Here is a 53,184-nt window from a genome sequence, read left to right as displayed (position 1 = left end):
AACCTGCGGGGCCCCTGAGGCTTCCGCTGTTCCCGAATCTCGAAGTCCATCGCATCCCCTGAACTGGGGTGTTGCGACGACCACTAGAACGGAAGCGCCGACGGGGGCCTCTGCACACTCCGTCGCACCCGTTCGACGTAGAACCCTTGCGACGCCTCATGGCGCAGCGCTACGTTCTCCTCGCAACCGATCCGGGCACGGCTCGCCGAGTACAGCTATGCCCGTGACGATTACGCAACTCCCCTTGCCTGCCTCCCGGTTGCGTGGGGAGCGCTTCCCGAGGCGTCGCACCCCTCCCCCACCCCGAAGGGGCACGGCACCCCCACTCACGCGAGAATGCGCAGGGCTGATGACACTGGACACGGCGCGCGTCGCGCCACTTGGAACCCGTGTGCGCGGACTGGCACGTATCACCGACGAGAACGGTCACCTGCTGTACCTCATCCCGGGCAGCGGGAAGGAATGGGTCCTCCCCGGAGGGCTCGGGCTCCCCGGGGAGTCGGCGGCCGACGCGCTCGCGTATCACGTGCGCCATGCGCTTGGAGTTCACGTGACACCAGGCGCTGTCCTGGTGGTTGAGTCACCCTCAGGTGATGACGGCAAGCCCGCGTACCTGATCGACTGCGGCACGCTGAGCCCGGAGGAAATCCACGCCATCCGGCTGCCGATCGCCACGAGGGCAGCCACGCGCGAGTACCTGGCGTACGGCTTCGCCGACACGGCTGAACTCTCAACTCGCCTGCACCCGGCCCACCGTCGCCTGTTGAAAGCAGCCGAAGATCGGGGGAGCCCCCCACACCGTGCGCTGCGAATCAGCTTCGTCGCAGCGACTTGATCTTCTGCTGGGCAGTGATGACGGCCCGCGCGAGTTCGGCGCGGGCGGCCTCCTGCTTCATGGCTCGCACAAGCTGGGCACGGTGCTCTGCGAGAGACACCTCCGTATCGGGGCCCAGCTCGGGAAGGGCCGTTGCGATGTGCCCCTCGGCGCACCCCACCACATGGGTGAGTTCGGGGCGGATGAATCCGAAGTGGTCGGCCATCCCCTTGATCATGTTGCAGGTCCGGGCCACTTCCTCGAAGTCGGCGGCGTGGCACGGCTTCTGAGCGAGTGCGCACTGGGCCTTGTACAGGTCGTCGATCCACTCGTTGATGTTGCTGAGCTCGGCGTTCTCCTCGTCCTTGTGCCGCATCTTGCGCATCCAGGCGAAGACCTGCCAGTTGTGGTGGAGGTTGTACATGCCGAGTGCACCCATGACGACGCCGACGGCGATGGCCACCAAGAGGCTGCCGGCGCTGGTACCGAGCGCCAGCGTGGTGGAGCTGGTCATCAAGTTGCTGTCCGTTCGTGGTGCGCCGGAACCCGTGGGTACCGGCATGCAGAGAATGGTGGGTCCAGGGGGCCGCGACGGGTCTACGCCGCGACGGCGGCGAACTGGCGGAGGGCCTTGATGTCGCGGACGATGAACTTGCGGTACCGGGCTTCCACGACGTCGTAGCGGCGCAGGGCCCGGATCGCGTTCTCGACCGTGGAGATACCCAGTTGGAGCGCGGCGGCCATGTCCCTCTGGCTCGGTCCGGTGATCACCGTGCAGTTGGACGTCCGGGGATCGGGGACACCGGCGATGTCGGCAAAGTGCGAAACAAGCCCGGTGATGCGCTGGAACGGCGGCCTCGCGCTCATGGCGTAGACGAGCTCGTCGCTGCGGTTGCGGTCCTCGAGACTCCGCAGGAGAGCGAGCTGGACCTCGGGCTCATCGCGCTGCAGGAGGCTCATGGAGCTCACTCGCCAGGGGATGACGACGGTCTGGGAGAGACAACGGGTGACGACGGACGAGCGAGGGGCGATCAGTTTGGCCTCGCCCACGAGCTGGCCAACGCCCCTGAACCGCACGATCGTTGGGATGCCTTCGCCGACACCCAAGGGGAAGCGGTCCTGGCGCACGCAGCCCTCTATGACGATGTACACGTAATTGTCGTCCGCTCCCAGCGGCAGAAGCTCGTCCCGGGCGAACACCCGCGCCCGGGCCCGGGGTTCCATCTGGAGCATCGCCTGCCACGTCGGTGTCGGCAGGCGCTGCAGAAAGCTCCCGTCAGGCATCGCCTGATGGCCGAGCAGAAGGTCGGTCAGCCGCGAGGTCTCGGCTGTGGAGGACATCTTCACTCCCCCGCTCCGAGGACAGTCGCATGTGCGCGAACATACGCGCTCTCGGGGGCGCGATGGCGACGGAACGTCACATGCGAGAGGCCACAACCCCCGGCGGCGACGGCGATCATCAGGTCTGCCTCCTGAAACGTAGGCGTACCGGGGCCCGCCGCACGGCGGGCCCCGGGTGGTGGTGGGTCCAGGGCCCTCTCCGAGAGGTACAGCAGTGCTGGTTGGTGAGACCGAGCGCGTGGAGGTGACCTGAGCGAGCACAACGCTACTCCGCGGGTGGACCGAGATCCAGCCGCGAATTCCAGCTTCCTGCAGGGAAGAGTGGAGACCTCCGGGAGGCCCTCGCTATGGGGCTTTGTTACAGAAGCCACTGCCCCCTATTAAATAGGCAGCAATCATTTCGCAAACATTCCGAAGTTACCGACTGGATAGCCATGGAGCCCCCGGAATGGTTTTCCTGGGTGAGCGACGACAGACGCGGACATGAACGCTCAGCGAAAAGGGAGGCCCCGGGGCACCACCCCCGAGACCTCCCAGAAAGGCCTGGACCCACCGAGGAACAGACCGATGTCCAGTAAACACCACGGGCAGGGGGAAGGTCACACCAGATCCCGTGCCAAGGTCTCCTCGCCGCCGAACTCACCAACAAAAACCCCCATCCGTGGGGGTCTTGCTACAACGGCGGCACTGACTTGAGCACGCCAACGAGTCGACACCTCGCCCTCACCTTTGCCCCTTTCGTGCATCTTCTGACGAAGTCACTCTGCCGCCGCGAGGCGGCTAGGGCGTTACCACGCGATGATTGGCGATCAAGAATTGACAAAATCGATCACCCGGGACACGTCCAGCCCATCCCGCCCTCGATTGCAAGTGCAATCCGCGCGGACGGAATTTACCTTCCCTCCACGCTCACCGCTTTTCGATTTCACCGTCCCGGACCTCGGCCATAAAAGAGTCGGTCCCTTTTTCCTTTTCCGTCGGACCTTCAGCGGAAATCCGCAGCCCGCCGAGTCGGCAACCCCGGAAGTCGACTAATGCACAATGTCATCTTGTCGGCAGTCAACGGGACGGGCTCTGTACCGCAGACCGCACGCCGCGCTCGGCAGGAAACTTTTTGCTCGTCAGATTTGCTACACAGTGAGCGAGTCGGCCCGCCGGGTGAGCAACTCTGCACAGATGCGTACAGAAGGTGAACAGCGAGGCACTCTGTGTAACTTTTGTCACTCTCGGGAAACAACGGGGCCTGCGCAGCCTCGCCGACGACAACGGCTTCCCGTCCGCCCTGCGCCGGGCGACCGTTTGACGTCCACCGGACGCACCGGCCGCCCGGGTCACGCCGTCACGAGCGCGGTGCCACCTTCGACAGGCCGTTGATGATGCGGTCCATCGCGTCGCCGCCCGTGGGGTCCGTCAGGTTGGCCAGCATCTTCAGCGTGAACTTCATCAGCAGCGGGTGCGTCAGGCCGCGTTCCGTCGCCATCCGCATGACCTTCGGGTTGCCGATGAGCTTCACGAAGGCACGGCCGAGCGTGTAGTAGCCGCCGTAGGTGTCCTTGAGGATCTTCGGGTAGCGCTGGAGGGCCAGCTCGCGCTGGGCGTACGAGGCGCGGGCGTGCGCCTGCACGATGACCTCGGCGGCGATCTGGCCGGACTCCATGGCGTACGCGATGCCCTCGCCGTTGAACGGGTTGACCAGGCCGCCCGCGTCGCCGACCAGCAACAGGCCGCGCGTGTAGTGCGGCTGACGGTTGAAGGCCATCGGGAGGGCGGCGCCGCGGATGGGGCCGGTCATGTTCTCGGGGGTGTAGCCCCAGTCCTCGGGCATGGACGCGCACCACGCCTTGAGGACCTCGCGCCAGTCCAGTTCCTTGAAGGAGTCGGAGGTGTTGAGGACGCCGAGGCCGACGTTGCTCGTGCCGTCGCCCATGCCGAAGATCCAGCCGTAGCCGGGCAGCAGCCGGTCCTGCGGGCCGCGCCGGTCCCACAGCTCCAGCCAGGACTCCAGGTAGTCGTCGTCGTGCCGGGGCGAGGTGAAGTACGTGCGGACGGCCACGCCCATCGGGCGGTCCTCGCGCCGGTGCAGGCCCATCGCCAGCGACAGGCGCGTGGAGTTGCCGTCCGCGGCGACGACGAGCGGCGCGTGGAAGGTGACCGGCGTCTTCTCCTCGCCGAGCTTGGCGTGCACCCCGGTGACGCGGCCCGTGCGGTCGTCGATGATCGGCGCGCCGACGTTGCAGCGCTCGTACAGCCGGGCGCCCGCCTTCTCCGCGTTCCGCGCGAGCTGCTCGTCGAAGTCGTCGCGCTTGCGGACGAGTCCGTAGTCGGGGAAGGAGGCGAGGTCGGGCCAGTCGAGCTGGAGCCGGACGCCGCCGCCGATGATGCGCAGGCCCTTGTTGCGCAGCCAGCCCGCCTCCTCGGAGATGTCGATGCCCATCGACACGAGCTGCTTGGTGGCGCGCGGGGTCAGGCCGTCACCGCAGACCTTCTCGCGCGGGAAGGCGGTCTTCTCCAGCAGGAGGACGTCCAGGCCCGCCTTGGCCAAGTGGTACGCGGTGCTGGAGCCGGCCGGGCCCGCACCGACGACGATCACGTCGGCGGTGTGGGCGGTCTGGGACTCGGTCACGGTCGGCTCTCCGTTCGGCGAAGGACTCGGGCACCCGAGTCTATGAGCCGGTCCCTGACGGACGGGCCCCGGCCTCGGCGCCTATGAAGCGGCAGCGCCCCAAAGGGGCGCGGGGAACTGCGCGAGCAACCCCGGACGGCCCGCGGACGCCGACCGACCCCGCCGCTCACCCCAGTAGGCGCACAGGACCGCTGGCCCGCACCCGCCTACGCCGAAGGCTTGACGCCCCGGTGCAGAGCCACCACGCCGCCCGTGAGGTTGCGCCAGGCGACGTCCGCCCAGCCCGCCCGCTGGAGGCTCGCGGCCAGCGCCGGCTGGTCGGGCCAGGCCCGGATCGACTCGGCGAGGTAGACGTACGCGTCCGGGTTGCTGCTCACGGCCCGTGCGACCGGCGGCAGCGCGCGCATCAGGTACTCGGTGTAGACCGTGCGGAACGGCGCCCAAGTGGGCTGGCTGAACTCGCAGATCACCACGCGCCCGCCCGGCTTCGTCACCCGCAGCATCTCGCGCAGCGCGACCTCGGTCTCCTGCACGTTGCGCAGGCCGAAGGAGATGGTGACGGCGTCGAACACACCGTCCGCGAAGGGCAGCCGGGTCGCGTCACCGGCGGTGAACGGCAACCACCCGGTGCGCTTCTTGCCCTCGCGGAGCATGCCGACGGAGAAGTCGCACGGGACGACGTACGCGCCCGCGGCGGCGAACGGCATGGAGGAGGTGCCCGTGCCGGCCGCGAGGTCCAGCACCTTCTCGCCCGGACGGGCGTGCACGGCCCGGTCGACGGCCTTGCGCCACAGGCGGGCCTGGCCGAGCGACAGCACGTCGTTGGTCAGGTCGTATTTGGCCGCCACGTCGTCGAACATCGCGGCGACTTCGTGCGGCTGCTTCTCCAGGGATGCTCGGGTCACGCGCCCCATTCTTCACCGCGCGCCACGGGGCCGCCGCCGCGGGGTTCGTACGCGCCCGGGTGCGGCCCGGTTCGCCGCCTGCGGCGGGAGCGGCCTGCGGCCGCGTCCTCAAACGCCGGACGGGCTGAGTGTGCTGGCCGTGACCTGGACCTGCAGGCCCGCAGTGTGCGGACTACGGTCCGCGAGATTCAGCCCGTCCGGCGATTGAGGACATGCCCGAAGGGCATGCCCGCCGCTGGGGGTCCCCCCGGCCGAAGGCTGGGGGAGGCCACGGCGGGACAGCCGAAAGACCTGGACGGGGACGGTCCGCTGACGGCCGGCGCCAGCGACGTGGTTTCGGGGACCCCCGCCCCCCGGAACCACCGGGAACCCCCCGGTCCCACCGCCCCCGCACGTCTCATCCTCATAGGCGAAAAAGGAAGATCCACATCCGTTAACGTCCCCCTGACGTGGGACGCAACCGCTTTTACGGATCGTTGACGCGCGTCAGCGCGCCCGGTAGACCAGCCGCCCGGCGAGCACCGTGGCGACGCAGGACCCCGCCCCCCGCACCGCGAGCTCGGCGGCGTCCCGGACGTCGAAGACGGCGAAGTCCGCCCGCGCCCCGGGCACCAGGGTGCCCGCGAACGCCGCGTCCGGCGCGGCGCCTTCGGGCAGGGCGGCCAGCGGGTCCAGCGTCGGCGGCAGGTCCGGCGGCGCCTGCCGGTGGACCTGGACGAGGCCGGAGCGCGCCACCGCGACCCGTACGGCCGCGCGCGCGAAGGGACCGGCCACCGCGGTCGTGCCGTGCCGCAGCAGCCGCTGCGCACCGCGCCGCGCGGACGCGCCCCAGCGGGCGTCGTCCATGCCGAGCGCCGCCGGCCGGTCGCCGGTCAGCGGCTCCTCGCCGAGCTCGTCCGCCTCGCGCGGGTCCGGGTGGTAGGCGGCCTCCAGCAGCGCGGCGGCACCGGGGTGCACCAGACCGGGGGTGAGCACACCGGGCCAGCGGCGGACCCTGGCCCGCGGATGCGCCGCGGCCACGTCCTCGTACGCCCCGACGGCCACGATCCGGTCGCCCTCCACGGCGACGGCCCCCTCGGGCAGGGGGACCGCCCCGGGGCCGGCCAGCAGCAGCTCAGCCGCGTGGATGGTCAGCACGGCCGCGGGTCAGCTCGTCGCGACGATCTTCAGCTCGGGGTGCGCGGTGCCGCCCTCGATCGCCGTGGAGGAGAGGTGGGAGACCACGCGGTCGTCGACCGGGTCGTTCGCCGGGTCGTCGTGCACCAGCAGGTGCTCGTACGTCGTCGCCCGCTGCGCCGGGACGCGGCCCGCCTTGCGGATGAGGTCGATGATCTCCATGCGGTTGGAGCGGTGCCTGGCACCGGCCGAGGAGACGACGTTCTCCTCCAGCATGATCGAACCGAGGTCGTCCGCGCCGTAGTGCAGCGACAGCTGGCCGACCTCCTTGCCCGTCGTCAGCCAGGAGCCCTGGATGTGCGCCACGTTGTCGAGGAAGAGGCGGGCGATGGCGATCATCCGCAGGTACTCGAAGATCGTCGCCTGCGTACGGCCCTTGAGGTGGTTGTTCTCCGGCTGGTACGTGTACGGGATGAACGCGCGGAAACCGCCCGTGCGGTCCTGCACGTCACGGATCATCCGGAGGTGCTCGATCCGCTCCGCGTTGGTCTCGCCCGTGCCCATCAGCATGGTGGAGGTGGACTCGACGCCCAGGTCGTGGGCGAGCTCCATGATCTCCAGCCAGCGCTCGCCCGACTCCTTCAGCGGCGCGATGGCCTTCCGCGGCCGCTCCGGCAGCAACTCCGCACCCGCGCCCGCGAAGGAGTCGAGACCCGCGGCGTGGATACGGCGGATCGCCTCCTCCGCGCTCACCCCGGAGATCCGCGCCATGTGGTCCACCTCGGACGCGCCGAGCGAGTGGATCACCAGCTGCGGGAACTCCTTCTTGATGGCCGCGAAGTGCTCCTCGTAGTACTCCACGCCGTAGTCCGGGTGGTGCCCGCCCTGGAACATGATCTGGGTGCCGCCCAGTTCCACGGTCTCCGCGCAGCGCCGCAGGATGTCGTCCATCCCGCGCGTCCACACCTTGTCGCTCTTCGGCGGCGCGTAGAAGGCGCAGAACTTGCACGCCGTCACACACGCGTTGGTGTAGTTGATGTTCCGCTCGATGATGTACGTCGCGATGTGCTCCGTACCCGCGTAGCGCCGACGGCGCACCGCGTCGGCCGCCGCGCCCAGGGCGTGCAGCGGCGCCGACCGGTACAGCTCCAGCGCCTCCTCCGGGGAGATCCGGCCACCGGCGGCGGCACGGTCGAGGACGGACTGAAGGTCGGCGTTCTCGGTCACCGGGCGTCCCTTCGGAGGGGGTTTGACAGACCGATCCAGCCTACGCCAGCCCTCCGTCACGGCTGCGGGCGGCCGCCGCCCGGTCACCCCCCGCTCCTGGTGAGCGTCGCCGTGGGCCGGCCCCCGTCCGCGTCCTCCGACGCGTAGGAGAGCCTGCCCCCGCCGGCGAGCGCGAACGTGATCCGCGAGGTGTTCCCCGTGCAGCCGAGCGCGGGGGTGCCGTCGGTGACCTCTTCGAGGGTGAGCCGGGTGGCGGTGGCGGTGAGCAGCCTGGCCTTGCTGTGGCACTCCAGGACGTTGAGGGCGGAGTAGGTCGTACGGGCCACGTACGCGCCCTTGTCGCCGGGGGTGACGGTGGCGGTCATCGTGCCGTTGGGGGTGCCGTCGGACTGGCGGATGTCGCCGGTCCAGGTGCCGAGGAAGTCTTTGGGGACGGTGTCGCCGGCGCTGGCCTTCGCGGGTGGGTTCGCGGTGGTCTTGCTGCCGTCGGGCAGCAGAGCGAAGGTGAGTGCCGCGGCGGCGGCGAGCGTTGCGGTACCGGCCAGGACCAGCACCCGGGTCCGGCGGGTGGGGGCTGCGCCCCCGGGCTCTTCGGCTGCCGGCCGGTGGTCAGGTTGTGCCCACCCGTTCCGCCCTGCGGAACGATTGCCCACAACAGTGGGGGAAACCGAGGTTTCCAGATCCAGGAGTTCCACCGCCCTTCGGCTCACCCGTTCCAGGACCGGTGGTGGCAGCCAGCCGGCGTGGACCAGTTCGCGGGCGCCCCCGGCAGGGGTCAGGCGACGGGCCAGGGCCGTGGGGGTGGGGCGGTCCGTCGGGGACTTGGCGAGGCAGGACTCGACCAGGGCGCGCAGTCCCCCCGTCAGTCCGGGGCCGAGCACCGGCGGCTCGTGAACCACCCGATAGAGGAGGGCCGCCGAGTTGCCGCCGGGGAAGGGCGGCTCGCCCGTGGCCGCGTACGCGAGGACCGCGCCGTAGGAGAAGACGTCCGCCGCGCCCGTCACCTCCTCCCCGAGGATCTGCTCGGGGGCCATATAACCGGGCGAGCCGATGGACACCCCCGTCTCGGTCAGGGACGCCGTCGCGTCCGAGGCCCGCGCGATCCCGAAGTCGATCAGCCGGGGGCCGTCCAGGGCCAGCAGCACGTTCGACGGTTTGACGTCGCGGTGCACCAGGCCCAGCGCGTGCACGGCGGCGAGGGCCTCCGCCAGGCCCGCGGCCAGCGTCCGTACGGTCGGCTCCGGCAGCGCGCCGGTGTCGAGCACGGCCTCGGTGAGGGAGGGCCCGGCGACATAGCCCGTCGCCACCCAGGGGACCGGTGCGTCGGGGTCGGCGTCCAGTACGGGCGCGGTCCACTGCCGCCCGTCCGGCCGGGCGTCCCCGGCCACCCGCCGCGCCGCCTCGACCTCGCGCCGGAAGCGCGCCCGGAACTGCTCGTCGACGGCGAAGTGCGGGTGGACGGCCTTGACCGCGACCGTGCGGCCGCCCGCGCTGCGCCCCAGGTACACCCGGCCCATGCCGCCCGCCCCGAGCCGCCCCAGCAGCCGGTATGCGCCGATGACCTGCGGATCTTCCGTGCCCAGTGGCTGCATCGGGCCGTTCGCCTCCCCCGCCGGGGGCCCGCCGAACCCCGATTTTCAGCCTATGACTCAATTCACGGGGTCCGGCAGGAACCCCGTGGCCAGGTTTGCCCATCCACCAGGACGGAACAAACCGTCATGTCCTTCGGGGCAGCAGCATCATCCGGAGCGACGCGATGACGCACTCATCCAACGGGGCCTATCGGTCCCAGGGCCACCGCCGTGCATCCAGCGCCAAACGCTGGATCATCGTCGTGGCGTCCATAGCCGTGCTCGGGCTGATCGCCTGGCCCGTCATGACCTATTTCGAGATCCCGCCCTTCACCGACAAGGGCAAGTCCATCAGCTTCGGCCAGGTGCCGAGCGGCGGCGGACAGGCCGGCGGGACCAGCGGCGACGCGGGCGCCGACTCCAAGATGTCGATGCCGACCAACCCGACCGCCGACTTCAAGATCGCCAGCACGCTCGGCAACGGCACGCACGTCGCGGTGACCACCGTCGACGGCAAGAAGTCCGGCTTCAAGGGCAAGGTCTGGGTGTGGGCGCCCAAGGAGTACGAGGACCCGAAGTTCGCCAAGAGCGGCTTCCCGGTCCTGATCGCCCTCCCCGGCGGCCCCGGCTTCCCGGCCAACTACTGGATGGACGACAACCTCAAGCTGGAGTCGTCGATCTCCAAGTGGTACTCCGAGGGCAAGAGCAAGCCCTTCCTCCTCGCGATGCCGGTCCTCAACCCGCACCCGGACGACGGCGGGCTCTACTGGGACGGCAGTGACATCCCCGGCCAGCCCAAGATGGGCACCTGGCTCACCGAGGACGTCCCGGACCTGATGAAGGAGAACTTCCGGACGATCAAGTCGCGCGACGGCTGGGCGTTCATGGGCTCCTCCTCCGGCGGTTTCTCCGGCCTGAAGGCCGTGCTCAAGCACCCGGACAAGTTCAAGGCCGTGATCGCCTCCGGCCCGGACATCGTCCCGGACTCCCCGCTGTGGAAGGGCCACGAGCAGGAGAAGAACGAGAACAACCCCGAACTGCTGGCCAAGGCCCTGATCGCCGCCAACAAGCCGGGCCAGGACGTCTACCTCGCGTTCCAGTACGGAACGCTGGAGAAGAGCGTCATCCCGAAGGTGGACCAGTTCATCAAGACGTACGGCAACAAGGGGCCGATCCACACCCGCCTCCAGGTCATCCAGGGCGGCAAGCACGACGCCAAGACCTATGTGCAGGGCATGGGCGACGGCAGCATCGCGTGGATCAGCGAGCAGATGGAGGGCCCGGTCCCGGCCCCCTGACCCGCCCGCCGGGCCCCGGCCCGTTCCACCGGGACCCGGTAACGAGTCCTTCCCGAAGCCCTGACCCCGATCGCCGGGGTCAGGGCTTCAGCAGTTCCACCCGCACATCGGCGGGGAAGCCCGTCGTCGGACCCGTGCGTCTGGCGAACTCGGTCACGCCCGCGAGCTGGTCCGGGCCGAAGCGGAAGTCGAGCGTCGTGAAGTAGCGCTCCAGCAGTTCCGCGTCGAACGCCTCCCAGCGCGCCGCCTGCTCGGCGACCTTGCCGACCTCGTCCAGCGACACGTCCCGGGACTCCAGGAAGGCCCGGTGGACCTCGGCGACGAGCCGCGGCTCGCGGGCCAGATAGTCCTTCCGCACGGCCCACACCGCGAAGACGAACGGCAGCCCCGTCCACTCCTTCCACATCCGCCCCAGGTCGTGGACCTCCAGGCCGAGCCGCGGCGCGTCGTGCAGCGAGGCCCGCAGCGCGGCGTCCCCGATCAGCACGGCGGCGTCCGCCTCCCGCATCATCAGGCCCAGGTCGGGCGGGCAGGTGTAGTAGTCGGGCCGCACGCCGTACTGCTCGGCGAGCAGCAACTGCGCCAGGCGCACGGAGGTGCGCGACGTGGAGCCGAGTGCCACGCGCGCCCCGTCCAGCTCGGCCAGCGGCTTCTGCGAGACGATCACGCAGGACATGACGTCGCCGTCGCAGCCGACCGCGATGTCGGGCAGGGCCACCAACTGGTCGGCGTTCCGCAGGAACTCGACGAGGGTGACGGGGCCGATGTCCAGCTCGCCGCGGATCAGCCGCTCGCTGAGCTTCTCGGGGGTGTCCTTGGTCAGGTCCAGGTCGAGCAGCGTGCCGGTGCGGGCGAGCCCCCAGTAGAGGGGCAGGCAGTTGAGGAACTGGATATGGCCGACGCGGGGGCGGCCGCTACGCCGGTCCGAGGCTGAATTGTCCACGTCCGGAGGCTAGCCCTGTGCGCCCGGCGGATGCGGAGCGGGGGCCTCCTCCTGGCCGCACCCGACCGTCGATCTTTTCCGTCCGGAAGGCCGGGAAAACCATCCGGTAGCGTGATCTACGACTCTTTCGCAGCGAGAACCCTGCGTGCTAGGCTCGCCGCAAGTTGCAGTTTGGTTTCCCTTGCAGTACAGAGCCTGCGGAGCATGTGACCCCGCAGGCTTTTGTAGTTTTCAGACTTCTCGCAGGTTCTGGAGCAGGGCAACCCTTTGGCCCAAGGAGGGCTTATGGCTACCGGAACCGTGAAGTGGTTCAACGCTGAAAAGGGCTTTGGATTCATCGCCCAGGACGGCGGGGGCCCCGACGTCTTCGTCCACTACTCCGCGATCAACGCTGCTGGCTTCCGCTCCCTCGAGGAGAACCAGCAGGTCACCTTCGACGTCACGCAGGGCCCGAAGGGTCCGCAGGCGGAGAACGTCACCCCGGCCTAGTCTTCCGGATCCTTCGATCCGGCGGCTTCGCCGCCCGACCGATCGCGGTCGATGCTGTACCCAAGGAGTCCTGCCCTTCCGTTTCGGCGGAGGGCGGGGCTCCTGCCTTTTTTCGGCTCATGTTCGCCATCTCTTTACCCCTCCTTTCCCATTGATCCATTTCTTTTGCTTTCGTTCATGAAGTGGATCGATTCCGATCACTGTTGATCGGCGAACCCTGTTCGGTGGATTTCGAGCTACCGTGAATTCATGAGTGGCACGATCACCGTGCACCACGTGACGGCCGCGCTCGGCGGAGCCCGGCGGCTGGGCATCGACACCGTCCCCCTGCTGCAGAGCGCGCGCATTCCCCCGCTCCTCCTCGCCGACGAGCGGGCCCGGGTGACCCCCGAGCAGTTCAGCCGCCTGGTCAGGGCGGTGCGGCGGGCCACGGGCGACGAGTTCCTCGGGCTCGGCCGGACCCCCAGCCGCCCCGGCACCTTCGCGATGATGTGCTACGCCTGCGCGGGCTGCCGCGACCTCGGCACGGCCCTGGAGCGGGGCACGCGCTTCTACGGGCTCTTCCCCGGCGGCCCCGACCTCGTCCTCGAACACCGCGGCGCGGACGCCGTCCTCACCGTCCGCAGCGACCTGCGTCCCTACGCCGAGCGCCGGTTCCTCGCCGAGTCCCTCATGATCGTCTGGCACCGGCTCGCCAGCTGGCTGATCGGCCACCGGATACCGCTGCGCTGGGCGGAGTTCGCCCACCCCGCCCCGCCGTACGCCCCGGAGTACGGGCCGCTCTTCGGCTGCCCCGTCCGCTTCGGCGCGCCCCGCACCGGCGCGGCCTTCGACCCGCGCTGGCTGACCGCGCCCGTCGTCCGGGACGAGGCGGGCCTGGAGCAACTGCTGCGCCGCGCGCCCGCCGACCTGCTGAGCCGCCGCGACTACGGGACGACGGCCGCCGAGCAGGTGCGGCGCTCGCTCGCGCGGGCGCTGCGCGAGGGCCGGGCCGGGCGGCTGCCGGGGCCCGCGCGGCTCGCGGAGCTGCTGGCGGTGAGCCCGGCGACGCTGCGGCGGCGGCTCCGGGACGAGGGCACCTCGTACCGGCGGCTCGCGGACCAGGTGCGCAGGGACGCCGCGGTGCGCGGCCTGGCGGAGGGCGCGGAGTCCATAGCGGAACTGGCCGCGCGGCTGGGCTTCTCCGAGGACACCGCGTTCCACCGGGCGTTCCGCCGCTGGACGGGCACCACGCCCGGCGCGTACCGCCGTCTGGGCCGGCAGGGGCAGCCGGTTCGGCCGGTTCGATCAGTTCAGCCGGGTCAGCAAACCTGAGCTCCCGGGTCAGCGCCTTCCTGACCCACCGGTCACTACCGTCACCTCAACTGACTCCGCACCACCGGACGGTCGGGAGAGCAGTATGAACCTGCGCACCACAGCACTCGCCGCGGTCGCCGCGCTGGCCTTCTCGCTCGGTGCGGCGGGCACGGGCACCGCCGCCGAAGCGCCTGCCGGTACAGCCCCGGGGGATGTCCTCAGCTCCGCGCCCATGTCCTTCCACCCGCTGCCCGGCCAGCCCACGAACACCCGGGCCTGGCACATCACCTACCGTTCCACCACCGCCAAGGGCGCCCCGAACGTCGTCTCGGGCACGGTGATCGTCCCGCGGGACGGCAGAACGGGCCGGCGCCCGCTCGTCACCTACGCGGTCGGCACCGTGGGCCTCGCCGACCAGTGCGCGCCGTCCGCGGGCTTCCCCTACGGCACGACGCTGGAGGCCAACCTCATCCAGCAACTGACCCTGCGCGGCTGGGCCGTGGCCGTCACCGACTACGAGGGGCTGGGCACGCCCGGCGACCACACCTATATCGTCGGCCGCGCCGAGGGGCACGCCGTGCTCGACGCGGCGCGGGCCGCGCTGCGGCTGCCCGGGACCGGGCTCGCCCCGGATTCGCCCGTGGGCATCATGGGCTACTCCCAGGGCGGGCACGCCAGCAGTTGGGCCGCGGAGCTGCACGACTCGTACGCCCCGGAGCTCGATGTGAAGGGGACCGCGACCGGCGGTGTGCCCGCCGACCTGCTCAAGGTCGCCGACTACAACAACGGGTCGGTCGGGGCCGGTCTCGTCCTCATGGCGGCCGTCGGCCAGAACGCGGCCTACCCCGAGCTCCGGCTCGACTCGTACCTCAACGACCAGGGGCGTTACTACGTCGACTTCCTGAAGCGGCACTGCGTGGGCATCTCGGCGGCCGCCGGGCTCTTCAAGCGGATCTCCGACGTGACGGTCAGGAACCCGCTGTACGAGCCGGACTGGCAGCGGGTGCTGCGGATGTCGAACCTGGGCTCGCACGCGCCCGACCGGCCGGTGTACCTCTACCACGGGGTGCTGGACGAGCTGATCCCGTACGCGGTGGGGGAACAGCTGCGGTCGGACTGGTGCGGGAAGGGCGTCCCGGTGGAGTGGCACTCGATAGCGCTCGGCGAGCATGTCGCCGGGGCGATCGCGGGGTCGGTCCCGGCGGCGGACTGGCTCGCCGACCGCTTCGCCGGGGAGCCGGTGTCCGGCAACTGCTGAGCGGACTTGTGGAAATCCGCTGCGGTACCGCGCCCCGCAAGGGGCGCGGGGAAGCGCCGGTCCGCGGCTCCGTCGCGTGGGCGCGACCGGCCGCCGACGGCCCGCAGTCGAATGACCGCACTTCCAGCGGAGCGCTCAGCCGTTTCCGCTGTCGTACAGCGCGTCGATCTCCGCCGCGAAGTCCCGGGCGATCACCCCGCGCCGTAGTTTCAGGGACGGCGTGAGGTGGCCCGTCTCCTCCGTGAAGTCCACCGGCAGCACGGTGAAGCGGCGTATGGACTCGGCGCGGGAGACAAGGGAGTTGGCGTCGTCCACGGCCTCCTGGAGCGCGGCCCGCAGCTCGGGGTCGCGCACCAGCTCGGTCCGCGGCAGGCCCGACTTGTTCCGCATCCGGGCCCAGTGGGCGACGCCGTCCGCTTCGAGGGTCAGCAGGGCGGCGACGTACGAGCGGTTGTCGCCGACGACGACGCACTGGTCGACGAGGGGGTGGGCCCGCAGCCGGTCCTCCAGGGGGGCGGGGGCGACGTTCTTGCCGCCGGAGGTGACGATCAGCTCCTTCTTGCGGCCGGTGATGGTGAGGTAGCCGTCCCCGTCGAGCGCCCCCAGGTCGCCGGTGGCGAACCACTCGCCGACCACGGGTCCGGGCACCGCCCCGCCCCGCCCGGCGTCCCAGTAGCCGGAGAACACCTGGCCGCCGCGGAGCAGCACCTCGCCGTCGTCGGCGATCCGCACCGCGGCGCCGGGCAGCGGCCAGCCGACCGTGCCGATGCGGGGCCGCAGCGGCGGGGTGACGGTGACGGCGGCGGTGGTCTCGGTCAGGCCGTAGCCCTCCAGGACCTCGATGCCCGCGCCCGAGCAGAACGCGGCGAGCCGGTGCCCGAGCGGTGAACCGCCGCTGAGGACGTAGCGGACCTCGCCGCCGAGTGCGGCCCGGATGCGGCGGTAGACCAGCGGGTCGTAGAAGGCGCGGGCCGCCCGGAGTGCCGGTCCGGGCCCGGCGCCGGTGCCGTGCCGCCGGGCCTCGTCCGCCTCGCCGTACCGGACCGCGACACGGGCCGCCCGGTCGAAGGAGGCGGCGCGGCCGAGCCGTTCCGCCGTGGCGCGGCCGGTGTTGTAGACCTTCTCCAGGACGTAGGGGATGACGAGCAGGAAGGTCGGCCGGAAGGCGGCGAGATCGGCGAGGAGGTCCTCGGTGCGGATCGAGGGCGCGTGGCCGATCCGTACGCGGGCCCGCATGCAGCTGACGGCGACGACCCGGCCGAAGATGTGCGAGAGCGGCAGGAAGAGGAGGGTGGCGGCCGGTGCCTTGCCGGTCGCCTTGAAGAGCGGGTGGAGCAGTTCGGTCGAACTGTCCGCTTCGGTGAAGAAGTTGGCGTGGGTGAGGACGCAGCCCTTGGGGCGGCCGGTGGTGCCCGAGGTGTAGATGACGGTCGCGATGTCCTCGGGGGTGCGGCCGGCGCGGGCCTCGGTGACCGCGGAGGCGGGCAGGTCCCGGCCGGCGGCCATGAGGTCGCCGACGGCCCCGGTGTCGAAGCGCCACAGGTGGGCGAGGCCGGGCAGGTCCGCGCGCACCTCCTCGACCAGCTTCTCCTGTGCCTCGCCCTCGACGGCGCAGGCGGCGGCCCCGGAGTCCTGGAGGATCCAGCGGACCTGGTGGGCGGAGGAGGTGGGGTAGACGGGGACGCCGACGAGGCCCGCCGCCCAGGCGGCGAAGTCCAGCAGCGTCCACTCGTAGGTGGTGCGGGCCATGATGGCGAGCCGGTCGCCGGGCCGTAAGCCGTGGGCTATCAGGCCCTTGGCGGTGGCCAGCACCTCGGCGGCGAAGGTGGCGGCGGTGACGTCGCGCCAGCTTCCGTCGGGCTGCTTCCGGCTGAGCACGACGTCGGCGGGGGCGAGGGCGGCGTTCTCGAACGGCAGGTCCCCCAGGGAGCCGCTGGTGACGGGCGGGGTGAGCGGGGGGACGGCCGCCTCGCGGACGACTCCGCGCACCAGAGTGGTGCGGGGCGGGGCGGCCTGTTGCGTTTCGGACATGTGCGGCTCCTGTTGTCGGCCCACAGACACCTACTCGGCGGTAAAGCGCGGTCAATCTACGGCACGACCAGGGGGTGACTCCAGACCGCGTCACGTAGTCCTTATGACCGGGGGCGATCTGCCCGTTCTGCCGATACATGTCGCGGTGTGCCCGAAATAACTTTTTTGGCAGCGGGCCGCCGTACGGGCGGCGCACAGAGCTCCGTAAGGAGATCAGAGCCACATGAACACCACCACTCGCACCGCACTCCGTACCGTCATAGCCGGCACCGTCCTCGCGGGTGCCGTGGCGGTTCCCGCCGCCGCGTTCGCCGCGGACGGCGGCTCGGCGGCACCGAGCAGCACGCAGCCGACGGGGAGGACCGTCGACATCGGCGGCGGCATGGAGGCCGAGATCAGGGACGGCAAGGCGTACCTCAAGGAGATCGGCAGCGGCAAGGTCTTCGCGGTGCTGTCGAAGGGCCAGTCCTACACCGACGGCATCTACGTCCACTTCGACGGCACGAACGTGACCGCCAAGACGCAGGGCGACGACAAGAAGAAGGACGACAAGAAGGACGAGCGGAAGAAGGACGGCTCGTCCCGCACGGTGAAGCTCAATGACGGCAAGTACGCGGTCGTCACCAAGCTGGCGGACGGCTCGTACAAGGCCGTCGTCACCGGCCCGGACGGCTTCGTCTTCGGCACGCTCACCGCGGGCTCCCCCTCCGTCACCCTCGACGGCGGGCTGAAGGTCACCCTCGACCAGAAGACCGGCAAGATCACCCAGACCACCGTCAAGAGCCGGAACGGCGAGGCCGCCCGCGACACCGGCGCGAAGGACGCCTCCGTGAAGACGTCTGACGCGGACGGCAAGAAGCTCCCCAAGGGCGGCGTCGCCGCGGGCGAGGCACCCCAGCAGCGCCCGGACACCGACCCCGGCCTGATCGGCGGCGCGCTCGCGGCGGCCGGCGTCCTCGGCGGCACGGGCCTCCTCGCCGCCCGCCGACGCAAGGGCGAGCGCTAGGAGTTCCACGGAACGGGTGAACGGGCGGGCGGGGGCCGCCCCTTCACCATGTCGCCCGTCGGCGCCGCCGGGCGCTAGGAGTTCTGCGGGATCTGGGGCCGGGCGGGTGCCCAGCGCCGTCCGTTCATGAGGTTGTCCAGCCCGGCCCAGGCGAAGTTCATGAGGGTCTCCGCCGTGTCGCGCTCGGCGGGGGCCACGTCCGTGCGCTCGTTGGTCCAGCCGGCGAGCGACTCGGCGGCGCCCACCAGCGCGTGGGCCAGGCCGGACGCCTCCTGCCAGGGCAGCGGGGTGTCGCAGCCGTTCTCCGCGGCCGTCGCCACGATCAGGTGGGTGACGACGTCGACGAGCTCCTGGCGCAGGGCGGCCAGTTCGAGGGCGAACGGCTCCCCGTGGGTGCGGGCCTGGCAGTGCAGCACGGCCCAGCCGTCGGGGTGGGCCGCCGTGTGCGCGAAGAAGCCGCGGAGCCCGTGCCACAGCCGCCGGTCGGCGGGCGCGTCCGGGTCGACGCCCTCCCGCACGGCCGCGATCAGCGCCTCCGCTTCGCGCCGGATGCAGGCGCTGAAGAGGTCTTCCTTGGAGTTGAGATAGAGGTAGACCAACGGCTTCGAGGCACCGGCGAGTTCGGCTATCTCGTCCATCGAGGCCGCCCGGTAGCCGCGGCGCGCGAAGACCTCGACGGCGGCGTCGAGCATCTGGCGTTCGCGCACGGCGCGCGGCATGCGTTTGATCCGGGCCTTCGGCCTCCTCACGGCCTGAGCAGCGTCGGTGTGCGCATCGGTGTGTGCAGCAGCATTCACGACAAACGTCCCTCCGCCCCCGTAACGTTACCGGCAGGTAATGTTACGGGGAGGAGGGACGTCGCGGAGGGAAGATCCGGCCGAAACAGCCGGACCGAATGGATCAGGCCAGGCGGATCAGGCCGCGGCGGCCGGCACCGGGACGGGCTGCGGCTCGGCGGAGTCGGCGGAGTCCAGCGGCGAGGCGGTCGCCGAGTCGTACGCGGCGCGGTCGAGGATGTTCTCCCGCGAGGCCACCAGGATCGGGACCACCGACTGCCCGGCGACGTTGGTCGCGGTGCGCATCATGTCCACGATGGGGTCGATGGCCAGCAGCAGGCCCACGCCCTCCATCGGCAGGCCCAGCGTCGAGAGCGTCAGGGTCAGCATCACGGTGGCGCCGGTCAGCCCGGCCGTGGCCGCCGAGCCGACGACCGAGACGAACGCGATCAGGACGTAGTCCCGGAGCTCCAGGTGCACGTCGAAGACCTGCGCCACGAAGATCGAGGCGATCGCCGGGTAGATGGAGGCGCAGCCGTCCATCTTGGTGGTCGACCCGAAGGGCACGGCGAAGCTCGCGTACTCCTTCGGCACGCCCAGGCGCTCGGTCACCTTCTGCGTCAGCGGCATCGTGCCGACGGAGGAGCGGGAGACGAACGCCAGCTGAATGGCGGGCCAGGCACCCTTGAAGAACTGGAGCGGGTTCACCTTGGCGACGGTGGCCAGCAGCAGCGGGTAGACGCCGAACAGCACGATGGCGCAGCCGACATAGATGTCGGCGGTGAACGTCGCGTACTTGCCGATCAGGTTCCAGCCGTACGTGGCGATGGCCGTGCCGACCAGGCCCAGGCTGCCCAGCGGGGCGAGCCGGATGACCCACCACAGCACCTTCTGCAGCAGTTCCAGGGCGGCCTGGCTGAAGTCGAGTACGGGCTTGGCCTTGGCGCCGAGCTGGAGGATCGCGATGCCCGCGACGACCGCCATGAAGACGATCTGCATGACCTCCAGCTTGCTGAACGGCGTGATGACGTCGGTCGGGACGATCCCGGTGAGGAAGTCCAGCCAGGAACCGTGCTTCTTGGGCTCCTTGCCGTCGGCCGCGGTGAGGCCGGTGCCGGCGCCGGGGTCGGTGAGCAGGCCGATGGCGAGGCCGATGACGACCGCGATCAGCGACGTGATCATGAACCACATCAGGGTGCGGGTCGCCAGCCGGGCGGCGTTGGAGACGTTCCGCAGATTGGTGATCGACACCAGGATGGCGAAGAACACCAGCGGGGCGATCACCACCATCAGCAGCTGGACGAAGAGGTCGCCGATCTTTCCGAGGGTGACCTCCAGCCAGTGGATGTCACCGCTCTTGGCCGCCCACCCGAGGAGGGCGCCGAGCACGAGACCGAGCAGGATCTGGGCCCAGAACGGGACCTTGGGTATGCGCCCGCGCAGGGACGCCGGGGACGGCACAGGGGCAGATGACAACGGAAGCTCCGGAAAGTCGGAAAAGGGCGTGGGGCGCCGTGGAGGTCCGTACGTGCGGGGATCTCCGGCCGGGTCGACATTCGTCAGCGGCGACAACAGGCCGCGGAGACACAGCGGCAAAGATCGACGTGCAGGCGCGCCACGAGCACGTGGCTCGTGGGGAATCGGTGCGCTGCTGCTGTCTTCACGTCCAATACGTTAACACTCGCGCTTTGGGGGTCTCAAAGGTCTTCTTTGGGTTCGGGGCGTCCGGCAGGGCGCGAAAAACGCGAACGCCCCGTCGTGGAGCGGCTGCTCCACGACGGGGCGTCGCGGTGATGTGAGGAGACTTACACCCTTTTCGGGTGATCGAGCCCGGAACGGGACGGGCGGCTCAGGCCACCCCGTCCTCCTGGGCGGCGTTGGCGTCGAAGCGGGCCTTGGCGCGGTCGACGCGCGCCACGATCTGCTCGGACATCGCGTCGCGCTGCTTGCGCAGCAGCACCCAGCTGAGCGGGGCGGAGAGGACGAGCGCGAGCAGCACCATCCAGATGAGGTTCGAACCGTTCGCGCCGAGCGGGATGGCGTGCAGCGAGCAGAGCGCCCAGACGACGGCGAAGCAGGCGATGAGCAGGCCGAACCGCAGGGCGGTGTAGCGGAGCGAGGCGAACTTCTGGCTACTCACGGACGGGACCTTCTTCTCAACGACAACCGAAAGGGTCACCGACCAGTCAAGCACGGCCGGCAGGTGATCAGTCCAGGGGGCGCCACATCATGATGTCGTCGCGGTCGTCCCCGGCCGCCACCCGGATGCCCAGCGGCACCCGCCCGACCTCCTTGAAGCCGCAGGCCGCGTAGAAGTTCTCGGTGCCCGTGCCGCCGCGCACCCCGAGGCGCAGCGCTTCGAAGCCCAGGTCGCGGGCCATCTCCACGGCCTCGTCCACCATCCGGCGGCCGCGCCCGCCGCCCTGGAGCGAGGGGTGGATCATCACGGTGACGAGGGTGCACCAGTGCAGCATCAGGCGGTGCGGGTTGAGGGCGAGGAACGCGGTGCCGACCAGCCGCCCCTCCTCGTACGCGCCGAGCATCCGCGCCCGCCCCTCGGTGACCTTGGCGGTCAGCGCGTCGGCCACCGGCCGCACCTCGTCGGCCGTCACCGGCGGTACGAAGCCGACGGCGCCGCCCGCCTGCGAGACGTCCGTCCAGAGGCGGAGCAGCTCGGCGCGGAGGTCCGGGGTCGGTTCGGGGTCACGCACGAAGGTAAGGGCCATAGTGGCAATGCAAGCATTACCGAACGTGCCGCGACAAGAGGAAAGCCCCGGCGGACTGATGTCCAGGACTGGTGTCCACCGGGGCTGTTCCAAAAGGCGAGGGCCGTAACGGCGTCAGACGCGCATCGGCTGGGGCGACTCGCGCAGCGCGGCGTCGGGGCCCGGGTACTCGCGGATGATCTCGTAGCGGGTGTTCCGCTCGACCGGGCGGAAGCCGGCGTCGCGGATCAGGTCCAGCAGGTCGTCACGCGTCAGCTTGTTCGGCGTGCCGTAGTTGTCCGCGTCGTGCGTGATCTTGTACTCGACGACCGAGCCGTCCATGTCGTCCGCGCCGTGCTGCAGCGCGAGCTGGGCGGTCTGGACGCCGTGCATCACCCAGAAGACCTTGACGTGCGGGACGTTGTCGAAGAGCAGCCGGGAGACCGCGAAGGTCTTCAGCGCCTCGGCACCCGTCGCCATCGTCGTGCGCGCCTGCAGGCGGTTGCGGACCTTGCCGTCCTTCATGTCCACGAAGTCGTGCTGGTAGCGCAGCGGGATGAAGACCTGGAACCCGCCGGTCTCGTCCTGCAGTTCACGCAGCCGCAGCACGTGGTCCACGCGGTGGCGCGGCTCCTCGATGTGCCCGTAGAGCATCGTGCACGGGGTCTTGAGCCCCTTCTCGTGCGCGAGGCGGTGGATGCGGGACCAGTCCTCCCAGTGCGTGCGGTGGTCCACGATGTGCTGGCGGACCTCCCAGTCGAAGATCTCCGCGCCGCCGCCGGTCAGCGACTCCAGGCCGGCGTCGATCAGCTCGTCGAGGATCTCGGAGGCGGAGAGGCCGGAGATCGTCTCGAAGTGGTGGATCTCCGTCGCCGTGAACGCCTTCAGCGAGACGTTCGGCAGCGCCTTCTTCAGCTCGCTCAGGGAGCGGGGGTAGTAGCGCCAGGGCAGGTTCGGGTGCAGGCCGTTGACGATGTGCAGCTCGGTGAGGTTGTCGTTCTCCATCGCCTTGGCGAGGCGGACGGCCTCCTCGATCCTCATCGTGTACGCGTCCTTCTCGCCCGGCTTCCGCTGGAACGAGCAGTACGCGCACGAGGCGGTGCACACGTTCGTCATGTTGAGGTGACGGTTGACGTTGAAGTGGACGACGTCGCCGTTCTTGCGCGTGCGCACCTCGTGGGCGAGCCCGCCCAGCCAGGCCAGGTCGTCGGACTCGTAGAGGGCGATGCCGTCCTCACGCGTCAGCCGCTCCCCCGCGTGGACCTTCTCCTCCAGCTCGCGCTTGAGCCCAGCGTCCATGCGTCCGCCTCTCCGATACATCCGATTACATCCGATCCGCAACCCCGCCGAGACTACTCCCCCGTTCTCAGACGTCCTCGGGCAGCTCACCCACCCTGTTCTCCCACTTGGTGGAGAGCACGATCGTGGTGCGCGTCCGGCTCACGCCCTTGGTGCCCGACAGCCGCCGGATCGTGCGCTCCAGGCCGTCCACGTCGCCGACCCGGACCTTGAGCATGTAGGAGTCGTCGCCCGCGATGAACCAGCAGTCCTCGATCTCCTCCAGGTCCCGCAGCCGCCGCGCCACGTCCTCGTGGTCCGCCGCGTCGGAGAGCTGGATGCCGATCAGCGCCGTGACGCCGAGGCCGAGCGAGGCGGCGTTGACGGTCGCGCGGTAGCCCGTGATCACGCCCGCCGCCTCCAGGCGGTTGATCCGGTCCGTGACGCTCGGGCCGGAGAGGCCGACGAGCCGGCCCAGCTCCGCGTACGACGCCCGGCCGTTCTCCCGGAGGGCCTGGATGAGCTGCCTGTCCACCGCGTCCATTGCCTGGCACCTTTCAAATAATCAGCGAACTCGCCGCTTTGCATGTAGAATCTAAGGCATACAGGGGTTCAAGCCCTGTGATTTCTCGCAAGATCTGCTAGATCAACGACGATCCTTCAGGAGTGATCACACCGTGTACACGATCGAGATGGCCTACGCCCGTATGCGCGAGCTGCAGGACGTTGCCAACCGCTCGCGTGCCCACCAGTTCGCCGAGCGTCGCGCCGAGGCCAGGGCGGCCCGTTCCGCGCGCGCCAAGAAGCGCTAACCCCCGGACCGGGAGCGCGCCTCACCGAGCTCTCCCTTCCAACGGCGGTACAGCCGGTGCGGCACACCCGCCGCGTCCAGCACCCGCCCGGCGACGAAGTCCACCAGATCCTGGATGTGCGTCGCCCCCGCGTAGAACGCCGGAGAGGCGGGCAGCACCACTGCGCCCGCCTCGTCGAGCGCCACCAGCTGCTTGAGCGTCTGACCGCTGAGCGGCGTCTCGCGCACCGCGACCACCAGCCGGCGCCGCTCCTTGAGCATCACGCTCGCGGCCCGCTGCAGCAGATCCTTCGAGAGCCCCAGCGCCACCCCGGCCACGCAGGCCGTGCTCGCCGGGACGATCAGCATCCCCTTGACCGGGTACGAACCCGACGACGGCCCTGCGGCGAGATCCCCGGCCGGCCAGTACCGCACGTCCGCGAGATCCACGTCGAACGTGTGCGGCTTCCCGTCCGCGCCCAGCTCCAGCCAGTCGCGCAGATCCTCCCGCCAGTGCGCGTCCCGGAACTTGATCCCGGTCTCGTCCAGCAGGGTCAGCCGCGAGGCGCGGCTCACCACCAGGTCCACGGCCTCGCCGGCGGCCAGCAGGCCACGCACCACGGCGGCGGCATACGGCGTCCCGGAGGCGCCCGACACCCCGACCACCCAGGGCCTGCGGACGGGCGCGGCTGTCTCTTCGTACGGCTCCACGACCCGAGCCTACGGCCTGTCCGGCCGGGAGCCGTCGCGTGTCACCGGTGGCAAGGCGACGGCCCGGCCCTTCCGGGTGCGGAAGGGCCGGGCCGAGGGGACGGCGGCGCCGTCGGCGCCGCGGGCGCGGGTTACCAGCCGAGGCCCGCGTTGACGAGGTCGAGCAGCGCGAAGACGAACAGGCAGATGCCGATCACGCCGTTGACCGTGAAGAACGCCCGGTTCAGCCGCGACAGGTCGTGCGGCTTGACGATCGTGTGCTCGTACAGGAACGCCGCCGCGACGACCACCAGGCCGACCCAGAAGAAGGCGCCGGCCCGCGTGGCGAGCGCGTACCAGACGAACAGCGCCATGGTGACGGCGTGGCAGGCCCGCGCGCCGTACAGCGCGCCCGGGATGCCGAAGCGCGCCGGGACGGACTTCACACCGTGCGCCCGGTCCGCCCGTACGTCCTGGCAGGCGAAGATCAGGTCGAAGCCGCCGATCCAGACGCCGACGGCCAGACCGAGGATGACCGCGTCCCAGGACCACGTCCCGCTGATCGCGATCCAGGCGCCGACCGGGCCCATCGCCTGGGCCAGGCCCAGGATCGCGTGCGGGAAGTCCGTGAACCGCTTGCCGTACGGATAGACCACCATCGGGATCACGGCGACGGGTGCCAGCGCCAGGCACAGCGGGTTGAGCAGCGCGGCCGCGCCCAGGAAGAAGAGCAGCGCGATCAGCGCCCCGGTCCAGGCGGAGCGCACGGAGACCGCGCCGGTCACCAGCTCCCGCCCGGCGGTACGGGGGTTACGGGCGTCGATCTCGCGGTCGATGATGCGGTTGGCGGCCATCGCGAACGTGCGCAGGCCGACCATCGCGACCGTGACCAGCAGCAGCCGCAGCCAGTGGACCTCGCCGTACTCCCGGAACATCGCGGTGAGCGCGGCGATGTAGGCGAAGGGCAGCGCGAAGACCGAGTGCTCGATCATCACCAGACGCAGGAACGCCTTGACCTTGCCGGTGGACGGCGCGGGTCCGGGGGTGAGGACCCCCTCGGCAGACGTCACAACCCGTACTCCTTCCAGCGCTTGGTCACCCGAGCGGCGACCTCCGGATCCGACTCGACCATGTGCGGCCAGCCCCCGTCCCGCGTATAGCCCTCCTCGGGCCACTTCGCGGTGGCGTCGATGCCCGCCTTTCCGCCCCAGAACTGCTGGTACGAGGCGTGGTCGAGGTGGTCGACCGGGCCCTCGACGACCGTGAGGTCGCGCGCGTAGTCGGTGTTGCCCAGCGCCCGCCAGGACACTTCGTGCAGGTCGTGGACGTCGCAGTCGGCGTCGACCACGACGATCAGCTTGGTCAGCGACATCATGTGCGCGCCCCAGATGGCGTGCATCACCTTCTGGGCGTGCTTGGGGTACTTCTTGTCGATCGAGACGATCGCGCAGTTGTGGAAGCCGCCGGACTCCGGCAGGTGGTAGTCCACGATGTCCGGCACGATGATCTTCAGCAGGGGCAGGAAGAACCGCTCCGTCGCCCGGCCCAGCGGACCGTCCTCGGTCGGCGGGCGGCCGACCACGATCGACTGGAGCAGCGGGCGGCGGCGCATCGTCACACAGTCGATGGTCAGCGCCGGGAAGGGCTCCTGCGGGGTGTAGAAGCCGGTGTGGTCGCCGAACGGGCCCTCGGGGAGCATCTCGCCCGGCTCCAGCCAGCCCTCGATGACGACCTCGGCGTTGGCCGGGACCTGGAGCGGCACGGTCTTGCAGTCGACCATCTCGATCCGCTTGCCCGCGATGAAGCCGGCGAAGAGGTACTCGTCGATGTCCCCGGGGAGCGGCGCGGTCGAGGCGTAGGTCACGGCGGGCGGGCAGCCGAAGGCGATGGCGACGGGCAGCCGTTCACCGCGTTTGGCCGCCACCTGGTAGTGGTTGCGGCTGTCCTTGTGGATCTGCCAGTGCATCCCGATCGTGCGCTTGTCGTGGCGCTGGAGGCGGTAGAGGCCGAGGTTGCGGACGCCCGTCTCGGGGTGCTTGGTGTGGGTGAGGCCCAGGTTGAAGAAGGAGCCGCCGTCCTCGGGCCAGGTGAAGAGCGCGGGCAGCTGGTCCAGGTCGACGTCGTCGCCGGTCAGCACCACCTCCTGGACCGGTGCCTCCTTGACCTTCCGCGGCGGCACGTGGGCCATCGCGCCCAGCTTGCCGAAGGCCTCGCGGACGCCGACGAAGCCGTGCGGCAGCTCCGGCTTGAGCAGCCCGCCGATCTTCTCGCTGATCTCGTCGTAGGACTTCAGGCCCAGCGCCTTGAGCAGCCGGCGGTCGGTGCCGAACACGTTCATGGCGAGCGGCATGGCCGCGCCCTTGACGTTCTCGAAGAGCAGGGCGGGCCCGCCGGCCTTGTTCACCCTGTCGACGATCTCCCCGATTTCCAGGTGCGGATCGACTTCGGCCTTGATGCGCTTGAGGTCGCCGTCCCGCTCCAGTGCCCGGAGGAACGAGCGAAGATCGTCATAAGCCATGCCTTCCAGTATCAAGCACGGACTACGCTGGACCCGTCACGGGGGCCGCCTTCGGCCCGTAGCGCCGCACCCGGGGGAGCCCGCCACATGCTCAGGTATCTGCCGACCTTGCTGGTCCTGGGGCTGTGGATCTTCGCGTTCATCGACTGTCTGAACACCCCCGAGGACGAGGTGCGCGGACTGCCCAAGATCGGCTGGGTGATCGTGATCCTGCTGTTCGGCGGGGTGCTGGTCGGGCCGGTGGCCTGGATGATCGCGGGACGGCGGCGGCGCGCGGAGCGGCCGCGTTCGCACGACGAGGGCGGACAGCGCTGGATCGCCCCGGACGACAACCCGGAGTTCCTCCGCTCCCTCCGCCCGGACAAGAACGGCGACGGCCCGCAGTCCTAGGGGCCGGGTCCGGACCCGGACCGCCGGACGGACCAGTCGCGCATCCCTCATCAGGGTGAGATTCCTCGGTCCATACGATGAGCGTTCCCGTCAACTCTCGCCTCTTCACGGCCATTTGACGCCCTGTTCACACGCCTCCTCCTGCCCCCGACACGCCCGTGCCGGGAGAGTCGCAAGGGTCACACTGTGGCCTCACGCGACTCCAGGGAGAGGGGCACGCCATGCCCGACATGACCCGACGCAGACTCCTCGGCTCCGCGGCGGGAGCGGTGGGCGGCGCGGCGGCGCTGTCGTTGCTGCCGCCGAGCGTGCAGCGGGCGATCGCCGCCGGGCCCGCCACGCGCGGCTCGCTGAGCGACATCAAGCACGTGGTCCTGCTGATGCAGGAGAACCGCTCGTTCGACCACTACTTCGGCACCCTCAAGGGCGTGCGCGGCTTCGCCGACCCCGACGCCCTCAAGCTCCCCAACGGCCGTTCCGTCTTCTACCAGCCGGACGCGCAGAACCCCGCCGGGTACCTGCTGCCCTTCCGGCTGGACACCAAGAAGTCCAGCGCCCAGGCCATCCCCTCCACCAGCCACGCCTGGGACGTGCAGCACGCGGCGTGGAACGGCGGGCAGATGGACCGCTGGCTGCCCGCGCACCGCAAGGCCGACGGGGTCAACGGCCCGTACGTGATGGGCTACCACACCCGCGAGGACATCCCGTTCCAGTTCGCGCTCGCCGAGAACTTCACCCTCTGCGACAACTACTTCTGCTCGGTCTTCGGCCCCACCTGGCCCAACCGGCTCTACTGGATGACGGGCACCATCGACCCCGCGGGCACCCACGGCGGCCCGGTGATCAGCAATGACGCCCCCACGCCGTACCGCTGGACCACCTACGCCGAGCGGCTCCAGGCGGCCGGGGTCAGCTGGCGCGTCTACCAGCAGGAGGACAACTACGGGTGCAACCTGCTGGAGGAGTTCCAGCAGTTCAAGGACGCCAAGCCCGGCAACCCGCTGTACGACAACGGGATGGTCCGGCTGTCCGAGGGCGCCTTCGAGGACGACGCCCGCAACGACCGGCTGCCCGCCGTCTCCTGGCTGATCGCCCCGTCCACCCAGACCGAGCACCCGGACTACCTCCCGGCCGCGGGCGCGGACTACGTCGCCAAGAAGATCGCGGCGATCGCCGACAACCCCGAGGTGTGGCGGAAGACCGTCTTCATCCTGAACTACGACGAGAACGACGGCCTCTTCGACCACGTGCCCCCGCCGGTGCCGCCCGCGGGCACGCCGGACGAGTTCGTCCAGGGCCTGCCGATCGGCGGCGGCTTCCGCGTGCCCTGCCTGATCGTCTCGCCGTGGACGGTGGGCGGCTGGGCCGCCGGCGAGGCCTTCGACCACACCTCGGTGCTGCGGTTCCTGGAGTGCTGGACGGGCGTCAGGGAGCCCAACATCAGCGCCTGGCGCCGCCGCGCCTTCGGCGACCTCACCTCCGCCTTCGGCTTCGGCCAGGCCGTGCCCGAGCCGCCCCCGCTCCCCGACGACACGGAGGAGCGGCTCGAAAAGGCCAAGCAGGACGTGGCCAGACTGCCCAAACCCACCCTCCCCGGCGGCCGCCAGACACCCCCGCGCCAGGAGCCGGGCACCCGCTCCCGCCGTCCCCTGCGCTGACCCTCCCCGGAACGCCGGAGGGCCCGTGCCCACCCCCGGGAAGGGGGCGGGCACGGGCCCTTCGTACACGACTTCCGTACGCGGCTTCCGTACGCGGCTCAGACCCCGGCGTACGAGTGCTTGCCGGTGACGAAGATGTTCACGCCGTAGTAGTTGAAGAGGTAGCAGGCGAACGCGATCAACGCGATGTAGGCGGCCTTGCGGCCCTTCCAGCCGACGGTGGCGCGGGCGTGCAGATAGCAGGCGTAGGCGACCCAGGTGATGAGGGTCCAGACCTCCTTGGGGTCCCAGCCCCAGTAGCGGCCCCAGGCGGCCTCGGCCCAGATCGCACCCGCGATGATCGTGAACGTCCACAGCGGGAAGACCGTCGCGTTGATGCGGTAGGCGAACTTGTCGAGCGTGGCGGCCGAGGGCAGCCGCATCACGAACGTGTCCGTGCCCTTGGCGAGCTGGGCCTTGAAGCGCACGATGCGGTGGCCCGGGGGCAGCTCCGACAGCAGCCGGTCCAGCCCGGCGCGGCCGGTGTAGCCGTCCTCCAGACGCTCCTCGTAGCCGTCGCGGAAGAGGAAGAAGAGCGTGGAGCACGCGCCGACCCACAGGGCGGCACCGGAGAGGATCGCGCAGGAGACGTGGATCCACAGCCAGTACGAGTGCAGCGCCGGCACCAGTTGGTCGCTCTTGGTGTAGAGCACCGTCAGCGCGAGCCCGAGGTCGAGCAGGATCGTGGTGGTCAGCGGCAGGCCGATCCAGCGCACGTTCTTCTTGGCGGCCAGCATGACGAGGTAGACCCCGACGACGGTCGCGCCGAAGGTCGTGGAGAACTCGTACATGTTGCCCCACGGCGCCCGCTCCACGGACAGCGCGCGGGTGATCACCGAGCCCGCGTGGAGGAGGAACGCGAGCACGGTCAGGGAGACGGCGATCCGGCCGTACATGTCCCCCTTCTCGCTGGTGCCCGCGGCACCCGGACCGTCGGGCACGTCACGGGCGCCCGTGGCGCTGCGGGCCACGACCTTGGGGCGCTCCAGCACCGCCGTGCCGCCGCCCTGCCGGGCGGCCTGCGCGGCGGCGGCCGGGGCGGCCTGCTCGGTCAGCGCGGCGGCGGTGCGGCCGACCGCGCTGCGGCTGCCGAACACCCACTCCGCGATGTGCGCGAGGAAGGCCAGGGTGTAGACGGCCATGGCGGAGTAGATCAGCACATTGCTGATGTTCGCCATGTTCTCGTTGGCTGCGGCAGCGATCGGGATCACGCACGCGCTCCTTCGGAAGGATCTGCGGAAACTTCGGAGTCGGCCGGGGCGTCCGGATCGTCCGGGGCCACGGGCGGGGCGTCGGGCCGGAGCGCGACGGCCAGGTCGGCGAGCTCCTCGGGCAGCTTCGCGGACTCGCTGCGCCCGAGGCCCGCCATCTCGACGACGGTCCGGCCGTCGGCGTCACGGACGGCCCGCACCCAGACCCGGCGGCGCTGGATGAACAGCGAACCGGCCACGCCGACGAGCATGGCGACCGCGCCCACGAGCGCCATGCTGTTGCCCGGCTGCTGGGAGACCTGGAAGGTCGCCCAGGGCTTGATGCCCTCGAACTTGAGGGTGCCCGCGCCGTCCGGCAGCGTCATGGTGTCGCCGACCTTGAGGTTCTGCGCGAACGGGTTGCCGTCCTTGTCCTTGAACTGCTTCATCTTGGACACGTCGAGCTGGTAGACGCTCTGCGGCAGACCGGAGTCGATGCCCAGGCTGCCCAGGCTGCCCTGGTAGGCGGTGAGGACCAGCCGCGGGTTGTCCAGCGCGGGGAACTGCGAGGCCATGGGCATCTCCGGCACCTGCGTCGGCACGAAGAGGCCCTTGAAGCCGAGCTGGGTCTTGTTGCCGTCCTTGTCCCGGCTGTCCGGCACCTTGATGACCGTGGACTCGGTGACGTTGGAGTCCAGCGGCAGCGAGGCGACCGCGCCGCGGAAGGCGACCTCGCCCTTGGCGTCCCGGACGGTGACGACCGGCGCGTAGCCGTGCCCGATCAGGTAGACCTTCGAGTCCGCCGTCTCCAGCGGCTCGTTCACCTTGATCGTCGTCTGCTTGTGCTCACCGTCCGCGCCGTCCCAGTAGGTGACCCGCGCCTCGTACGTCCGCGGGGTGCCGCGCTGCGGCCCGGTGCGCTCGTACGTGCCCTCGAAGCTGTCCATCCTGAAGCCGAAGGGCTTGAGGTCCTCGGACGTGAACAGGGAGCCGGACTTGAAGTCGTCGTACTGCGTGAGGGTGTTGGCGAACTTGTCGCCCTCGACCATCAGCTTCTGGCCCTCGGACTTCCACATCTGCCCGGACGCGAAGGCCAGCAGCATCACGATCAGCGCGATATGGAAGACGAGGTTGCCGGCCTCGCGCAGATAGCCCTTCTCGGCGGCCACCGCGTCACCGGCGGCGTCCGTGCGGAACCGCCGCTTCCTGAGCAGCTTCCCCGCCGCCGCGAGCACCTGCTCGGGCTCCGCGTCCGTGTGCCACGTGGTGTAGACGGGCAGCCGGGTCAGCCGCTTCGGCGCGCCCGGCGGACGGCCGCGGAGCTGGCCGACGAACTGCCAGGTGCGCGGGACGATGCAGCCGACCAGGGAGGTGAACAGCAGGATGTAGATCGCGGAGAACCACACCGAGGTGTAGACGTGGAAGAGCCCGAGCTTGTCGTAGACCGACGCGACGGTCTCGTGCGTCTTCTTCCAGTTCTCCGCCTTCATGGCGTCGACGCTCGTCTGCGGGACGAGCGAGCCGGGGACCGTGGCGAGCGAGAGCAGGAACAGCAGGATCAACGCGACCCGCATGGAGGTCAGCTGCCGCCAGACCCAGCGCACCCAGCCGACGGCCTCACGCCCGGACCAGGCCAGCCACCCCAGCGCGCCCGGCCTGCGGACACCGCCGAACGAGCCGGGCATCGCCACGCCGCCGTCCTCGGCGGGTGCCGTGGACAGCTGGGACCCGGCGGCACCGATGTCCTTGTCCTCGGTGGCAGGGGTGGGCTCAGTCTTGGACATTGATCAGACCTCGGGGACGAAGGAGTCGGACCACTGTCGCATGACGCCGATCAGTTGGTCCCAGGCGCCGGTGAGCAGCAGCACGCCGACCGTGATGAGCATGGCGCCGCCGATCCTCATGACCCACGCATAGTGCCGCTTGACCCAGCCGAACGCGCCGAGAGCGCGCCGGAAGGCGAGGGCGGCGAGGATGAACGGCAGGCCGAGGCCGAGGCAGTACGCGAACATCAGCAGCGCGCCGCGCCCGGCGCTGCCCTGGTTGAAGGCCAGCAGCTGGACGGAGGCGAGCGTCGGGCCGATGCAGGGCGTCCAGCCGACGCCGAACATCGCGCCCAGCAGCGGCGCCCCGGCCAGCCCCATCGTCGGCTTCCGGTGGAAGCGGAACTCCCGCTGGCCCCAGCGGGAGAGGAAGCCCATGAAGGCGAGGCCCATCACGATGGTGAGGACCCCGAGGACCTTGGAGATCGTGCCCTGGTAGCGCTGGAGGTCCTGGCCGAAGTTGCCGAACAGCGCGCCGCCGGAGACGAAGACCGCGCTGAAGCCGAGCACGAAGAGCAGCGAGCCCGCGAGCATCCGGCCGCGTCTGGCCTCCGCCATGTCCGAGCCGCTGACACCGGTGACGTAGGAGAGGTAGCCGGGCACGAGCGGCAGCACGCAGGGGGAGAAGAAGGAGACCAGCCCGCCGAGGACGGCGACGGGCAGGGCCATCAGCAGCGCACCGGTGAGGACGGTCTGGTTCATGTCCCCGACGGCGGCGGCGAGGGTGACGGCGGTCACCGGATCACTTCTCCGCGACGAGCGGGTCGAGGGTCTTGCGCAGCTCGTCCTCGGTCAGCGCCTTCATCGCCCGTGCCGCGATCCTGCCGTCGCGGTCGATGAAGACGGTCGAGGGGATCGACTGGGGGCTGAGGCTCCCCTTGGGGAAGCGGAGCAGCAGCTGGCCGCCGGAGTCGTAGAGGCTCGGGTACGGGACCTCGAACTCCTTCTCGAACCGGAGCGCGGGGGCGGGGTCGGTGTCGCGGGTGTTGATGCCCACGAACTGGACGCCCTTGTCCTTGTAGTCATTGGCGACCGTGACCAGGTTCTTCGCCTCGCCTCGGCACGGGGAGCACCAGGAGCCCCAGACGTTGAGGACCACGACCTTGCCCTTGTAGTCCTTGGCGACGTCGAGTTCCTTGCCCTCCAGGGTCTTGCCCGAGAGGTCCGGCGCGTTCTGCCGGGCGCCCTTGTCGTTGACCACACTGACACCACCGGTGCCCTGTACGAACTGGGTCTGCCCCCCGCTCTTCGGGCTGTCGCCCGAGCCACAGGCGGTCAGGGTCAGGGCCGCGAGGGCGGTGCAGGCGGCCAGCAGGGTGGTACGACGGCGGGATTCAGGGCGTCGAAGGGCGCGGCAGGCACTCATGTGAAAAGTTTCGCATGGTCCGTTTAGGGATCTTCCGCACCCCCCTCCGCGCGGCGCGGGGCCGGTTCAGTCGGCCTTGGCGGTCCACTTCTCGCCGACGTCGAAGCGGCGCAGCCCCTTGAGGACCGCCGGGTCCTGGGCGTCCAGCCAGTCGACGAACTGACGGAACGAGACCAGCCTGACGTCCTTGTGCTTCTCGTCGGCGATGTATTTGAGCGCCTCCTCGACGGCGTCCATGTAAATGCCGCCGTTCCACTCCTCGAAGTGGTTGCCGACATAGAAGGGCGCGCGATTCGTTTCGTACGCGCGGTCGAATCCGGCGATGTACGACTCGGTGGCCTGGCGGCGCCAGTGCGGATAGTGCTCCGACGGCCCCCTGGTGGTGCTGCGCGACTGATTGGCGAGGATGTTGTAGTCCATCGAAAGGACTTCGAACGAATGGCCGGGAAAAGGCATCTGCTGCAACGGGAGATCCCAGACGCCGTGCTTCTTCTCGGGCCACACCTGGGTGCCGCCCGGTGAACTCGCGTCGTATCGCCACCCGAGTTTCGCTGCGGTCGGCAGCAGATTGTCCTGCCCCAGCAGACACGGGGTGCGGCTGCCGATGAGTTCCTTGTGGTAGTCGAAGGGCAGCGGCTCCAGATCCGTGAATCCGGTGTTCGTCCGCCACTCGGTCACGAAGGAGACCGCCTGCTCGATCTCCGACTCCCAGTCCTCGGGCGTCCACTTGGCGACCGAGCCGGAGCCGGAGCAGAAGTGCCCGTTGAAGTGGGTGCCGACCTCGTGGCCCTCCAGCCACGCCTCCCGCACGTTCTCCAGCGTGGCCCTGATGTGCTCGTCGGTGAGGTAGCCGATGTCGGACGCGCCGACCGGGTTGTTCGGCGGCTTGTAGAGGTCCTTCTTCGACTCGGGGACCAGGTAGATCCCGGACAGGAAGAACGTCATCTTCGCGCCGTGGTCCCTGGCCAGCTTGCGGAAGCGCGGGAAGAGTCCGTTGCCGACCTCGCCCGCGCCGTCCCAGGAGAAGATCACGAACTGCGGCGGCCGCTGGCCCGGCGCCAGCCGCTCGGGCTTGGGCGGCTGATGGGGCTGCGGCCCGGCGTCGGCCGTGGAACCGTCGCCGATCGGGGTCGCCTTCGCCCGCTCGCTCGCCTTGGCGGAAGGGTCGTGCCTTTCGGTCCCCGCGGGTCCGGAACAGCCGCCGACGCCACTCAGCGCGGCGGCCGCTCCCGCGCCCACTCCCATTCCGAGGAGACCCCGGCGGCTGATATCACGCATGTCGTCTCCAGTCCGTACTCGCCACGCCTCCATGCGTCTTGTCGTCCATATAAAACGACATCGTGGAAGAGGGCGCGTCGAGTACGGCGGTTGCGCGATTTCGCCGGTCTTTGCAGCGCTTTACCGGGATTTACCCCGGGGATCGCAGAGTTCTGCGGATGGCCTTACTCTCAGGCACCGAATGCCTTGGCCCCGCCCTTTACCGGCTTCGCGCCCGCGAGCAGATGCTTCGGCACCAGATCCCGGGCCGGCTCGCTGTAGCCGACGGACACGATTTTGTCCCCCCTGAAGGTGAACGACGTCAGGCTCGCGAGAGTGCACTGACGTTTACGCGGGTCGTGCCAGAGCCGCCGCCGCTCCGCGAAACTGCGCACCACCCAGATCGGCAGCTGATGGCTGACACAGACGGCCTCGTGGCCGCGCGCCGCGTCCCGCGCCGCACCGAGCGCACCCATCATCCGCACGACCTGCTCGACGTACGGCTCACCCCACGACGGGCGGAAAGGATTCGTCAGGTACTTCCAGTTGGCCGGCTTCTTCAGCGCACCGTCACCGACGCCGAAGGTCTTGCCCTCGAAGACGTTCTCCGCCTCGATCAGCCGCTCGTCCGTCGCCAGGTCCAGACCGTGCGCCTTGGCGATCGGCTGCGCCGTCTCCTGCGCCCGCTCCAGCGGGGAGGCGACCACATGGGTGATGTCCCGCCCCGCCAGGTGCTCGGCGACCCGGTCGGCCATCCGCAGCCCCAGCTCCGACAGGTGGTAGCCCGGCCTGCGCCCGTAGAGCACGCCCTCCGGGTTGTGCACCTCGCCGTGCCGCATCAGGTGGACGACAGTGATCTCACTGCCCTTGGCCGCACCCGGCCTGTTCGTCGTCTCGCTGGTCATACCGTCCATCATCCCGTCGCCTCGGCGGCCGCCCGCGCCGCGGCCGGCAGCGCCGCCGCGACCCGCTCGATCGCCGCACCGTCATGAGCCGTCGACACGAACCACGACTCGAACGCCGACGGCGGCAGATAGACGCCCTGCGCCAGCATCGAGTGGAAGAACGCGTTGAAACGGAAGGCCTCCTGCGCCTTCGCCTCCGCGTAGTCCGTGACCTCGCGGTCGGTGAAGAACACGGAGAACATGTTCGACGCCTTCTGCAGGCGGTGCGCCACGCCTTCCTTGGTCAGCGCCTCCGTCACCAGACCGCCGATCTCCGCGGCGACCGCGTCCACCTTCGCGTACGCCGCGTCGTCGAGCAGCCGCAGCTGCGCGAGGCCCGCCGCCGTCGCGACCGGGTTACCGGAGAGCGTGCCCGCCTGGTAGACCGGGCCCGCCGGGGCCAGGTGCCCCATCACATCGGCACGGCCGCCGAACGCCGCCGCCGGGAAGCCGCCGCCCATGACCTTGCCGAAGGTCAGCAGGTCCGGACGCACACCGTCCACACCGAACCAGCCCGCCCTGCTCGTACGGAAGCCGGTCATCACCTCGTCCGAGATGAACAGCGCGCCGTTCTCCTCGCAGGCCGCCTTGAGCCCCGCGTTGAAGCCCGGCTTCGGCGGCACCACGCCCATGTTGCCCGGCGACGCCTCCGTGATCACACAGGCGATCTCGCCCGGGTGCGCGCGGAAGGCGGCCCGCACGGCCTCCAGGTCGTTGTACGGCAGCACGATCGTGTCGCCGGCCTGCGCGCCCGTCACACCGGGCGTGTCCGGCAGCCCGAACGTCGCCACACCCGAACCGGCCGCGGCCAGCAGCGCGTCCACATGGCCGTGGTAGCAGCCCGCGAACTTGATCACCTTGGCGCGGCCGGTGAAACCGCGCGCGAGCCGGATCGCCGACATCGTCGCCTCGGTGCCGGACGACACCAGGCGCACCTGCTCCACGGGCTCGACCCGGGCGACGATCTCCTCGGCGAGCGCCACCTCGCCCTCGCCCGGCGTACCGAAGGACGTACCACGCGCGACCGCGTCCTGGACGGCCGCGATCACCTCGGGGTGCGCGTGCCCGAGGATCATCGGCCCCCACGAGCACACGAGGTCCACGTACTCCCGGCCGTCGGCGTCCGTGAGGTACGGACCGGCACCGGACACCATGAACCGGGGCGTGCCGCCCACGGCGCGGAATGCGCGCACGGGAGAGTTCACACCGCCGGGCGTCACGACCGCCGCGCGGTCGAAGAGCTTCTGCGACACTGGGGCTTCATATGGGTAGGGCATGCTGCCCATGGTCTCAGAGCCACGTGTCGAGTGGTCTTCGGGCGTTTCACACGCCGTTCACGGGGGAGGTCTCTGAGACGATGATCGGGTTGCGCGGCGGGGGCTGTGCTGCGTAAAAAAGCGGTCGGGTGGAGATATGCATCGCGGTGGCGGACTGGGCGAGGGCACCGATGACCTGGGCCCCGAGCGAGCCCAGAGGTCACGCAGGGGGCGCCACAGGGGCCGTCGCGAAGAGGACGGCACGGGTAACAGGAGTGGTGGCCGGGTGGGGGTGACGTACAAGTACTTCGGCGCGCCCAACAGCGCGCAGGCGGCCAACGTCCCCATCTCCATGCGCCCGGAGGAGCTCGGCGGCGACGAGCTGGGCATGGGCGGCATGTTCACCAAGATCAAGCCGGAGACGGTGGCCGCCATGGTCCTCACCGGCATCGAGGGCATACCCCTGCACAAGGTCCCCCCGCTCGAACTGGTCGTCCTCCACCCCGACTACGCCGTGGTCAAGCTCCCCATGACCGTGGTCGACCCGCTGCGCTCGATCGGCGAGGAGTCGGTCGGCGCCGCCGCGTTCATCTGGTCCACGGTCCCCGACCGCGGCGGCCCGCGCGACGCGTTCACGGTCTACCGCCTGCTGCGCGAATGGCAGGACTTCTCCCACCGCCTGCACGAGAACGGCCACCAGCCGTACTGCCTGGTCTGGCCGTAACCACCGTAATCTGCGGCAATGCTCACGTTCCGGTCCATCGCCCTGTTCATCGTCGCCGCGCTCCTGGAGATCGGCGGCGCCTGGCTCGTCTGGCAGGGCGTCCGCGAGCACAGGGGCTGGGCATGGATCGGCGCCGGGATCGTCGCCCTCGGCGCGTACGGCTTCGTCGCCACGCTCCAGCCGGACGCCGAGTTCGGCCGCATCCTCGCCGCGTACGGCGGGGTCTTCGTGGCCGGCTCACTGGCCTGGGGCATGGTCGCGGACGGCTACCGCCCCGACCGCTACGACGTGACCGGCGCGCTCATCTGCCTCGCCGGGGTCGCGGTGATCATGTACGCGCCGCGCGGCCGCTGACCGCCGCGCATATCCTGCGAACCGATCACCGCAGCACACCACTTCAGGAGGCCCCGCCATGAGCACCCGCACCGCCGTCATCACCGGCGCGAGCAGCGGCATCGGCGCCGCCACGGCCCGGCAGCTGGCCGCCGCGGGCCACCGCGTCGTGCTCACCGCCCGCCGCAAGGACCGGATCGAGGCCCTCGCCGCGGAGCTCACGGCCGCCGGGCACGAGGCCGTCGTCTACGAACTGGACGTCACCGACCACGCCGCCGTCATGACCTTCGCCGTCTTCCTCGACGACTTCGGGACCGTCGACGTACTGGTGAACAACGCCGGCGGTGCCCTCGGCGCCGAGACCGTCGAGACCGCCTCCGCCGCCGACTGGCGCGCGATGTACGAGGTCAACGTCCTCGGCACGCTCAACGTCACCCAGGCGCTGCTCCCCCGCCTGCGCACCGCCCCCGACGGCGGCACGGTCCTGATCGTCTCCTCCACCGCGGGCCACGCCACCTACGAGGGCGGCGGGGGCTATGTCGCGGCCAAGCACGGCGCGCACGTGATGGCCGAGACCCTCCGGCTGGAGCTGTGCGGCGAGCCCGTGCGCGTCATCGAGATCGCCCCGGGCATGGTGCGGACGGAGGGCTTCGCGGTCACCCGCTTCCGCGGTGACGCGGAGAAGGCCGCCGCGGTCTACGCGGGCGTCGCCGAGCCGCTGACCGCGGAGGACGTGGCGGACACCGTCACCTGGGCGGTCACCCGCCCCCCGCACGTGAACATCGACCTGCTGGTCGTCCGCCCCCGGGCGCAGGCGTCCAACTACAAGGTCCACCGGGAGGGCTGACCGGGACCGGGTCCTCGGACCCAGGTCCAACGGCCGATCGCGCGGAAGATCATCAGCGGCTAGTTTCCTGTTCGGCGAACCAACCCGTACGAAAGGCACCACCGATGCGCGTCACCGGATTCGACCACCTCGTGCTGAACGTCTCCGACGTCGAGCGGGCCCTGGCCTTCTACTGCGGCCCGCTCGGCCTGGAGCCCGTCCGCGTGGACGAGTGGCGCGCGGGCGAGGTGCCCTTCCCCTCGGTGCGGGTCTCCCCCACGACCATCATCGACCTGGTCGACCGCGCCCGCGGCGAGTCCAACGTCGACCACATCTGCCTGGTGGTCGAGCCGCTGGACTGGCAGTCGGTGATCGACGCGGGCACCTTCGGCAAGATCCGCGGCCCCGTCACCAACTTCGGCGCCCGCGGCAACGCCGAGTCGGTCTACGTCGCCGACCCGGACGGCAACACGGTCGAGCTGCGCTGGTACCCGCAGGACGCCTGAGGGAAGGGCCCCGCGGGGCCCTCAACCCTTCACGCAGACGACCTGCTTGAGCTTGGCGACCACCTCGACGAGGTCCCGCTGCTGGTCCATGACCTGCTCGATCGGCTTGTACGCGGCCGGGATCTCGTCGACCACCCCGCGGTCCTTGCGGCACTCGACACCGCGGGTCTGCTCCGCGAGGTCCTGCTCGGAGAACCGCTTCTTCGCCGCGTTGCGGCTCATCCGCCGACCGGCACCGTGCGACGCGGAGTTGAAGGACGCCTCGTTGCCCAGGCCGCGCACGATGTACGAACCGGTGCCCATCGAGCCCGGGATGATGCCGTACTCGCCGCCGCCCGCGCGGATCGCTCCCTTGCGGGTGACCAGCAGGTCGACGCCCTCGTAGGTCTCCTCGGCCACGTAGTTGTGGTGGCAGGAGATCACGGACTCGAAGGTCACCTTGGCGTTCTTGAACTCCCGGCGCAGCACGTCCTGCGACAGGGCCATCATGATCTCGCGGTTGTGCCGCGCATACTCCTGCGCCCAGAACAGGTCGTGCCGGTAGGCCGCCATCTGCGGGGTGTCGGCCAGGAAGACGGCGAGGTCGCGGTCGACCAGGTTCTGGTTGTGCGAGAGCTTCCGCGCCTGGCCTATGTGGTACTCCGCCAGTTCCTTGCCGATGTTGCGCGAGCCGGAGTGCAACATAACCCAGACCGAATTGTCCGAATCAAGGCAAAGCTCCCAAAAATGATTCCCGCCGCCAAGCGTCCCCATCTGCTTCAGCGCCCGCCCCTCGCGGAACTTGACCGCGTCCGCGACCCCCCGGAACCGCCCCCAGAAGTCGTCCCAGCCCGCCGTCGGCAGGCCGTGCAGCCGTCGCGGGTCGACCGGGTCGTCGTGCATCGAGAAGCCGACCGGGATCGCCGCCTCGATCTTCGACCGCAGGCGCGAGAGGTCGCCCGGGAGGTCGTTCGCCGTCAGGGACGTCTTCACCGCCGACATGCCGCAGCCGATGTCCACGCCGACCGCGGCCGGGCAGACCGCGCCCCGCATCGCGATCACCGAGCCCACCGTGGCGCCCTTGCCGTAGTGGACGTCGGGCATGACGGCGAGGCCCTCGATCCAGGGGAGGGTGGAGACGTTGCGGAGCTGCCGCATCGCAACGTCCTCGACCGCGGCCGGGTCGGCCCACATGCGGATCGGCACCCGGGCACCGGGCACCTCGGTGTAGGACATGGTTTTCCTCATTACCCCGTAAAAGCAACATAACGCAAAAGACGGACAAATCTCACGATTCACGACAGCGAACCGGCAGACGTGGCAGTCCGTGCGGTAGACATACTGTCCAGCCGCCGCCTTCCGGGCGGCAACCCGTTTTCGCGCGGGAAGCAGCGCGGGAACACGAGCCGCATGGCGAAGGGAGCCACGGACCGTGCAGCGAAGGGCGTACGCACCGGCCGCCGTACTGGCTGCGGCCCTGCTCGCCGCGGGCCTCAGCGCGTGCGGCGGATCCTCCGGCGGCCACGGCGGCGGAGCCGACGCCAAGCCCGGCCACGCGGGTGCCACGGCACCGGTCGGCGAGCCCGGCAAGTACCGCTCCCTCCCCGAGCCCTGCGGCTACGTGAACCGGGACACGCTGCGCCGCATGCTGCCCACCGGCGAGGACGACGGCGACCCCGAGCTGGCGAAGCTCTACAAGGGCCAGCCCACCATCACCTACGACACCGACCGCCGCGTCGGCTGCCGCTGGAAGCTGGAGACCCCGGAGGGCACCCGGCACCTGTCGGTCGACTTCGAGCGCGTGGTGTCGTACCAGCCGGGCGTCAGCGACGAGGAGCGGGCGCAGGAGCTCTACGGGCGCCTGGCGACCGCCGCGAAGATCCCCAACGCCTCCGCGGGCCCGTCCGCCCCGCCCTCCCCCAGTTCGAGCCCGGGTACGCACGCGCAGGGCGGCGCGAGCCCGCAGCCCTCCGGCTCCCCGGCCCCCTCCGGCTCCCCCTCGGCCGACCCGCGCCTCGCGCCGCGCGTCCTCGACGACCTGGGCGACGACGCGTTCATCGACGACAAGCTGGTCAGCACCGGCTCCGGTGTGCACCGGGACATCGCGGTCGTCTTCCGGTCCGCGAACATCCTGGTCAACATCGCCTACGACCAGTGGACGACCGACCGGCAGCACATTCCCGGCAGCGAAGACCTCCAGGGCAAGGCGCACGGCCTGGCCCGTGAACTGGACGCGGGGCACTTCGGCAATTAGCCCCGGCACACCCGCCCCGCCTGGGCGACGGGCGCCGACCGGCCGCGTACCGTGCCGACCAGGCGCGGGACCGCAAGTCCCCGACCCCGACCGCCCCCGACCCGCCCCCGACACTGAACGAGTGAAGGACCCATGCACCGAACAGCCCCGCGACTCGCCCGAATCCTCGCCTGCGCCGCAGTACCGGTGATGCTCGTCGCCACCGGCTGCTCGAGCGACGGCGGCGGCTCCAAGAAGGCGTCCCCGTCGCCGTCCCACTCGGCGGCGACGCCCGGCCCCTCGGCAAGTGCGAAGGCGGCGACGTTCACCAAGCTGCCCGAGGTGTGCAAGTCGATCGACGGGAAGACGATCGACAAGATCGTGCCCAAGGCGACGAAGAAGGAGGGCGAGACCCTCCCCGCCACCTCGCCGATGGACTCCGCGAGCTGCTTCTGGGCCGGCCTGGACAAGGACGACCCCAAGAACCTGCAGTACCGCAGCCTGACGATCTCGCTCAAGCGCTTCTCCTCGGACCCGACGCTCGGCTCGGGCGAGAAGCTCGCCGCGGCCTACGTCGGCCAGCGGGTGACCAAGGCGCTCACGGAGGACGGGGCGAAGGAGGGCGCCAAGCCGGAGAAGGTCGCCGACATCGGCGACGAGGCGCAGACCGTCGCGACCGACTACCGCAAGGCGGCCACGGAAGGCGGCGGCGAGGACGACTACCGCAACGCGTTCGTCATCACCCGGACCGCCAACGTCGTGATCACCGTGAAGTACACCGGTGCGGGCTTCGAGGGCGCCAAGAACCCCGACGCGGGCGACCTGATGAAGAACGCGCAGGACGCGGCCAAGGAGGCCGTGGCCTCGGTCGCGGCCGCCAACAAGAAGTAGCCCCGACAGCACACCAGACAACGCACACCCGACAACACAGAGGACGCCGGGCGGGCCCGATTCGATTCGGGCCCGCCCGGCGTCCTCGTACGACCGGTGGTGGAGCGCCTACGCGGCCAGCAGCTTGCGCACCCGGTCCGCGCCCACGGCCAGCAGCAGCGTGGGCAGGCGCGGGCCGGTGTCACGGCCGACCAGCAGGTGGTAGAGCAGCGCGAAGAAGGTGCGCTGGGCGACCTTGAGCTCCGGCGTCGGCTTGGCGTCCGGCGTCAGGCCCGCCTGGATCTTCGGCACGCCGTAGACGAGCGTGGTCAGCCCGTCCAGCGACCAGTGGTCGTCCAGGCCCTCCAGGAGCAGCCGCAGCGACTCGCGGGCCGCCTCGTCCAGGGCGGCCAGGGCCTCGGTGTCGGGCTCCGCGCGGACGATGGTGCGGGACTCCGCCGGGACCTGGGTGTTGATCCAGTGCTCGGCGCGGTCGAGCCGCGGGCGGGTCTCGTCCAGCGAGGTGACCGGGTTCTCCGGGTCGAGGTCGCTGAGGATGCGCAGGGTCTGCTCGTCGTGGCCGGCGGTGATGTCGACGACGGAGGCGAGCGTGCGGTACGGCAGCGGGCGCGGGGTGCGCGGCAGCTCACCGGCGGCCGTGCGCGCGGCGCGGGAGTACGCGGCGGCGTCGGCGGGCAGCACGCTGCCGTCCGCGACCTTGGCCTCCAGCTTGTCCCACTCGTCGTAGAGCCGCTGGATCTCCTGGTCGAAGGCGATCTTGAAGGACTGGTTGGGCTTGCGGCGCGCGTAGAGCCAGCGCAGCAGCGGCGCCTCCATGATCTTCAGCGCGTCGCCCGGGGTGGGCACGCCGCCCTTGGAGGAGGACATCTTGGCCATGCCGCTGATGCCGACGAAGGCGTACATCGGGCCGATCGGCTGCTCGCCCGCGAAGACCTTGCGGACGATCTGGCCGCCGACGACGAAGGAGGAGCCGGGCGAGGAGTGGTCGACGCCGGAGGGCTCGAAGATCACGCCCTCGTAGGCCCAGCGCATCGGCCAGTCGACCTTCCAGACCAGCTTGCCGCGGTTGAACTCGCCGAGCAGGACGGTCTCGGAGTGGCCGCACGCGCAGGTGTAGGCCAGCTCGGTGGTGTCGTCGTCGTAGGCGGTGACCGTGGTCGTATCCCGCTCGCAGGCGCCGCAGTACGGCTTGTACGGGAAGTAGCCCGCGCCGGAGCCGCTGCCGTCGTCCTCGTCGGCGGCGCCGGAGCCCTCGGCGGCCTCCAGCTCGGCCTCGTCGACCGGCTTCTGCTGCTGCTTCTTGGGCTTGCCGGTCGCCTTGTCCTTCGTCCGGTACTGGTCGAGGATCGCGTCGATGTCGCCGCGGTGCTTCATCGCGTGCAGGATCTGCTCGCGGTAGACGCCCGAGGTGTACTGCTCGGTCTGGCTGATCGGGTCGTACTCGACGCCCAGTTCGGCCAGCGCCTCGACCATGGCGGCCTTGAAGTGCTCCGCCCAGTTCGGGTACGCCGAGCCGGCCGGGGCCGGGACCGAGGTCAGCGGCTTGCCGATGTGCTCGGCCCAGCTCTTGTCGATACCGGGAACGCCCGCGGGCACCTTGCGGTAGCGGTCGTAGTCGTCCCAGGAGATCAGGTGGCGGACCTCGTGACCGCGGCGGCGGATCTCGTCCGCGACCAGGTGCGGGGTCATGACCTCACGCAGGTTGCCCAGGTGGATCGGGCCGGAGGGGCTGAGGCCCGACGCGACGACGACCGGTTTGCCCGGAGCGCGGCGCTCACTCTCGGCAATGACCTCGTCGGCGAAACGGGAGACCCAGTCGGCCTCGGTGCTCTGAGCCACGTGCGGCACTTCCTTCCTTACGGTCCTGGCATGACCATTGTCCCAGACGGCGGCTGCGGGTCCGGGGTTGCTCCCGCGCGCGAAACCCGCGTGCGGAACCCGCGCGCAGGAGGGCGCGAAATAACCGGCCGGGCGGCGAGGGGGCGCGTGGGATACTCGGTCGTACCACACTGCCCTCTACCGGAACGGCACCCACCCCATGGCTTCGGTCCCTTCCCTCGCTTCCTCGCTCCACCAGCGCATCGCGGACGCCCTCTCGGCAGCACTGCCGGAGGCCGGTGCCGCCGACCCGCTGCTGCGACGAAGCGACCGGGCCGACTTCCAGGCCAACGGGATGCTGGCGCTCGCCAAGAAGCTCAAGGGCAACCCGCGCGAGCTGGCGGGCAAGGTCGTGGCCGGGCTGCCCGCAGGTGACCTGATCCAGGAGATCGAGGTCTCCGGCCCCGGCTTCCTCAACATCACGGTCACCGACCGGGCGATCACCGAGACGCTCGCGGCCCGCGCGGCCGACGCCCGCCTCGGCGTCCCGTTCGCCGAGCGGCCGGGCACGTCCGTCATCGACTACGCGCAGCCGAACGTGGCCAAGGAGATGCACGTCGGCCACCTGCGGTCCGCGGTGATCGGCGACGCGGTCGCGAAGATCCTGGAGTTCTCGGGTGAGAAGGTCGTGCGCCGCCACCACATCGGCGACTGGGGCACCCAGTTCGGCATGCTCATCCAGTACCTGATCGAGCACCCGCACGAGCTGGACCACAAGGACGCGTCCTCCGGTGAGGAGGCCATGTCGAACCTCAACCGGCTCTACAAGGCGTCCCGTGCGCTCTTCGACTCCGACGAGGCGTTCAAGGAGCGCGCGCGCCGCCGGGTCGTGGACCTCCAGGCGGGCGACGCGGAGACCCTCGCCCTGTGGCAGCGGTTCGTGGACGAGTCGAAGATCTACTTCTACTCGGTCTTCGGCAAGCTCGACATGGAGATCGAGGACGCCGACGTGGTCGGCGAGTCCGGCTACAACGACATGCTCGTCGAGACCTGCCGCATGCTGGAGGAGTCCGGCGTCGCCGTCCGCTCCAACGGCGCGCTGTGCGTGTTCTTCGACGACGTCAAGGGCCAGGACGGTAACCCCACCCCGCTGATCGTGCAGAAGTCCGACGGCGGCTTCGGCTACGCGGCCACCGACCTCTCCGCCATCCGCGACCGGGTCGGCAAGCTCGGCGCCGACTCCCTGCTCTACGTGGTGGACGCCCGCCAGGGCCTGCACTTCAAGATGGTCTTCGAGACCGCCCGCCGGGCCGGCTGGCTGCACGACGGCGTCAAGGCCGTCCAGCTGCCGTTCGGCACGGTGCTCGGCAAGGACGGCAAGCCGTTCAAGACCCGTGAGGGCGAGACGGTCCGGCTGGTCGACCTGCTGGACGAGGCGATCGCCCGCGCCACGGCCGTGGTCCGGGAGAAGAGCGAGAAGCTCGGACTCTCCGAGGAGGAGATCGCCGAGCGCGGCACCCAGGTGGGCATCGGCGCGGTGAAGTACGCCGACCTGTCCACGTCCCTGGGCCGCGACTACGTCTTCGACCTCGACCGGATGGTGTCCCTCAACGGCGACACCAGCGTGTACCTCCAGTACGCGTACGCCCGTATCCAGTCCATCGTCCGCAAGGCGGGCGAGTCGGCTTCCGGCAAGGCCCACCCGGAGCTGGCGCTGGCCCCGGCGGAGCGCGCCCTGGCCCTGCACCTGGACGAGTTCGCGGAGACGCTGGCGGAGGTGGCCGCGTCGTACGAGCCGCACAAGCTGGCCGCGTACCTGTACCAGCTGGCGTCGACGTACACGACCTTCTACGCCGAGTGCCCGGTCCTCAAGGCGGACACCCCGGAGCAGGTCGAGAACCGCCTCTTCCTGTGCGACCTGACCGCGCGCACGCTGCGCCAGGGCATGTCCCTGCTGGGTATCCGGACGCCCGAGCAGCTGTAGTTCACCGGGCCGGTGGCGGGGCCGCGCGCCCCGCCCCCAGCTCGAACCAGATCAACTTGCCGACGAGGCCCTGCGGTTGGTCCCGCAGGGCGAACCCTCCCCAGCTGTCGGCGCATCGCATCACCAGCCCCAGCCCGCGCCCGTGCTCCGCCTCGTCGTCGGGCAGCGCGACCCGGCTTAGCCCGGGGAGCTTGGGGTTGGTGTCCCACACCGTCACCCGCACCCGCTCCCCCTCCCGCCGCACCCGCACCGACGCGGGCCCGTCGGAGTGCCGGTAGGAGTTGGTGACCAGCTCCGACGTCAGCAGCTCGGCGGTGTCCGCCAGTTCGGCGAATCCGTGCTCCTGGAAGATCGTGCGCAGCGTGCGCCGGGCGATGCAGGGCGCCATCGGATCGGAGGGGACCTGGAGGGTGTACTCCCAGTCGTCCGCGAGTTCCGGCTCGTTGCTCATATGCGCCTCCGGGGGGTGAGCGATATGGGCCACAACGTAGAGCTCTGAGGTGAATGCCCGCCATGGGGCGCGGACGCCGATGGCGGCCCCCCGTGCAGGGAAGCCGCCATCGGTCCGTACAGCCGTCCTCGGTCAGAGCTGCCGTGCGACCTCGGTCGCCCAGTAGGTGAGGATCATGTTCGCGCCCGCCCGCTTGATGCCGGTGAGCGACTCCATGATGGCGCGGTCCCGGTCGATCCAGCCGTTGGCCGCGGCCGCCTCGATCATCGCGTACTCGCCGCTGATCTGGTACGCGGCCACCGGCACGTCCACCGACTCCGCGACCTTCGCCAGGATGTCGAGGTAGGGCAGGGCCGGCTTGACCATGACCATGTCGGCGCCCTCGGCGAGGTCGAGCGCCAGCTCGCGCAGGGACTCCCGGGCGTTGGCGGGGTCCTGCTGGTACGTCTTGCGGTCGCCCTGCAGCGAGGAGCCGACGGCCTCGCGGAACGGGCCGTAGAACGCGGAGGCGTACTTCACGGCGTAGGCGAGGATCGAGACGTCCTCGTGGCCGGTCTGGTCCAGGGCGTCGCGGACGACACCGACCTGACCGTCCATCATGCCGCTCGGGCCCACCACATGGACGCCCGCGTCGGCCTGGACCTGCGCCATCTCGGCGTAGCGCTCCAGCGTCGCGTCGTTGTCCACCCGGCCCTCGGCGTCGAGGACGCCGCAGTGGCCGTGGTCGGTGTACTCGTCCAGGCACAGGTCGGACATGATGACGAGCTCGTCGCCGACCTCGGCCTTCACATCCCGGATGGCGACCTGGAGGATGCCGTCGGGGTCGGTCCCGGCGGTGCCCGCCGCGTCCTTCTTCGCGTCCTCGGGCACGCCGAAGAGCATGATCCCGGCGACGCCCGCCTCCAGGGCCTCGACGGCCGCCCGCTTCAGGGTGTCGCGGGTGTGCTGGACGACGCCCGGCATGGCGGAGATCGGCACCGGCTCGCTGACGCCCTCCCGCACGAAGGCGGGGAGGATCAGGTCGGCCGGGTGCAGCCGGTGCTCCGCGACCATCCGGCGCAGGGCCGGGGTGGTGCGGAGCCGCCGCGGGCGGGAACCGGGGAACGTGCCGTACGTGGTGCTCAACTGCGTGCCCTCCTACGCGATCCGGGCCGTCGCTCGCTCGGTCGGGTGACCGGGTCACCGGCCTCCAGGGCGGCATCGCGCCGCGCCGCGCCGAACTCCGCGAGCGCCTCGGCGAGCCTGTGCACCGAGGGCTCGGGCGACAGCACGTCCACCCGCAGGCCGTGCTCCTCCGCGGTCTTCGCGGTGGCCGGGCCGATGCAGGCGATGACGGTGACGTTGTGCGGCTTGCCGGCGATGCCGACCAGGTTCCGCACGGTGGACGAGGAGGTGAAGAGCACGGCGTCGAAGCCGCCGCCCTTGATCGCCTCGCGGGTCTCGGCGGGCGGCGGCGAGGCGCGCACCGTCCGGTAGGCGGTGACGTCGTCCACCTCCCAGCCCAGCTCGATCAGGCCCGCCACCAGGGTCTCGGTGGCGATGTCGGCGCGCGGCAGGAAGACGCGGTCGATCGGGTCGAAGACCGGGTCGTACGGCGGCCAGTCCTCCAGCAGGCCGGCGGCGGACTGCTCGCCGCTGGGCACCAGGTCCGGCTTCACGCCGAACTCGACCAGCGACTTCGCGGTCTGCTCGCCGACGGCCGCGACCTTGATCCCGGCGAAGGCGCGGGCGTCGAGCCCGTACTCCTCGAACTTCTCGCGGACCGCCTTGACGGCGTTCACGGAGGTGAAGGCGATCCACTCGTAGCGGCCGGTGACCAGGCCCTTGACCGCGCGCTCCATCTGCTGCGGGGTGCGCGGCGGTTCGACGGCGATGGTCGGCACCTCGCTGGGCACGGCGCCGTACGAGCGGAGCTGGTCGGAGAGCGCCGCGGACTGCTCCTTGGTGCGCGGGACGAGCACGTTCCAGCCGAAGAGCGGCTTGGACTCGAACCACGAGAGCTGGTCGCGCCGCGCTGCCGCGCTGCGCTCGCCGACCACGGCTATCACCGGCTGGCCGCCGTCCGGGGACGGCAGCACCTTCCCGGCCTTGAACACCTGGGCGATGGTGCCGAGGGTGGCCGTCCAGGTGCGCTGGCGCGTGGTGGTGCCCGCGACGGTGACCGTCAGCGGGGTCTCCGGCCTGCGCCCGGCGGCGACCAGCTCGCCGACGGCCGCCACGACCGAGTCGAGGGTGGTGGAGACGACCGCGGTGACCTCGCTCGCGCCGACCTCGGACCAGCAGGTGGCGGAGGCGGTGCGGGCGTCGACGAAGCGCACGTCGCCGCCCTTGCCGTCGCGCAGCGGCACGCCGGCGTAGGCGGGCACGCCGACGGCCGTGGCGACGCCCGGCACCACCTCGAAGGTGATGCCCTCGGTGGCGCAGGCCAGCATCTCGTCGGCGGCGTTGCCGTCGAGGCCGGGGTCGCCGAGCACCGCACGGACGACCCGCTTGCCGCCGCGCGCGGCCGTCATGACAAGATTGGCCGTGTCCCTGAGAACGGGCACATCGGCGGTTTTTGATGCCTCGTCAGTAACCGTCTGGGCAGGCATGTCCACATGGGCGCGCGCGTGTGTGCGCACCACATCGAGCACCTGCGGATCGGCAATCAGGACGTCCGCGGCCGCAAGTGCCTCCACGGCGCGCAGCGTCAGCAGTCCCGGGTCTCCGGGGCCGGCACCGAGAAAGGTGACGTGCCCGTGCACGGGGTGGTTCGGGGCGGTGGGGTTCAAAGTGCTCGCTCCCCCATAAGACCGGCCGCACCCTTGTCGAGCATCGCAGCGGCGAGTTCGCGGCCCAGGGCCACGGCCTCCTCGCTGGACGACGGCACGGGGCCGGTGGTGGACAGCTGCACCAGCGTCTTGCCGTCGGTCGAGCCGACGACACCCCGCAGGCGCAATTCGGTGACAATCTGCCCGTCGGCCAAGAAGTCGGCCAGCGCACCCACAGGTGCGGAGCAACCGGCCTCCAGGGCGGCGAGCAGGGAGCGTTCGGCGGTCACGGCGATCCGCGTGTACGGGTCGTCGAGCTCGGCGAGCGCGGCGGCGAGGGGTGCGTTGGTCACTGCGCACTCGATCGCCAGGGCCCCCTGGCCGGGGGCGGGCAAAACGGTGTCGGGCTCCAGGTACTGGGAGATCTCCGCGGTGCGGCCCAGACGGGAGATCCCGGCGGCGGCCAGCACCACGGCATCCAGCTCGCCGTCGGTGACGAAGGCGATCCGGGTGTCGATGTTGCCGCGGATGGGCACCGTCTCGATCTCCTTGCCGTGCGCGCGGGCCCAGGCGTTGAGCTGGGCCATGCGGCGCGGCGAGCCGGTGCCGATCCGGGCACCGGACGGGAGGGTCTCCAGGGTCAGGCCGTCACGCGCGATCAGCACGTCGCGCGGGTCCTCCCGGACCGGGACCGCGGCCAGCGCGAGTTCCTCGGGCTGAGTGGTCGGCAGGTCCTTGAGGGAGTGCACGGCGAAGTCGATCTCGCCCGCGAGCAGCGCGTCGCGCAGCGCGGAGACGAAGACCCCGGTGCCGCCGATCTGCGCGAGGGACTCGCGCGAGACATCGCCGTACGTGGTGATCTCGACCAGCTCGACCGGGCGGCCGGTGAGCTGCCGTACGGCCTGCGCCACCTGCCCGGACTGGGCCATGGCGAGCTTGCTGCGGCGGGTACCGAGACGCAGCGGAGGCTGGTCGGCGGTCACTCCGTCCACCGCCGTTGAGGTGTCGTTCATGCCGGCTCCCGTGCAGTGTTGTGCGTACCGGCCCGTGAATCGGCCCGGCTCACGGCGGCGACCGCCTGCGGATCGAGGTCGAAGAGCTCCCGCAGCGCGTCGGCGTAACCGGCGCCGCCGGGCGTGGCGGCCAGCTCCTTGACGCGCACGGTCGGCGCGTGGAGGAGCTTGTCGACGACGCGGCGCACGGTCTGCGCGATCTCCGCGCGCTGCTTGTCGTCGAGGTCGGGCAGGCGGCCGTCGAGCCGCGCGATCTCGCTCGCGACGACGTCCGCCGCCATCGTCCGCAGGGCGACCACCGTGGGGGTGATGTGCGCGGCCCGCTGCGCGGCGCCGAAGGCGGCGACCTCGTCGGAGACGATGGTCCGCACCTGGTCGACGTCGGCGGCCATGGGCGCGTCCGCGGACGCCTCGGCGAGCGACTCGATGTCGACGAGCCGGGCGCCTTCCAGGCGGTGCACGGCGGCGTCGACGTCGCGCGGCATGGCGAGGTCGAGGAGGGCGAGGCGGACGCCCGGCACGTCCGTGCGGGCGGCGGAACCGGCGGCGGCACGTGCGGCCAGCGCGGCCTGGACGGTCTCGACCGTCAGGACCACGCCCATGGCGCCCGTGCAGCTCACCACCACGTCCGCGAGCGCCAGTTCACCCGGCACCGCGGCCATCTCCACCGCCGAGGCGGTGAACCCGGTGGCGCCGCGCGAGGCACCCGGCTCCGTGAGGATCCGCGCCAGCCGCTCCGCACGCTCCAGCGTGCGGTTGGCGACCGCCACGTGCGCCACGCCCGCACGCGCGAGCGTGGCCGCGGCGAGCGAGGACATCGAGCCCGCGCCGATGACGAGGGCGCGCTTGCCCACCGCCCAGTCGGTCACGGCCGCGCCCTCGGCGAGACGCTCCAGGCCGAACGTGACCAGCGACTGGCCGGCCTTGTCGATGCCGGTCTCGCTGTGGGCCCGCTTGCCGACCCGCAGGGCCTGCTGGAAGAGGTCGTTGAGGAGCCGCCCGGCGGAGTGCAGCTCCTGCCCGAGCGCGAGCGCGTCCTTGATCTGCCCGAGGATCTGCCCCTCGCCGACGACCATCGAGTCCAGCCCGCACGCCACCGAGAAGAGGTGGTGGACGGCCCGGTCCTCGTAGTGCACGTAGAGGTACGGGGTCAGCTCGTCCAGGGGCACGCCCGTGTGCCGGGCCAGCAGCGTGGACAACTCGGCGACACCGGCGTGGAACTTGTCCACATCGGCGTACAGCTCGATGCGGTTGCAGGTGGCGAGCACGGCCGCCTCGGTGGCGGGCTCCGCCGCGAGGGTGTCGTGGAGCAGCCGCGCCTGCGTCTCGCGCGCGAGGGCGGCCCGCTCCAGCACGCTCACGGGCGCGCTGCGGTGGCTCAGTCCGACGACCAGGAGGCTCATGCCGGCATCACGGCGGGGACATCCCCGTCCGGTCCCTTCCGGCCGCCCGTGGCCGTGCGCGCCACGCGGGGCGTCGCGGCCGCGGCGTGCGTGCCTTCCTCGCCGGCCTTGCGCTGCTCGTGGAAGGCCAGGATCTGGAGCTCGATCGACAGGTCGACCTTGCGGACGTCGACGCCCTCCGGCACGGACAGCACCGTGGGCGCGAAGTTGAGGATCGAGGTGACCCCGGCGGCGACGAGACGGTCGCACACCTGCTGGGCCGCCCCGGCGGGGGTGGCGATGACGCCGATGGACACCCCGTTGTCCGTGATGATCGACTCGAGCTCGTCGGTGTGCCGGACGGGCAGCCCGGCGACCGGCTTGCCCGCCATGGCCGGGTCGGCGTCGATCAGGGCGGCGACCCGGAAGCCGCGCGAGGCGAAGCCGCCGTAGTTGGCGAGCGCGGCGCCGAGGTTGCCGATGCCGACGATGACGACCGGCCAGTCCTGGGTCAGGCCGAGCTCGCGGGAGATCTGGTAGACGAGGTACTCGACGTCGTAGCCGACCCCGCGGGTGCCGTACGAGCCGAGGTAGCTGAAGTCCTTGCGCAGTTTGGCGGAGTTGACGCCCGCCGCGGTCGCGAGTTCCTCGGAGGAGACCGTGGGCACCGAGCGCTCGGAGAGCGCGGTCAGTGCACGCAGATACAGCGGTAGCCGGGCGACGGTGGCCTCGGGAATCCCTCGGCTTCGGGTCGCCGGTCGGTGAGTTCGGCCAGTTGCCACGGTGCTCCTGCGGGTAGAGCGGGGCTGCGGGCGGCGCCTCGTCCCAGGACCGCCCCGTCCCCCGCAGGCTATGCCTTTGTGAACGCGTGCACAAAGATGGTGTCCGCTTTGTCCGGGCAAAGTGACCGGGCTCACGCGGCCTTTCGGTCCGATCCGGGAACCATTGGCCCCACCACGGCGACAGCCGCGGCAGTCACTCCGGCACCAGGGGTGCACCGACGGCGACACGCGCCCTCACTCCCCTTCGCCACGCCCCCGGATACCCCCGGACACCAACAAATCGCCACATGATGGTAGTCGACTCAGGCACCCAATCCGGCCGGGAGAGACCACCGCTTCTCCCCTCCCCGCGCCCTCTTCCGGATTGGCACAATGACCCCATGAGCCCGCTGCTGCGCCGTAGCGCCCGCAAGAACCCCGCCGACAGCACGGTCACCCTGATCGGCAAGCCCGACTGCCACCTGTGCGAGGCCGCGGAGGCGGTCGTCGCCGAGGTCTGCGGCGAACTGGGTGCCCGCTGGGAGAAGAAGGACATCACCCAGGACGAGGAGCTGTACCGGAAGTACTGGGAGCAGATCCCGGTGGTCCTGGTCGACGGCGCCCAGCACGACTTCTGGCGCGTGGACCCGAAGCGCCTCCGCAAGGCACTGGGCGCGTAGCGCCGTAGCCACCCCATGACGGAGGCCCCCTCTTACAGACAGAGGCCCCCTTACAGGGCGCCGGGGGGCCGGGGCGACACCCCGGTAACCCGCCCTACAGGACGCCGGAGGCCCGGGGGCGACACCCCGGCAACCCGCCCTACAGGACGCCGGAGGCCCGGGGGCGACACCCCGGTAACCCGCCCTACAGGACGCCGGAGGCCCGGGGGCGACACCCCGGCAACCCGCCCTACAGGACGCCGGAGGCCCGGGGGC

General features: G+C 70.6%; 50 protein-coding genes. 17 read left to right on the top strand and 33 right to left on the bottom strand.

Annotated features, from left to right (window positions below; translation table 11 throughout):
* Nucleotides 1-349: 349 nt before the first annotated feature.
* The gene (locus tag ACWD4A_RS22725; RefSeq protein ID WP_451196630.1) at nucleotides 350-835 is read left to right on the top strand and encodes an NUDIX hydrolase; all 486 of its coding nucleotides are present in this window, start codon (nucleotides 350-352) and stop codon (nucleotides 833-835) included.
* Here ACWD4A_RS22725 and ACWD4A_RS22720 read toward each other — a convergent pair.
* From ACWD4A_RS22720 to ACWD4A_RS22690, 7 genes are all read right to left on the bottom strand, one after another.
* Complete coding sequence (locus ACWD4A_RS22720) at nucleotides 813-1,328, bottom strand: hypothetical protein (RefSeq protein WP_451196626.1); 516 nt, start codon at nucleotides 1,326-1,328, stop codon at nucleotides 813-815. The two genes, ACWD4A_RS22725 and ACWD4A_RS22720, sit on opposite strands and share 23 nt — an antisense overlap.
* A gap of 83 nt (nucleotides 1,329-1,411) precedes the next feature.
* Nucleotides 1,412-2,155 carry a Crp/Fnr family transcriptional regulator gene (locus ACWD4A_RS22715; protein WP_451196623.1) on the bottom strand — a complete coding sequence of 248 codons (744 nt, stop codon included), beginning with the start codon at nucleotides 2,153-2,155 and terminating at the stop codon, nucleotides 1,412-1,414.
* Between the two features lie 1,339 nt (nucleotides 2,156-3,494).
* Entirely contained in the window at nucleotides 3,495-4,778 is a 1,284-nt protein-coding gene (locus ACWD4A_RS22710; RefSeq protein ID WP_451196621.1) for a geranylgeranyl reductase family protein, read from the bottom strand.
* A gap of 206 nt (nucleotides 4,779-4,984) precedes the next feature.
* Nucleotides 4,985-5,683: a demethylmenaquinone methyltransferase gene (locus ACWD4A_RS22705; RefSeq protein ID WP_451196618.1), complete on the bottom strand. Its 699-nt coding sequence runs from the start codon at nucleotides 5,681-5,683 to the stop codon at nucleotides 4,985-4,987.
* 486 nt (nucleotides 5,684-6,169) lie between these two features.
* A complete protein-coding gene (locus tag ACWD4A_RS22700) occupies nucleotides 6,170-6,820 on the bottom strand; it encodes an amidohydrolase family protein (protein WP_451196615.1) in 651 nt (216 codons plus the stop codon).
* Between the two features lie 9 nt (nucleotides 6,821-6,829).
* Nucleotides 6,830-8,026 (bottom strand): cyclic dehypoxanthinyl futalosine synthase, encoded by a 1,197-nt coding sequence (gene mqnC / locus ACWD4A_RS22695; RefSeq protein ID WP_451196612.1) that lies wholly within the window; start codon nucleotides 8,024-8,026, stop codon nucleotides 6,830-6,832.
* Nucleotides 8,027-8,109: 83 nt separating this feature from the next.
* Nucleotides 8,110-9,618, bottom strand: a complete 1,509-nt coding sequence (locus ACWD4A_RS22690) for a serine/threonine-protein kinase (protein WP_451196610.1) — start codon at nucleotides 9,616-9,618, stop codon at nucleotides 8,110-8,112.
* 164 nt (nucleotides 9,619-9,782) lie between these two features.
* Between ACWD4A_RS22690 and ACWD4A_RS22685 the strand changes: the two genes are divergently transcribed.
* Nucleotides 9,783-10,895: an alpha/beta hydrolase gene (locus tag ACWD4A_RS22685; protein ID WP_451196609.1), complete on the top strand. Its 1,113-nt coding sequence runs from the start codon at nucleotides 9,783-9,785 to the stop codon at nucleotides 10,893-10,895.
* A 79-nt stretch (nucleotides 10,896-10,974) separates the two neighbouring features.
* Here ACWD4A_RS22685 and ACWD4A_RS22680 read toward each other — a convergent pair whose 3' ends face one another.
* Nucleotides 10,975-11,838, bottom strand: coding sequence for a menaquinone biosynthetic enzyme MqnA/MqnD family protein (locus tag ACWD4A_RS22680; RefSeq protein WP_451196607.1), 864 nt, complete (start codon nucleotides 11,836-11,838; stop codon nucleotides 10,975-10,977).
* 285 nt (nucleotides 11,839-12,123) lie between these two features.
* Here ACWD4A_RS22680 and ACWD4A_RS22675 point away from each other — a divergent pair, with 285 nt between their 5' ends.
* The 3 genes from ACWD4A_RS22675 (at nucleotide 12,124) to ACWD4A_RS22665 (ending at nucleotide 14,881) form a co-directional block, all read left to right on the top strand.
* A complete protein-coding gene (locus tag ACWD4A_RS22675; RefSeq protein WP_030067036.1) occupies nucleotides 12,124-12,327 on the top strand; it encodes a cold-shock protein in 204 nt (67 codons plus the stop codon).
* A 249-nt stretch (nucleotides 12,328-12,576) separates the two neighbouring features.
* Nucleotides 12,577-13,641 carry an AraC family transcriptional regulator gene (locus tag ACWD4A_RS22670; protein ID WP_451196604.1) on the top strand — a complete coding sequence of 355 codons (1,065 nt, stop codon included), beginning with the start codon at nucleotides 12,577-12,579 and terminating at the stop codon, nucleotides 13,639-13,641.
* A gap of 85 nt (nucleotides 13,642-13,726) precedes the next feature.
* A complete protein-coding gene (locus ACWD4A_RS22665) occupies nucleotides 13,727-14,881 on the top strand; it encodes a lipase family protein (RefSeq protein WP_451196602.1) in 1,155 nt (384 codons plus the stop codon).
* A 135-nt stretch (nucleotides 14,882-15,016) separates the two neighbouring features.
* Here ACWD4A_RS22665 and ACWD4A_RS22660 read toward each other — a convergent pair whose 3' ends face one another.
* The gene (locus ACWD4A_RS22660) at nucleotides 15,017-16,912 is read right to left on the bottom strand and encodes an AMP-dependent synthetase/ligase (RefSeq protein ID WP_451196600.1); all 1,896 of its coding nucleotides are present in this window, start codon (nucleotides 16,910-16,912) and stop codon (nucleotides 15,017-15,019) included.
* A gap of 223 nt (nucleotides 16,913-17,135) precedes the next feature.
* Here ACWD4A_RS22660 and ACWD4A_RS22655 point away from each other — a divergent pair, with 223 nt between their 5' ends.
* Nucleotides 17,136-17,918 carry a hypothetical protein gene (locus ACWD4A_RS22655; protein WP_451196597.1) on the top strand — a complete coding sequence of 261 codons (783 nt, stop codon included), beginning with the start codon at nucleotides 17,136-17,138 and terminating at the stop codon, nucleotides 17,916-17,918.
* A gap of 74 nt (nucleotides 17,919-17,992) precedes the next feature.
* Here the strand turns inward: ACWD4A_RS22655 and ACWD4A_RS22650 are convergent, their stop codons facing one another.
* From ACWD4A_RS22650 to ACWD4A_RS22625, 6 genes are all read right to left on the bottom strand, one after another.
* Nucleotides 17,993-18,637, bottom strand: a complete 645-nt coding sequence (locus ACWD4A_RS22650) for a TetR/AcrR family transcriptional regulator (protein WP_451196637.1) — start codon at nucleotides 18,635-18,637, stop codon at nucleotides 17,993-17,995.
* A 195-nt stretch (nucleotides 18,638-18,832) separates the two neighbouring features.
* A complete protein-coding gene (locus ACWD4A_RS22645) occupies nucleotides 18,833-20,170 on the bottom strand; it encodes a dicarboxylate/amino acid:cation symporter (RefSeq protein WP_451196594.1) in 1,338 nt (445 codons plus the stop codon).
* Between the two features lie 373 nt (nucleotides 20,171-20,543).
* Entirely contained in the window at nucleotides 20,544-20,834 is a 291-nt protein-coding gene (locus ACWD4A_RS22640; RefSeq protein WP_451196591.1) for a DUF4229 domain-containing protein, read from the bottom strand.
* Between the two features lie 67 nt (nucleotides 20,835-20,901).
* Nucleotides 20,902-21,420 (bottom strand): N-acetyltransferase family protein, encoded by a 519-nt coding sequence (locus ACWD4A_RS22635; protein WP_451196588.1) that lies wholly within the window; start codon nucleotides 21,418-21,420, stop codon nucleotides 20,902-20,904.
* 114 nt (nucleotides 21,421-21,534) lie between these two features.
* Nucleotides 21,535-22,698: an aminofutalosine synthase MqnE gene (gene mqnE, locus ACWD4A_RS22630; protein WP_451196586.1), complete on the bottom strand. Its 1,164-nt coding sequence runs from the start codon at nucleotides 22,696-22,698 to the stop codon at nucleotides 21,535-21,537.
* A gap of 67 nt (nucleotides 22,699-22,765) precedes the next feature.
* Nucleotides 22,766-23,221, bottom strand: coding sequence for an Lrp/AsnC family transcriptional regulator (locus ACWD4A_RS22625; protein ID WP_126914801.1), 456 nt, complete (start codon nucleotides 23,219-23,221; stop codon nucleotides 22,766-22,768).
* A 133-nt stretch (nucleotides 23,222-23,354) separates the two neighbouring features.
* Between ACWD4A_RS22625 and ACWD4A_RS22620 the strand changes: the two genes are divergently transcribed.
* Complete coding sequence (locus ACWD4A_RS22620) at nucleotides 23,355-23,489, top strand: hypothetical protein (protein WP_451196639.1); 135 nt, start codon at nucleotides 23,355-23,357, stop codon at nucleotides 23,487-23,489.
* Here ACWD4A_RS22620 and ACWD4A_RS22615 read toward each other — a convergent pair.
* The 3 genes from ACWD4A_RS22615 to ACWD4A_RS22605 form a co-directional block, all read right to left on the bottom strand.
* Nucleotides 23,486-24,178, bottom strand: coding sequence for a UbiX family flavin prenyltransferase (locus ACWD4A_RS22615; RefSeq protein WP_451196583.1), 693 nt, complete (start codon nucleotides 24,176-24,178; stop codon nucleotides 23,486-23,488). The two genes, ACWD4A_RS22620 and ACWD4A_RS22615, sit on opposite strands and share 4 nt — an antisense overlap.
* Nucleotides 24,179-24,309: 131 nt before the next feature.
* Complete coding sequence (gene mqnP / locus ACWD4A_RS22610) at nucleotides 24,310-25,227, bottom strand: menaquinone biosynthesis prenyltransferase MqnP (RefSeq protein WP_451196581.1); 918 nt, start codon at nucleotides 25,225-25,227, stop codon at nucleotides 24,310-24,312.
* The gene (locus ACWD4A_RS22605) at nucleotides 25,224-26,675 is read right to left on the bottom strand and encodes a menaquinone biosynthesis decarboxylase (RefSeq protein ID WP_451196580.1); all 1,452 of its coding nucleotides are present in this window, start codon (nucleotides 26,673-26,675) and stop codon (nucleotides 25,224-25,226) included. The genes mqnP and ACWD4A_RS22605 overlap by 4 nt, the downstream gene beginning before the upstream one ends.
* Before the next feature lie 87 nt (nucleotides 26,676-26,762).
* On the opposite strand from ACWD4A_RS22605, the gene ACWD4A_RS22600 reads away from it, so the two are divergent.
* On the top strand, nucleotides 26,763-27,065 hold the full coding sequence (locus tag ACWD4A_RS22600; RefSeq protein WP_451196579.1) for a PLDc N-terminal domain-containing protein: 303 nt from the start codon (nucleotides 26,763-26,765) through the stop codon (nucleotides 27,063-27,065).
* Between the two features lie 221 nt (nucleotides 27,066-27,286).
* Nucleotides 27,287-28,723 (top strand): alkaline phosphatase family protein, encoded by a 1,437-nt coding sequence (locus tag ACWD4A_RS22595; protein WP_451196577.1) that lies wholly within the window; start codon nucleotides 27,287-27,289, stop codon nucleotides 28,721-28,723.
* A 98-nt stretch (nucleotides 28,724-28,821) separates the two neighbouring features.
* Here ACWD4A_RS22595 and ccsB read toward each other — a convergent pair whose 3' ends face one another.
* The 7 genes from ccsB to hemL form a co-directional block, all read right to left on the bottom strand.
* The gene (gene ccsB / locus ACWD4A_RS22590; RefSeq protein WP_451196635.1) at nucleotides 28,822-29,970 is read right to left on the bottom strand and encodes a c-type cytochrome biogenesis protein CcsB; all 1,149 of its coding nucleotides are present in this window, start codon (nucleotides 29,968-29,970) and stop codon (nucleotides 28,822-28,824) included.
* On the bottom strand, nucleotides 29,970-31,736 hold the full coding sequence (gene resB / locus ACWD4A_RS22585) for a cytochrome c biogenesis protein ResB (RefSeq protein ID WP_451196575.1): 1,767 nt from the start codon (nucleotides 31,734-31,736) through the stop codon (nucleotides 29,970-29,972). Before resB ends, ccsB begins: the two co-directional genes overlap by 1 nt.
* A 3-nt stretch (nucleotides 31,737-31,739) precedes the next feature.
* The gene (locus ACWD4A_RS22580) at nucleotides 31,740-32,477 is read right to left on the bottom strand and encodes a cytochrome c biogenesis CcdA family protein (RefSeq protein ID WP_451196632.1); all 738 of its coding nucleotides are present in this window, start codon (nucleotides 32,475-32,477) and stop codon (nucleotides 31,740-31,742) included.
* 40 nt (nucleotides 32,478-32,517) lie between these two features.
* Entirely contained in the window at nucleotides 32,518-33,141 is a 624-nt protein-coding gene (locus ACWD4A_RS22575) for a TlpA family protein disulfide reductase (protein WP_451196573.1), read from the bottom strand.
* 66 nt (nucleotides 33,142-33,207) lie between these two features.
* On the bottom strand, nucleotides 33,208-34,419 hold the full coding sequence (locus ACWD4A_RS22570) for a hypothetical protein (RefSeq protein ID WP_451196572.1): 1,212 nt from the start codon (nucleotides 34,417-34,419) through the stop codon (nucleotides 33,208-33,210).
* 170 nt (nucleotides 34,420-34,589) lie between these two features.
* A complete protein-coding gene (locus ACWD4A_RS22565) occupies nucleotides 34,590-35,303 on the bottom strand; it encodes a histidine phosphatase family protein (protein ID WP_451196570.1) in 714 nt (237 codons plus the stop codon).
* An 8-nt stretch (nucleotides 35,304-35,311) separates the two neighbouring features.
* Nucleotides 35,312-36,619 (bottom strand): glutamate-1-semialdehyde 2,1-aminomutase, encoded by a 1,308-nt coding sequence (gene hemL, locus ACWD4A_RS22560; RefSeq protein WP_451196568.1) that lies wholly within the window; start codon nucleotides 36,617-36,619, stop codon nucleotides 35,312-35,314.
* A gap of 136 nt (nucleotides 36,620-36,755) precedes the next feature.
* On the opposite strand from hemL, the gene ACWD4A_RS22555 reads away from it, so the two are divergent.
* The 4 genes from ACWD4A_RS22555 to ACWD4A_RS22540 all read left to right on the top strand — a co-directional run bounded on the left by ACWD4A_RS22555 (nucleotide 36,756) and on the right by ACWD4A_RS22540 (nucleotide 38,987).
* Nucleotides 36,756-37,322, top strand: a complete 567-nt coding sequence (locus ACWD4A_RS22555) for a hypothetical protein (RefSeq protein WP_451196566.1) — start codon at nucleotides 36,756-36,758, stop codon at nucleotides 37,320-37,322.
* Nucleotides 37,323-37,340: 18 nt separating this feature from the next.
* Nucleotides 37,341-37,676, top strand: a complete 336-nt coding sequence (locus ACWD4A_RS22550) for a YnfA family protein (RefSeq protein ID WP_451196564.1) — start codon at nucleotides 37,341-37,343, stop codon at nucleotides 37,674-37,676.
* A gap of 58 nt (nucleotides 37,677-37,734) precedes the next feature.
* Nucleotides 37,735-38,502, top strand: coding sequence for an SDR family oxidoreductase (locus tag ACWD4A_RS22545; RefSeq protein ID WP_451196562.1), 768 nt, complete (start codon nucleotides 37,735-37,737; stop codon nucleotides 38,500-38,502).
* A 104-nt stretch (nucleotides 38,503-38,606) separates the two neighbouring features.
* Nucleotides 38,607-38,987 (top strand): VOC family protein, encoded by a 381-nt coding sequence (locus ACWD4A_RS22540; RefSeq protein WP_451196559.1) that lies wholly within the window; start codon nucleotides 38,607-38,609, stop codon nucleotides 38,985-38,987.
* Between the two features lie 21 nt (nucleotides 38,988-39,008).
* Here ACWD4A_RS22540 and ACWD4A_RS22535 read toward each other — a convergent pair whose 3' ends face one another.
* Nucleotides 39,009-40,202, bottom strand: a complete 1,194-nt coding sequence (locus ACWD4A_RS22535) for an RtcB family protein (RefSeq protein WP_451196557.1) — start codon at nucleotides 40,200-40,202, stop codon at nucleotides 39,009-39,011.
* Nucleotides 40,203-40,398: 196 nt separating this feature from the next.
* Here ACWD4A_RS22535 and ACWD4A_RS22530 point away from each other — a divergent pair, with 196 nt between their 5' ends.
* Nucleotides 40,399-41,220, top strand: coding sequence for a hypothetical protein (locus tag ACWD4A_RS22530; RefSeq protein WP_451196554.1), 822 nt, complete (start codon nucleotides 40,399-40,401; stop codon nucleotides 41,218-41,220).
* Nucleotides 41,221-41,352: 132 nt separating this feature from the next.
* Nucleotides 41,353-42,090 (top strand): hypothetical protein, encoded by a 738-nt coding sequence (locus ACWD4A_RS22525; protein ID WP_451196552.1) that lies wholly within the window; start codon nucleotides 41,353-41,355, stop codon nucleotides 42,088-42,090.
* 108 nt (nucleotides 42,091-42,198) lie between these two features.
* Here ACWD4A_RS22525 and lysS read toward each other — a convergent pair whose 3' ends face one another.
* Nucleotides 42,199-43,938: a lysine--tRNA ligase gene (lysS, locus tag ACWD4A_RS22520; RefSeq protein ID WP_451196549.1), complete on the bottom strand. Its 1,740-nt coding sequence runs from the start codon at nucleotides 43,936-43,938 to the stop codon at nucleotides 42,199-42,201.
* A gap of 190 nt (nucleotides 43,939-44,128) precedes the next feature.
* On the opposite strand from lysS, the gene argS reads away from it, so the two are divergent.
* Nucleotides 44,129-45,892 carry an arginine--tRNA ligase gene (gene argS / locus ACWD4A_RS22515; protein ID WP_451196547.1) on the top strand — a complete coding sequence of 588 codons (1,764 nt, stop codon included), beginning with the start codon at nucleotides 44,129-44,131 and terminating at the stop codon, nucleotides 45,890-45,892.
* A 1-nt stretch (nucleotide 45,893) separates the two neighbouring features.
* On the opposite strand, the gene ACWD4A_RS22510 is transcribed toward argS, so the two are convergent.
* The 6 genes from ACWD4A_RS22510 to ACWD4A_RS22485 all read right to left on the bottom strand — a co-directional run bounded on the left by ACWD4A_RS22510 (nucleotide 45,894) and on the right by ACWD4A_RS22485 (nucleotide 52,270).
* Nucleotides 45,894-46,343, bottom strand: coding sequence for an ATP-binding protein (locus ACWD4A_RS22510; protein WP_451196544.1), 450 nt, complete (start codon nucleotides 46,341-46,343; stop codon nucleotides 45,894-45,896).
* 132 nt (nucleotides 46,344-46,475) lie between these two features.
* On the bottom strand, nucleotides 46,476-47,468 hold the full coding sequence (gene hemB / locus ACWD4A_RS22505; RefSeq protein ID WP_451196542.1) for a porphobilinogen synthase: 993 nt from the start codon (nucleotides 47,466-47,468) through the stop codon (nucleotides 46,476-46,478).
* Complete coding sequence (locus ACWD4A_RS22500; RefSeq protein ID WP_451196540.1) at nucleotides 47,465-49,114, bottom strand: uroporphyrinogen-III synthase; 1,650 nt, start codon at nucleotides 49,112-49,114, stop codon at nucleotides 47,465-47,467. Before ACWD4A_RS22500 ends, hemB begins: the two co-directional genes overlap by 4 nt.
* The gene (gene hemC / locus ACWD4A_RS22495; protein ID WP_451196537.1) at nucleotides 49,111-50,106 is read right to left on the bottom strand and encodes a hydroxymethylbilane synthase; all 996 of its coding nucleotides are present in this window, start codon (nucleotides 50,104-50,106) and stop codon (nucleotides 49,111-49,113) included. Before hemC ends, ACWD4A_RS22500 begins: the two co-directional genes overlap by 4 nt.
* Nucleotides 50,103-51,509, bottom strand: coding sequence for a glutamyl-tRNA reductase (locus tag ACWD4A_RS22490; RefSeq protein WP_451196535.1), 1,407 nt, complete (start codon nucleotides 51,507-51,509; stop codon nucleotides 50,103-50,105). The genes hemC and ACWD4A_RS22490 overlap by 4 nt, the downstream gene beginning before the upstream one ends.
* Complete coding sequence (locus ACWD4A_RS22485) at nucleotides 51,506-52,270, bottom strand: redox-sensing transcriptional repressor Rex (RefSeq protein ID WP_451196532.1); 765 nt, start codon at nucleotides 52,268-52,270, stop codon at nucleotides 51,506-51,508. Before ACWD4A_RS22485 ends, ACWD4A_RS22490 begins: the two co-directional genes overlap by 4 nt.
* A 380-nt stretch (nucleotides 52,271-52,650) precedes the next feature.
* Between ACWD4A_RS22485 and ACWD4A_RS22480 the strand changes: the two genes are divergently transcribed.
* Nucleotides 52,651-52,929: a glutaredoxin family protein gene (locus ACWD4A_RS22480; protein ID WP_451196529.1), complete on the top strand. Its 279-nt coding sequence runs from the start codon at nucleotides 52,651-52,653 to the stop codon at nucleotides 52,927-52,929.
* The last annotated feature ends 255 nt before the right edge of the window (nucleotides 52,930-53,184 follow it).

This window comes from Streptomyces sp. NPDC002537 (assembly GCF_053594975.1).
This window is presented reverse-complemented; position numbering and strand designations above follow the sequence as displayed.

Bases quoted from the DNA above. Each gene is read 5' to 3' on its own strand.
- ACWD4A_RS22535 (WP_451196557.1), bottom strand. From the start codon at position 40,202: ATGTCCTACACCGAGGTGCCCGGTGCCCGGGTGCCGATCCGCATGTGG.
- ACWD4A_RS22625 (WP_126914801.1), bottom strand. From the start codon at position 23,221: ATGGACGCGGTGGACAGGCAGCTCATCCAGGCCCTCCGGGAGAACGGC.
- ACWD4A_RS22690 (WP_451196610.1), bottom strand. From the start codon at position 9,618: ATGCAGCCACTGGGCACGGAAGATCCGCAGGTCATCGGCGCATACCGG.
- ACWD4A_RS22525 (WP_451196552.1), top strand. From the start codon at position 41,353: ATGCACCGAACAGCCCCGCGACTCGCCCGAATCCTCGCCTGCGCCGCA.
- ACWD4A_RS22575 (WP_451196573.1), bottom strand. From the start codon at position 33,141: ATGAGTGCCTGCCGCGCCCTTCGACGCCCTGAATCCCGCCGTCGTACC.
- ACWD4A_RS22550 (WP_451196564.1), top strand. From the start codon at position 37,341: ATGCTCACGTTCCGGTCCATCGCCCTGTTCATCGTCGCCGCGCTCCTG.
- ACWD4A_RS22540 (WP_451196559.1), top strand. From the start codon at position 38,607: ATGCGCGTCACCGGATTCGACCACCTCGTGCTGAACGTCTCCGACGTC.
- ACWD4A_RS22685 (WP_451196609.1), top strand. From the start codon at position 9,783: ATGACGCACTCATCCAACGGGGCCTATCGGTCCCAGGGCCACCGCCGT.
- ACWD4A_RS22670 (WP_451196604.1), top strand. From the start codon at position 12,577: ATGAGTGGCACGATCACCGTGCACCACGTGACGGCCGCGCTCGGCGGA.
- ACWD4A_RS22580 (WP_451196632.1), bottom strand. From the start codon at position 32,477: ATGAACCAGACCGTCCTCACCGGTGCGCTGCTGATGGCCCTGCCCGTC.
- ACWD4A_RS22655 (WP_451196597.1), top strand. From the start codon at position 17,136: ATGAACACCACCACTCGCACCGCACTCCGTACCGTCATAGCCGGCACC.
- ACWD4A_RS22720 (WP_451196626.1), bottom strand. From the start codon at position 1,328: ATGACCAGCTCCACCACGCTGGCGCTCGGTACCAGCGCCGGCAGCCTC.
- ACWD4A_RS22715 (WP_451196623.1), bottom strand. From the start codon at position 2,155: ATGTCCTCCACAGCCGAGACCTCGCGGCTGACCGACCTTCTGCTCGGC.
- hemC (WP_451196537.1), bottom strand. From the start codon at position 50,106: ATGAACGACACCTCAACGGCGGTGGACGGAGTGACCGCCGACCAGCCT.
- ACWD4A_RS22490 (WP_451196535.1), bottom strand. From the start codon at position 51,509: ATGAGCCTCCTGGTCGTCGGACTGAGCCACCGCAGCGCGCCCGTGAGC.
- ACWD4A_RS22725 (WP_451196630.1), top strand. From the start codon at position 350: ATGACACTGGACACGGCGCGCGTCGCGCCACTTGGAACCCGTGTGCGC.
- ACWD4A_RS22595 (WP_451196577.1), top strand. From the start codon at position 27,287: ATGCCCGACATGACCCGACGCAGACTCCTCGGCTCCGCGGCGGGAGCG.
- ACWD4A_RS22510 (WP_451196544.1), bottom strand. From the start codon at position 46,343: ATGAGCAACGAGCCGGAACTCGCGGACGACTGGGAGTACACCCTCCAG.
- hemL (WP_451196568.1), bottom strand. From the start codon at position 36,619: ATGCCCTACCCATATGAAGCCCCAGTGTCGCAGAAGCTCTTCGACCGC.
- ACWD4A_RS22650 (WP_451196637.1), bottom strand. From the start codon at position 18,637: ATGCCGCGCGCCGTGCGCGAACGCCAGATGCTCGACGCCGCCGTCGAG.
- argS (WP_451196547.1), top strand. From the start codon at position 44,129: ATGGCTTCGGTCCCTTCCCTCGCTTCCTCGCTCCACCAGCGCATCGCG.
- resB (WP_451196575.1), bottom strand. From the start codon at position 31,736: ATGTCCAAGACTGAGCCCACCCCTGCCACCGAGGACAAGGACATCGGT.
- ACWD4A_RS22565 (WP_451196570.1), bottom strand. From the start codon at position 35,303: ATGACCAGCGAGACGACGAACAGGCCGGGTGCGGCCAAGGGCAGTGAG.
- ACWD4A_RS22600 (WP_451196579.1), top strand. From the start codon at position 26,763: ATGCTCAGGTATCTGCCGACCTTGCTGGTCCTGGGGCTGTGGATCTTC.
- ACWD4A_RS22570 (WP_451196572.1), bottom strand. From the start codon at position 34,419: ATGCGTGATATCAGCCGCCGGGGTCTCCTCGGAATGGGAGTGGGCGCG.
- ACWD4A_RS22660 (WP_451196600.1), bottom strand. From the start codon at position 16,912: ATGTCCGAAACGCAACAGGCCGCCCCGCCCCGCACCACTCTGGTGCGC.
- ACWD4A_RS22545 (WP_451196562.1), top strand. From the start codon at position 37,735: ATGAGCACCCGCACCGCCGTCATCACCGGCGCGAGCAGCGGCATCGGC.
- ACWD4A_RS22480 (WP_451196529.1), top strand. From the start codon at position 52,651: ATGAGCCCGCTGCTGCGCCGTAGCGCCCGCAAGAACCCCGCCGACAGC.
- ACWD4A_RS22635 (WP_451196588.1), bottom strand. From the start codon at position 21,420: ATGGCCCTTACCTTCGTGCGTGACCCCGAACCGACCCCGGACCTCCGC.
- ACWD4A_RS22665 (WP_451196602.1), top strand. From the start codon at position 13,727: ATGAACCTGCGCACCACAGCACTCGCCGCGGTCGCCGCGCTGGCCTTC.
- ACWD4A_RS22605 (WP_451196580.1), bottom strand. From the start codon at position 26,675: ATGGCTTATGACGATCTTCGCTCGTTCCTCCGGGCACTGGAGCGGGAC.
- mqnE (WP_451196586.1), bottom strand. From the start codon at position 22,698: ATGGACGCTGGGCTCAAGCGCGAGCTGGAGGAGAAGGTCCACGCGGGG.
- ACWD4A_RS22675 (WP_030067036.1), top strand. From the start codon at position 12,124: ATGGCTACCGGAACCGTGAAGTGGTTCAACGCTGAAAAGGGCTTTGGA.
- ACWD4A_RS22555 (WP_451196566.1), top strand. From the start codon at position 36,756: ATGCATCGCGGTGGCGGACTGGGCGAGGGCACCGATGACCTGGGCCCC.